The sequence below is a fragment of the Streptomyces sp. NPDC029138 genome (genome assembly GCF_055564375.1).
Map to the genome: position 1 here is coordinate 1 of NZ_JBVHWM010000007.1, position 56,507 is coordinate 56,507.

The following is a 56,507-nucleotide window of genomic DNA, read 5'->3' on the forward strand; positions in this document are numbered from 1 at the left end:
CCCCCCCCCCCCCCCCCCCCCCCCCCCCCCCCCCCCCCCCCCCCCCCCCCCCCCCCCCCCCCCCCCCCCCCCCCCCCCCCCCCCCCCCCCCGCCCGGCTCGCTCATCGCGCGTACATCGGCGGTCATCCGGGATTGACCGCCTGTCGAACCGCCTTTGCCACCCTTGGTCTCCGGTCAGGTCATGCGGAGGAACCAGTGACGGTGGACGGGGGCGAAGCCATGCTCATGCAACACCCGGTCGGTGAGGCCGGTGCACGCGCCTCCCGCAGGGACCGTACCGGCCCCGACGGACGGGCCCGGGCACCGGAGAGCGGCGCGATCCCCCCGCCGGCCGAGCCGGGCGAACCGCAGCCGGTGCGCGATCCACAGGACGTCTTCTTCGAAGTGCTGGGCCCGGTCGCCGTCGTACGCGGGACACAGCGCGTCCACGTGGCCTCGCGCCGGCAGCGGGTGGTCCTCGCGGCACTGCTGCTGTCCGCCGATCGCGTCGTGTCGCTGGAGACGCTGATCGAGGCCATCTGGTCCGAACGGCCGCCGGACACCGCCCGCAACCAGGTGCACACCTGCGTGTCGGCGCTGCGGCGCCTGCTGGCGCGGATGGGCGCGCAGACCCCCATCGAGACCCTGCCCGGCGGATACCTGCTGCGGGTGCCGTTCGACCAGGTCGACCTCCAGCTGTTCCGGACGTCCTCGGCGAAGGCGGCGGAACTGGCGCGCCAGAGCCGCTACGAGGAGGCCATCGCCCTGATGCGGCAGGCGCTCGCCCACTGGAAGGGCCCCGGCTGCGCGGACGTGGACAGCGAGGTGATCCAGAGCAGGGTGGTGCACCTGGACGAGGAGTTCCAGCGCGCCATGGACCACTGCATCGAATGGAACCTCGCGCTCGGCCGGCACAGTGAGGTGATCGGTGAGCTGATCGAGCGGGTGGCCCGTCATCCGCTGCGCGAACTGCCCCGGCTCCAGCTCGTCCAGGCGCTGCACCGGTCGGGCCGTACGGCCGAGGCGCTGGACGTCTGCCGGCGCGGACGACGCGAGTTCGTGGAACAACTGGGGCTGGAGCCGAGCGAGGAGATGGCCCGCCTGGAGGCACGCATCCTCGCCCGCGACCCCGCCCTGGACTGGCCGGGCACCGCGGTCGTGACCGAGACCGCGACCCGGACGGCCGTACCCCGGCAACTCCTGCCCGGCATCGGCGACTTCGTCGGACGACGCAAGACGCTGGCACTGGTCACGGAGGCCTGTGTCACCGGCCGGGGCGGTGGCCGGCACGTGCCGGTCGTGTGCCTGGCCGGGGCGTCGGGAACGGGGAAGACGGTCACCGCCCTGCGGGTGGCACACGAGCTGTCGCACAGTCACTTCCCGGACGGGCAGCTCTTCGCCGACCTCGGCGGCAGCGCCTACGCGGCACCGCCGGACCGCATCCTGCGGCGCTTCCTGCTGGCACTGGGCGTGCCCGCGGCGGACGTACCGGCCGGCACCGAGGAGCGCGCCGCGCTCTACCGGAGCCTGCTGGCCGACCGGCGGGTGCTGGTGTTCCTCGACCACATCGCCACCCAGGCGCAGATCCGTCCCCTGCTGCCGGGCGGCTCTTCCTGCGGCGTCCTGCTCACCTCCCGCCGCCGGGCCGCCGTCCCGCCGGGAGCCGTACTGGTGCAGCTCGGACCCCTGGACGCGACCGAGTCCCTGGAACTGCTGGGCGCCACCGTCGGATGGGAGCGGGTCCGCGCCGAGCCCACGGCGGCGCACCGGATCGCCGAGCTGACCGGCGGTCTGCCGATGGCGCTGCGGATCGTCGGCGCTCGGATGGCGGGCCGTCCGTACTGGTCGCTGGAGACCATGGCGGCCCGGCTGGCCGACCCCCGGCGCCGGCTCGACGAACTCGTGCACGGCGAACTGAGCGTGCGCACCGGCATCGAGGCCGCCTTGTGCCAGTTGCCCACGGAGCACCGGACGCTGCTGCTCGCGCTCGCCCGTACCGTCGCGGACCCGTTCCACGCGAGGTCCGCGTCCCGGGTGCTGGGCGTCGACCGCGGCACGGCCGGGAAGCTGCTGGAGGATCTCGCGGACGTCTATCTCATCGAGCATCTCGGGGGGTCCGCGGACGCCGACGACTGGTACCGGATTCCCACACTCACCGCGATCCACGTCCAGGAAGCCGCCGAACTGGCGGAACCCGGGCGATCGACGGCCGCGGAGATCGGCCGTTGACGCCGCGTCGATGCGGAGTGTCTAGAGTGGTTCCGCCGACCACGGACCGCGTTGCCGACCGGGAGGTGAGGGGAGTGCGGAGGCCGTCCGTGCCGGGCCCGCAGTCGTCCCGTACCGACAGTCGCAGGTGTACGCACCCGTGATCTTGCCGTCCGGAAACCAACCATGTGGACGCCGTCGTCGGGTGACGAGACGGCGAAAGGTCTGAGTGCGGGATGACAACGAGGGAAGCTGTCGACGTCCAGGGGTACTTCGCGCAGAAGGCGAGGAGCTATGACGAGCGAGGAAGAGGATTCTTCGGCGAGCTGAGCGACGAACTGCTGTGGACCACGCTGGAGCAGTCCGTGCTCACACGGCTGCCCCCGGGATTCTCCTTCCTGGAGCCCGGCGGAGGTACCGGCAAGTGGAGCTGCCGCCTCGCGGTCGAGCGGCCGGACGCCACCGGCGTGCTGTACGACATGACGCCCGAGATGCTGACGCTGGCCGAGGGCCGCAGCGCCCGGCACGGCTACGCGGACCGGGTGGCGCACGGACTGGGGAGGGTGGAGACGGCCGCCGAGCACTTCGGCCACCGCCGGTTCGACCTCATCCTCAACACCCACCACGTGCTCGGCTTCGTGGACGATCCCGCCGCCGTGGTCCGTTCGCTCGCCACGCTCCTGACGGAGAACGGGGTGATGGCCTCGTTCCTGCCCAGCCGCTGGTACGCGGCCTCCCTCGACCTGGCCGCCGGGCGGGTCGAGGACGCCGAGATCAGCCTGACCGGTGAGCGCTGGGTCCGCGCGGCGGAGCCCTACCGGCACCTGTTCACCCCGGGCGAGATCCGGGCGATCCACTACGCCGCCGGGCTCACCGTCGATCTGCTGGTCGGCTTCCCCAGCCTGGTGCTGCCGGACCCGCGCCCGGGCCAGGCGACCGGCGGACCCTCGACCGAGGAGTACCTGAGCGATGTCGCCGTCTTCCGCCGGGTGCTGAACATGGAGAAGGAACTGCTCCTGGACCCGGACTCCGCCGCCCGGGGCGCGAACCTGTTCGTCGTCGCCTCGCGCAGCCCCTGGCGTGCGGTGCAGCGGCGCGGCCCGGCCGCCACCGCACGCCAGATCCCCTTCGAGGAGTCCCTGCCCGGGTGGTTATCGAGCTGAGGTGACCACCCCGGCCCCGGTCACGCCCGGGGTGCCCCGGCCGGCCGCGGGAGACGTGCTCTCCGGGCCGGCCGGGGCCTTGCCGTCGGGCGCCAGCCCCAGCCGGGCGAACATCTCCTGCGCCCGGGTCCGGGACCGCTCCGCCTCACTCGGGTCACCGAGCCGCTCGTGCAGCGCGCTCAGCACCAGGAGTGCGTGCGCCTGGTTCCGGGTGTCGCCGATCCTCTCGCACAGGACGGCCGCGGCGGACGCCTCCTCGAAGGCGCGTTGCAGCGATCCGACGGCGAGCAGCGTCTTCGCCAGCCGGAAGCGGGCGTTGGCCTCGTGGCCGCGCAGGCCCAGCAGGGTCGACATGGCCAGAGACGACTCGTAGTGCCCCACGGCCGTGTCGAAGTCCTCCAGGGTGTGATGGGCGAATCCCAGCACGTACTGGGCGTAGGCGATGCTCGCGCTGTCGTGGTCGGCGAGCCGGTCGCGCAGCACCCGGTCGCAGATCTCCACGGCGTCCGCCGGCTGCCCGTTGTAGACCCGCACCAGCGCGCTGTTGATCACGGAGGTCGCCTCGCCGGAACGGTGCCCCAGTTGCCGGGCCAGGGTGACGGCCTCGTCGAAGCAGGCGATCGCCTCCTCGTAGCGACCCTGCAACTGCCTTACCAGACCGAGGTCGTTGAGCGCCTGCCGCTGGATGACGACGTCGTCGGTGGCCTGGCACTGCTGGATTGCCAACGTTGTCTCGTGCTCCGCCTCGGCGATCTGGCACGTGGCCAGAGCGTTGTTGCCGCTCAGGAAGTGCGCGCGGGCCTCGGCCGTCAGGTCGTCGCAGTGCGCCGCTGCCGCGGTGAACAGGCGGGACACGCCGGCCCAGTCACAGGCGTGCAGGTCCGTCCGGAACGGGCTGAGGGCGATGCAAAGGGAGACGGCCGAGCGCAGCAGGTCGCCGCCGAGCGGGCTGCCGTCCGCCTCGGCGGCGGGCCGGGACAGGACCGCGCCGGCGATCTGGCCGGCCAGCAGCAGCGCGCTCTCGCCCTCGGCCACGGCCCACGACCGGGCCTGCTCCGCCGAGGTGAAGCGCAGTCCGGTGGCCTCGCGCGGCTGGAGCGCGCCGCGTACCGGGTCGCCGGCGACGACGTGCTCGAACGCGGAGAGCGCGGAGTCCAGTTGGAAGGCGACCAGCGGGCGCAGCAGGGGGAGGACGTCACCGGTGACCTTGCGCCGTGCGAAGGCCCGCAGCAGATCGTGCAACCGGTAGAACCCGGGGGCCGGGGACTGGAGCATGCCGACGTCCACGAGGCCTTCGAGGAGTTCCTCCGCCTCCGGCCGGCCGGCACCCAGCAGCGCGGACGCGGCGCTCGCGGAGAGGCTGGACGTCTCCACGGTGGAGACCAGTTGCAGGACCCGGGCCTGCTCGCCGGTCAGCTGCCGGTAGCCCACCTCGAAGACCGCGTCGACGGTGAGTTCCCCGACCCTCAGCTCGTCGATGCGCCGGTGCTCGTCCGCGAGGCGCTGGACGATCGAGGCGATCGACCAGTTCGGCCGGGCGGCCAGCCGGGTGGCGACGATCCGCACGGCGAGCGGCAGCAGGGAGCACTGGGAGACCAGCGTGACGGCGCTGTCCTGCTCGGCGTCCACCCGCTCGCGGCCGATCATCAGGGCCAGCAGGTCCAGAGCCTCGTCGGTGGAGAAGGGCGGCAGTTCGGTCTGTACGGCCGCGGGGAGCCCCGCCAGCCGGGTGCGGCTGGTGATCAGCACCCCGCACATGGCCGTCCCGGGCAGCAGCGGGCGGACCTGCGCGGCGTCCCGGGCGTCGTCGAGCACGACGAGGATACGGCGCCGGTCGGTCATGGTCCGGAACAGGGCCGTCCGGGCCTCCACGCCCTCGGGGATCGCCACGGGCGCCAGTCCGAGGGCGGTCAGGAACCCGGCCAGTACCGTCTCCGGGGCGGCGGGCTCTCCGGCGCCCCGGAGATCGGCGTACAGCTGGCCGTCCGGGTAGAAGTCCCGCACCCGGTGGGCCACATGCAGGGCGAGGGAGGTCTTGCCCACACCGCCCATGCCGACCAGGGCGACGATGGGCAGGAAGGCCCGGGTCGGCACGTTCAGCGCCGAGCACAGGGTCACCGTCGAGTGCGCCCGGCCGGTGAAGTCGGCCGGGCCCGGGGGAAGCTGGGCGGGTACGGGGGTCGGTGCCCGGAAGGGCGCGGCGGCCGCGTCCCCGGCCGGGACGGGCACCAGGCCGACGCCCGTACGGCCGGTCTCGTCCTCGGCGGTCCGCAGGAGAGGGTCGGTGATGGTGCCGGTACCGGTGCCGGCCGCCGCGGTGTCCGGCGGGTGGAGCGGGACGGCCCTGGTCGGCGCGGCGGGCCGTTCGTCCAGGCTGCCCTGGAGGATCGCGTCGTGCAGCGCCTTCAGCTCGGGACCGGGGTCGATGCCGAGTTCGTCGATGAGGAGTTGACGGGTACGCCGGTAGGCGGCCAGCGCCTCCGCCTGCCGTGCGGACTGGTAGTGGGCGCGCATCAGCAGCCCGACGAGCCGCTCGCGCAGCGGATGCGCCTGCACCAGGGAGACGAGTTCCGCGGTGTGCTCAGGACCGCGGGCCATGGCCAGCGCCGCGTCGATCCGCTCCTCCTGGAGGCGCAGCCGGAACTCCTCGAAACGTTCCCGCTCGCGCTCGGCGAACGGACCAGGGACGGCCGTCAGCGGGGTCCCGCGCCACAGCGCCAGCGTCTGCTCCAGCCGCTGGAACGCGCCCTCGACATCGCCGGACTGCCGCAACCGCCTGGCTTCGTGGGCCAGTTCCTCGGCCTTGAGGAAATCGGCCGTGGAACCGGTGAGGTCCAGCCGGTAGCCGTCACCCAGCGATAACAGAACACGGGGCGTCTTGCTGTCGTTCTCCAGCGCCTTCCGAAGCCGCCAAGCGTAGGTCCGCAGGGTGGTAATGGCCGAATGCGGACCATTGTCCCCCCACAGACCGCTGAGCAGGTCGGTGGCCGTGGCCGTCTGACCGACGCTCAGCAGCAACACGGCGAGCATGGCCTGCTGCTGGGGGCTGCCCACGCGCAGCTCTGTTTCGCCGCGGTATGCCCGGACTTCACCCAGCAGAGAAAAATGGAGCGACGCGTTGGTCGGGGGCAGGCCAATCATTCGGTCGGCTCCTAGCGGGTGGTTGCCGGAGTGATATGCGCAGTCGGCGGGTAAGCTACCACGGCCTCGGTTTGGAAAAGAGACTTGCATAAAATAGTTTTACCGGCGATAACTTGCGACGCGGCGCGCCGGAGCGCCGCCCGGTCACTTCGCTCCGAACGGCCGGCCGGAACCGGCGGCCACGTCGACCCGGATCCGGTCGCCCACCGCGCAGTCGAGGCCGTGCAGCCCCGCCGCGCGGACCTGGCCCAGCTCGTGCAGCCCCAGCGAACTGCCCGGGTAGACCACCCAGGTGCCGTCGGCCAGCTCCATCATCCGCTTCCAGTAGACCGCGTCCAGGACACGGTCACCGACGCGCACCCGCAGCCGGTCGCCGAACCGTAACGCGCCCGCGTCGAGCGGGAACTTGGCGTTGCCGAAGTTGTCGACGTGCACGACGGTCCCGTCCTGCGGCAGCAGCCGGCGGATGCGGCCGGCCGGGAAGGGACGCCCCAGCCGCGCCAGGGGCGTCCCGGCCGCCAGCGCGCCGACGGCCGGCGCGTGGACGTACTTGCCGCCGAAGGGCACGAACCCCGGGTCGGTCAGCTCGTAGCACTCGCGCACGCCCAGGTCCGCCGCCAGCCAGCCCAGGGCACCGGTGTTGGCCCCGGTGAAGATCAGGTCGCCGCGTTCGGTACGGCCGACGAGGCGCTCGGTGCGCTCCGGCCGGCTGTTGACCACGACCATGAGCACGGTCCCCGGGGCGGCCGACTCCGCGATCAGCCGGGTGAGGAACGCCGTGTTGAGCACCGAGTACGACCGCACCGGGACCAGCGGACCGACCTGCACCGACAGGGTGGGGTCGGTCTCCCACACCGCCCGGTCCACGGCCAGCTGCAACTCGGCCGCGGCCACGTCCGTGCAGTCGGAGAAGATCACCACACGGCGGGTCACCGGAGCGTCCCCCCGTGCCGGGCGGCGGACTTCCCGGCCCGGCGGACCCGCTGGAAACCGAGCCGGTCCAGCAGCGCGCCACCGGCCCGCCACGACGGCACGGCCACCTCCACGCCGGCACCGCCCGCGCGGCCGGCGAAGCGGACCCGGGGGGCGCCGGCGACCGACAGCAGCACGGCGCGGCTGTCGGCGAAGGCGGACATGTGCCGGTCCGCCAGCCAGAGTTCGGCCCGCCCGGCCGCCCGTCGCCGGGCCGTGGCGGGCGGCCGGCGGTGCCCCACCGACTGACGGCGCCGGCCGGCGCGCAGCGGCGCCGGGTACGGAGGTGTGCCGGCCGGTGCCGGCCGGAGTCCGGCGCGGAACTGGACGGCCGCGACCGCCGCCGCCCGCTCGCGCGGTGGCAGCGCCGACAGCGGTGCCGCCGCGCCGGCCACCGCGTCCAGCAGCACCGGTCCCGCCCAGTCGCCCGGCAACCCGCCGGGAGCGAGCGCGACCGGCAGCCGCGCCTCCCGGCACAGGGCCCCGGAGTGGGAGAGCACGTTGCCCGCGCGGACGACCAGCCCCGCGGCCCGCCGCAGCCCCTCCAGTTCACCGGCCGTCGGCAGCACGGGAAGCCGCACGATCGAGCCCGGCAGCGCCGGTCCCTTGGAGGCCGGTACCGGCACGCCGACGGCGTACCCGCGGCCGAGGGGAGTGACCGGCAGCGCCGTCGAGGGCGGCCGAGGGCGGTGCCGAGCCGCCGGCACCGGGCCCTCGGGGGTGAGCGGGCGGGCCTGGAACACCCACAGGCGCTGCCCGTCCTCGCCCCACTCCACGTCCAGGGGACCGCCGAACTCCCGCTCCAGCACGCCGCCCAGCCGCCACAGCAGGTCCGGCAGCGGACGGCCGTCCAGCTCCCAGGACGACGGCTCGGCGCCTCCCGCCGAGGCCGGCGGCAGGACGTAGGACTCCTCGCAGCCCCGCCCGGCGACCACCGGGACGCTCGTGCCCCGGCTCGACTCCACCAGCATCCCCGGCTCGTCCGACACCGGGTCACGGGTGTAGAGCACCCCCCAGCTCCGGCAGCCGATCATGCGCTGCACCAGCACGTGCACCCGGCTGCCGCCGCTGCCGTGCCGCATCCTGCGGTAGGCCCGCGCGTCCGCCTCCCCCCGCGCGGCGCGCACCCAGCGGACGGCCGCGACGATCTCCTCCGGGGTGCGCCGGTCCAGATGGCTGCGGTACACCCCGGCCCCGGTCGCCAGCGGCACGTCCTCGTTCTCGGCCGAGCTGCGCACGACCGCCGGGGCGCCGCGCAGGGCGGTGTCCACCAGGGCCCGCGCCCCGGCCCGCAGGCACCCGTCCGAGGTCCGTTCCAGGAGGTCGTCGGTGATGACCCAGGTCTCGGGGACCGGCAGTCCCGCCGCGATCAGACGCCGCAGTCCCGCCGCCTTGCCGCCGGCCGGGCCCGCGAACCGGGCGAGGGGGACGAAAGGCCGGCACCCGCATTCCACTGCTCTTGCCTCCGGTACATGTGAGATTTCCGGCAGAGCGGAACCAGGAATTCCGCCGGGGCGGGGAACGCATGTGAAAACTACCCTGTCACCCGGCGGGAATGGTTATGTCACACCCGGGAAGGCCGGTCAAGCACGGCGGTCGACACCCGCCACCGGCCGGCCTGTCGAACCGTCGTTTATCGGCCGTCCAGTGCGCGACGGATCAGCCGTTGATCAGGGCCTGCTTCGATTTACCCCGTCGCTGCATACCGGATTCCGCAGGAACCCGGCGAAAGGGGAGTCGATGAAAATCACGCAGACGGCGGGTGACGAGCGCACCCAGCCCCTCAGCCCGCGCGAGCTGGAGATCCTCAGGTGGCTTCCCAGCGGTGGCACCTACGACGCCATCGCGCGCGGTCTGGGCATCAGCAGGCACACGGTCGACACCTACATCCGCAGGATCCGGGCGAAGGTGGGCGCCGCGAACCGTACCCAACTGGTCGTTCTGGCCCTCCGGCTCGAAGAACCGCACACCACCGTCAGGGACCTCCAGGACGCCTGAGGAGCGGGCCGGCTGTCCCGTGTTCTCGGGACTGTGGGGCCGGCCGCCGGCCCGGCACGATGACGGACATGCGCGGCGCTCCACGCGGACCAGGCCCACGGGTCCGTGTGGTGCCCGCCGGAGAACCCGATGAGGAGGCCCCGGTGCACGCACCGACACTCGCCCGGTGGGTCGGTGACCCCGACACCTTCTTCACCTCGTACTGGCGCCGCCGGCCGGCGGTCTTCCGGCCGGCGGGCGGGGGCCGCAGCCCGTTCGGGCTCCAGGACGTCGACGACGCCCTGGCCAGCGGCTTCCTCCGCGAGCCCTACATCGAGATGACGAACGCCGAGCAGCCGCTCGGGGCCGACTCCTACACGTCCGCCCGGACCGTCAACCGCTCGGTGCACCGCGGCTTCGCCGACGAGGCGAAGATCCGGGCGCTGCTGGACGACGGCGCGACCCTGCTGCTGCGCTGCCTCGACCAGTGGCACCGGCCCACGGGTGCCGTGCTGGCCGAACTGGCCATGGAGCTGCAACGCCCGGTGGAGGCGTTCTTCTTCGTCACGCCGGCCGGGCACCAGGGCCTGCCGCTGCACCGCGACGACGCGGACGTCCTGGTCGTCCAGGTCGCCGGCCGCAAGGAGTGGCATGTCCACGAGGGACCGCCCGACGGGCACTGGGGCCCGGGGAGCGTCGGCGGCGAGCGGCCCCCCGCCCCGGTCCTGCGGACCACCCTCGGGCCCGGCGACGTCCTCTACCTGCCGCGCGGCTTCGCCCACCAGGCCACCGGCGACGAGGGGCTGTCGGCACACCTGTCCCTGACCATCCGGGAGATCGCCCTGGTGGACCTGTGCCGCAGCCTCCAGTCGCTCTCCCTGGAGGGCCTGGGCCTGGCCCCGCGCCCGGTGGACGACGAGGCGATCGTCTCCTCGGCCGCCGAGGTGCTCGCCCACGTCCGGGCGCGGCTGGCCGGTCTGGACCCCGAGGAACTGGTCCGCCGCGCTAGACGGGCCCGGCTGGCCACGGCGCCCGCGCCCCGGTCCGCGCTGTCGCTCACCGAGCTGGCGGAGAAACTGTCGTAGCAACCCCATCTCGAAAAGCAAAGCATCCCGAAAGCAGATCGTTCCCGCCTCGATGATTAAAAGGCGCGTCCGGTCTGCATTTCGGGATGCCTTTTTGCATTCTCCGATATTGATTTCAGAATTCTTCCGCCTTGCTCTTGTTGACGGTTCCGGACGGCTGTTAGAGTTCATTTCGCGATGGATTGCAAAAGGCGTCCACCGCCCCCTCGTGAAAGGAAATGAAAATGGAGAACAACCAGATCGACATCGCCGCTCTGTCCGACGAGGAGCTGGACGACATCGTGGGTGGCGGCACCGTGCACACCGACGCGGCCTGCATCTGAGCCGGCACCACATGAAGGGTGACGCCGGCCGACGCCGGCGTCACCCCGTCGGGTGAGGACTGACGGGATGACGAACACAGCACGCTTCCGCTCCGAGGCGGTCGAGCACCACCACGGGCACCGCGGCCTCGGCCCGATGCTCGGACACGATCTGACGCCACGGCCCAGAAGGAGCCTCTCCGCGCTGGGGCGCTCGCTGCTCGGGCGGCTGCGCGAAGGACGCCGCCGTCCCCGGGTGCCGGTCTGCTTCCAGACCCAGGTCAGCGACTGCGGTCCCGCCTGCCTGGTCATGACCCTGCGCCACCACGGCGTCGAGGCCGAACTGGAGACGGTCCGGGCCCGGGCGGACTCGGGGCGCAACGGCGCCTCGGCCCGGACGCTGCTGGAGATCGCCCGGGAGTTCGGGCTCAAGGGGCGCGGGGTGCGGACGGATCTCGCGGGGCTCCGGCACCTGCCCGCCGGCTCCATCCTGTTCTGGAACTTCAGTCACTTCGTCGTGCTCGAAGCGGCGACCCGGGACCACGTGGACATCGTCGACCCGGCACACGGCCGGCGCAGGCTGACCTGGGCCGCCGTCGGCGAGGCGTTCACCGGGGTGGCCCTGGAGTTCGAGCCGCCGCTGGAGCGCCGCGCGCGGGCCCGCCGCCGTGCGGGCACCGCCGGGCCGTGGGCCCGACTGCGGCACCTGCGACCCGGGCCCGGAGAGCTGCGGGGCATCGCCGCCGCCTCCCTGGCCCTGATGGCCTTCGAGTTCGTCCTGCCCCTCACCATCAGCCGGCTCGTCGGACACGTGCTCCCGGGCAGGCTGCGCTCCGAGCTGTGGCTGACCACGGCCGGACTGGGCGCGCTCGTCGCGCTGTTCCTCACCCTGCAACTGATCAGATCGCTCCTGCTGATCAAACGCCAGGCCCTGGTGGAGAAACAGCTCACCTGGGGCGTCATGGAACACCTCGCCTCGCTGCCGTACGACTACTTCACCGTGCACAACGCCGGTGACCTGGCGATGCGGGTGCGCACCAGCAGCACCCTGAACCAGGTCCTGAGCGTCACCGCCGTCTCCGCCGTGTTCGACAGCGTGCTGATCGTCGTCTACCTGGCGGCGATCGTCCTCGCCAACCCGGTCCTCGCCGCCCTGGTCGTCGGGCTGATCGCCGTCCAGGCCGGGCTGACCGCGGTCACCTGGCGCCGGCAGGCCGCCCTGAACCACGAGGTCCTGGAGCAGCAGACCAGGGCGCAGAACGAACTGGTGGAGATGCTGGAGAGCATCACCACGCTCAAGGCCGCCGGTGTCGAGGGCGAGGCCGTCGAACGCTGGTCGCACGCCCTGGTCCGCGAGGTCAACAAGCGCCTGCGCGCACGCCGGAGCCTCGCGGCGTTCACCGCGGTCGGCCGGACCGTCCAGTTCGGCGCGCCCGTCGTGGTGCTGCTCGCCGGCACCTGGCGGGTGCTGGACGGGCACGACTCCCTCAGCTCCACGCTCGCCTTCATGGCCCTGACGACCGCGCTGTTCGCGCCCCTGGAGGGCATGTTCGCCGCGGTCTCCCAACTCGCCTCCGTCCGGCCCACCCTGGCCAGGCTCGACGACGTCCTCCAGGCCGAGCCGGAGCCGCGCGCGGCGCGGACACCCGCACCCGCGCCCGCCGGACAGGCCGCCGCGATCACCGCCGAAGGCGTCTCCTTCCGCTACCGGGGCGCCCCGTCCCCCGCCCTGTCCGGGGTCGAACTGGACATCCGTCCCGGGCAGTTCGTCGCCGTCGTCGGCCGCTCCGGCTCGGGCAAGTCCACCCTCGGCATGCTGCTGGCGGGGCTGTACCTGCCGACGTCGGGGACCATCACCGTCGACGGCACCGACCTCGCGGACCTGGACCGGCCCGGCTACCGCCGGCAGATCGGCTACGTCAACCAGAACGCCCACCTCTTCAGCGGCACCATCCGCGAGAACATCGCCTTCGGCGCCGGGGAACCGGACCAGGCCGACCTGATCAGAGCGGTCAAGGCGGCCTGCGTCCACGAGGAGATCGCCGCCCTCCCGATGGGCTACGACACTCTGGTGGGCCCGGGCGGACACGGGCTGTCGGGCGGCCAGCGCCAGCGCATCATCCTGGCCCGGGCACTGGCGCGCGGACCCCGGCTCCTCGTGCTGGACGAGGCGACCAGCGCGCTCGATCCGCAGCTGGAGGAGGAGATCTTCGACAACCTGCTGAACGCGGGCACCACCGCCGTCGTCATCGCCCACCGCCTCACCGTGCTGGAGCGCGCCGACCACGTCCTGGTCGTCCGGGACGGCAAGGTCGTCGAGGCCGGATCACCCGCCGAACTCAGGGCCGCCGGAGGGGAGTTCCTGTGCCTGACCTGACCGCCGGCGACCCCCGCGACCGGATCGTGCCGCTCACGTACGAGCAGGAGTGGTACCACGCCAACATCCGCGGCTCCACCCGGGCCCGCCGCAACGTGCGGCTCTCCTACGAGATCCGCGGCCCCTTCGATCCGGACGCCTTCACCGAGGCCGTCCACGGCTTCGTGGCACGGCACGACGCGCTCCGCATGGACCTCGTCGCCCGGCCCGGGGCCGACGCCCCGGCCCAGCGCGTCCGGCCCCTCGCCCCGGGGGAGCGGATCGTGCGTCACCAGAGCGTGACAGCCGCCTCCGAGCGGCAGTTCACGCACTACGCGTCGGCGCTGCACTCACGCGACTTCGTCACCCCCTGGGCCGACGGGGAACGGCCGTACACCTTCCGGCTGCTGCGCTACGCCGACGACCACCACGCCTTCCTGGCCACCTTCCAGAACGTCGTCTTCGACGGCCGCGCGCACGAACTGTTCGCCCGGGAGACCTGGCGGGACTACCGGACGCTGCTCGCCGGCGGCCCCGTACCGGGCGCCGCTCCCTCCTTCGCCGAGGCCGCGCTGCGCCAGCGCGGCCGGTACGGCACCGGGCACCTGGACCGGGCCCGGGAGAGCTGGCGCGAGCGCCTGGACTTCGCCGCCCGCACCGCCTGGAACCGGCCCGGGCACGCGGAGCCGACCCCGGACGGGACCGTGCACGCGCAGCTCGCGGGCGAGGACGCCGCCGCCTTCCACCGGGCCTGCGAGCGGCTGCGGTGCACCCCGATGCAACTGCTCGTGGCCTCGTTCGTCACGGCGCTGTCGGCGTGCGCGGGCGCGGACCGGATGACCGTGTGGACGTCCATGGACTCCCGGCAGACGGCTGAGCGCGACGTGGTCGGCATGTTCGCCGGCGTCAGCCCGCTCGCCGTCCGCGCGGCCGGCGCGGACCTGCCCGACGTCCTCGCCGAGGTACGGCGCCGGATGCTCGACGCGCTGCGGTACCAGCAGATCCCGGCGAGCGAACTGTCCGCGCTCGCCGCGGAGTCCGCCGCCGGCGGGGCCGATCCGCTCCGCCGGGACATCCACGTCAACCTGCGCCGGTTCGACGGCCCCTACCGGCCCACCGAGCGGTCCGGGCCGCTGCGGGTCACCGCCGACGCCTACCCGCTGCGCAGGATCGCCTTCGGCACGTCCTCGGCCCTGCACCTGAGGTGCAACGAGTACCGGGACCGGGTCCTCGTCGACCTGGTCTTCGACGGGCGGCGCGTCGGACGCCCGCTGGCCCAGGCCCTCCTCGACCGCATGGTCCGCACGGCGGCGGCACCCTCCGAGACCCCGAGCACCCCGAGCACCCCGAGGACCCCATGAACACCTGCCACGACGGCCTGCTCGCCCACGTCCTGACCGCCGCGACCACGGTGTTCGGACACCCCGTCGAGCCGGGCGACAACTTCTTCTCCCTCGGCGGGGACTCCATCGCCGCCGTCGAACTCGTGACCCTCCTCGAAGAACGGCTGGGCGTCGCGCTGGACACCGAACCCGTGGTGAACACCGCCGACTTCGCGGAGCTGGCCGGCGCGCTCGCCGCCGCGACCGCGCCGGCCCGGGAGGCGTGAGGCCGCCGTGCGTCCCTACCTGTGGAACCCCTGGGCGACGGCCCAGGAGCGGCCCGGGCGGCTCGCCGTCGTCGCGGACGACGAGACGTACACCTTCGCCGAACTCGTCCGGCGCGCCGACGACCTCTGCGCCGGCCTGCGCGCCCGGGGCGTCGCGGACGGCGCCGTCCTCGCCACCGACATCCCCAGCGGCCCCCGCTTCTTCGCCCTCGCCCTGGCGGCGCTGCGGTACGGCTACGGCCTCTTCCCGGTCGACAGCCGCCTGGTCGCCGCGCCGTTCGGGCCCGCGCTGCTGCGCGGCATGGACACCGCGCTGCACATCACCGCCCGGCCCGCCGGGGGCGGCCCGGCGCTGCCCTGCCCCACCGTCACCGACGACGAACTCGCCTCCATGGCCGTGCCGCGCTCGGGCGTGCCCGCCGCCGCGACGCGGGCCGGATTCCTCGCGTTCGCCACCTCCGGAACCACCGGGGACCCGCAGGCCGTGCCACGGGCCCGGCCGCCGCGCCCCTACAAGGGCGTGGCCGTCAGCGCGCGGTACGCCGCCGGAACCGGCCTGGGCCCGCACCTCATGGCCAACCCCACCTTCCACCTCGGCACCTTGGGGCCCGCCCTGTACGCGCTCCAGGCCGGCAGCGCCGTCGTCGTCCAGCGCGCCTGGTCGCCGGGCGGCTTCGCGGAACTGATCGACCGGCACGGCGCCGACAGCGCCATGCTCAGCCTCGACCTCCTGCTGGACGTGCTGGCCGCCGGCGCCCGGCCGCGCCACCGGCTGCGCGCCCTCTTCCACGGCGGCGCCGCGTGCCCGCCGCAGCGCAAACGGGAGGCCATCGCCCTGCTCGGGCCCGTGCTGCACGAGTACTACGGCACGTCCCGGAGCACCCTGACGGAGATCACCACCGAGGAGTGGCTGCGCCATCCCGGCTCCGTGGGCCGGCCCCTGCCCGGCATCGGTGTCGAGATCCGGGACGCGGGCCACCGGCCGGTGCCGGCGGGGACCGTCGGGACGATCCACGCCCGGCTGCGCGCCGCCGACCGCGACCGTCCCGGCGAACCCCTGCTGGACACCGGCGACCTGGGCTTCCTGGACGACGACGGCTATCTGCACATCGTGGGCCGCGCCGGGGACGAGGGGCAGCGCGACGAGGCCCGGCTGGAGTACGAGATCCGCCTGCTGCCCGGCGTCTGCGACGTGGCCGTGGTCGGCGGCGCGGACCCGGTGTGCCACGTCGAGACGGTCCCGGGCCCCCCGGACGCCATCGTCACCGGCATCCGGGACGCCGCCCGCCGACTCGGCATGCCGGCCCCGCACATCGCGCTAGGCCCGTCCGGTTCCCTGCCGCGCACCCCGAGCGGCAAGGTCCGGCGGGCGGCTCTGCGCGCGCAGGTCGGACCGGGCGGGTCGCCCCGGTGACCGGCGCCCCGGCGGGCCCGGCCGGGCCTGCGGATCGTTCTCGGTCCGTCCGGTTTCCTGCCGCGCACCCCGAGTGGCAAGGTCCGGTGGGCGGCTCTGCGCGCGCAGGTCGGACCGGGCGGGTCGCGCCGGTGAGCGGCGCCCCGGCGGGCCCGGCCGGGCCTGCGGATCGTTCTCGGTCCGTCCGGTTTCCTGCCGCGCACCCCGAGTGGCAAGGTCCGGCGGGCGGCTCTGCGCGCCCCGGTCGGACCGGGCGGGTCGCACCGGTGACCGGTACCCCGGCGGGGATGGGACGGTCGCACCGGTGACCGGCGTTCCGGTGGGGCCGGTGGTGACCGCGTACGACTGGCTGCGGCAGCACGCCCGCGTGCGGCCCGACGGCTTCGCGGTGAGCGTCTGGCGGGACGGGGCGGCGCGGCAGCGCCTGACCTTCGGGGAACTCGGCCGGCTCGTCGACCGCGTCGCGGCCGGCCTCGCGGCCCGTGGCGCCCGGGCCGGCGACCGGGTGGTCCTCGCCCTGCCCAACGACGTGTCGTTCACCGCCACCCTGCTCGCCTCGCTGGCCGCCGGACTGGTCCCGGTGCCCGCCTCCACCCCGGACGCAGTGCGGCAGGGCGCGTTCGAGGAACGGCTCCGAGGCATCGTCGCCGACTGCCGTCCCGGCCTGGCCGTCACCACGGACGCCTGGACGCCCGCGCTCCATCGGGCGCTGCGCGGGCGCGGCACGCTGCCCGCGCACACCTGGGAAGACCTCTCCACGGCCGCCCCGGAACCGGCGCCCGGCCCCCGGCCCGGCCCGCGCCCCGGCATCGCCCTGCTCCAGTACACCTCCGGCTCGACGGGCACCCCCAAGGGGGTCGTCATCAGCCACCGGGCCCTGGCCGCCCAGTGCGCCCAGGCCGCCCTGGCCTACCGGGAACGACCCGACGACACCGCGGTGACCTGGGTGCCGCTCCACCACGACATGGGCCTGGTCACCGGGGTCTTCCGGCCCCTCTACACCGGGTACGAGTCCGTCCTGCTGTCGCCGCGCGCCTTCGTCCGCGATCCCGGCGCCTGGCTCGCCGCCCTCACCCACCGCCGTGGCACGCTCTCCAGCGCGCCCGACTTCGGCTACCGGCACTGCGTACGCCGGATCACCCCGGCGGCGGCCCGCGCCTTCGACCTGTCGTCCTGGCGCGTGGCACGCAACGCGGGCGAGGTCGTCCGCGCCGACACCGCGGCCGACTTCACGGCCCGCTTCGCTCCGGCCGGTTTCCGGGCCGGTGGCCTCTGCCCCTCCTACGGCATGGCGGAGGCCACGCTCACCGTCACCGCCTGCACGCCCTGGACACCGCCCGTCGAGCTGACCGTTCGCCGCGACGACCTGCGGTCCGGCACCGTCGTGCCGGTCGGGCGGGACGCGCGTCCCGCCGAGCGCACCGTCACCCTGCTGTCCTCGGGACGGCCGCTGCCCCGCACCCGTGTCACGGTGCGCACGGCCGACGGGGGGACGGCGCCGGACGGGACGATCGGCGACATCCTCGTGCGGGGGCCGCAGTTGTTCAGCGGCTACTGGCCGGCCGCCGGGAGCGGCACCGCGGGCGGCCCGTGCGCGTGGCACGCCACCGGGGACACGGGCTTCCTGCTGCGGGGGCACCTGTTCGTGCTCGGACGCGCCGACGACACCCTCGTGCACCACGGGAAGAAGTTCTACGCCGCCGACGTGCTCGCCGTGTGCGCCACCGTCCCGCAGCTGCGGCCGGGCCGCTGTGCCGCGTTCACCGTCGAGGCACCCGGCCCGGCCGGCGACGGCCGGGGCGCCCCGCAGGTCTGCCTGGTCGCCGAGGTCGGCGAGGACACGCCGGACCCGTCACCCGCTGTCACACACGAGATCAGGCGGCGCCTCGCCGACGCCCTCGACCTGTACGTCACCACCGTGGCCCTGGTGCCCGCCGGCGAACTGCCGGTGACCACCAGCGGCAAGGTACGGGTGCCGGACACCCGCCGCCGCTACCGGCAGGGCACCCTCCGCGTGCTCCCGGTCCCGGCACGGCCTCAGGCGGCCGACGAGGCCGGTGCCGCCGCCCGGTAGCCGGACGGGGGCCGCGTCCGTCACCCGGCCCGGCGCAGGGCCGCCGTCTCCTTGTCCGGGGCCAGGCCCACCGGCGGGCGGTCCGGGCGGTGCGGTGGGACACCGCCCAGCGAGCGCAGCCAGGTCCAGGTGTCGGCGACGGTCCGGGCCACCGGGCGGCAGCGCAGCCCGGTGGCGAGGGCGCGGGAGACGTCGGCGGTGTGCAGGGCGTCGTACCGCTCGCCCGGCGGGAGCCAGACGGGCAGCTCGGTCCACGGCCGGATGCCCGCGGCCAGCACCGTCTCCGGTGCGGTCCACCTCAGTTCGGCGGTGCCGCCGGTGACGGCGACGCAGGCGTCCAGCAGTTCGCCCATGGTGGTGTGCCCGAGCGGGCTGACGAGGTTGTAGGCGCCGCCGAGCCCGGCCGCCACGGCGTCCAGCGTCCAGGTGGCGAGGTCGCGCGGGTCGACGTACTGGACCGGCAGGTCACGCGGCCCCGGGGCCAGCACCGGGCCGCCGCGGGCCGTCCGGCCGAGCCACCACGGCAGACGGCCGGTGTTCTCGTACGGGCCGAGGATCAGCCCCGCCCGCACCAGCAGGGCCCGGTCGCCGAAGGCCTGGAGCGCCGCCAGTTCCCCGCCCCGCTTGGCGCGCGCGTAGCTCACGTCGGCGCCGTCGTCGGGGGAGGCGTCCACCACCGGCGCGCTCTCGTCCGCCCCGGCCGGCGCCGGATAGGTGTAGACCGAGCGGCTGGAGACGTACACGTACCGCCCGGCCCGGCCCGCCAGCAGCGCGGCGGTGTCGCGGACCGCCGCCGGGCTGCCCGACCAGGTGTCGACGACCACGTCCCACGCGCCGTCGGCCAGCGCGGCGAGACCGTCCTCGCCGGTCCGGTCCCCGTGCAGCGCGGCCACCCCCGGCGGCGGTGCGTGCCGCCCCCGGTGGAACACCGTGACCCGGGCGCCGCGCGCCCGCGCCTCCTGGGCGAGCGCCCGCCCCACGAACTCCGTGCCCCCGAGGATCAGCACCCTCATGACGGCAGGGGCAGCACGTCGTAGATCTCCGGGCCGAGTTCGCCCAGGTCGATGAAGCCGAGGGTGCGGCCGGCCGCCAGGTCGGCGACCGTGAGCCCGCACCGGCCGAGGGGCATGCCCGGGTCGGAGGGGTTCGCGACCTGACCGGTGCTCTTCGACACCTTCCGGCCCTGGCTGGTGCCGACGCAGGCGAGCTGGGGCGCGAGCCAGCCGAGGCCGCGCGGGTAGCCGTCGGTGCCGGCGGTCCGGCCGGACCGGCTCACGACCCGGGCGTGGTGCGACTCGCACCAGTACAGCTCCCCGTCGTGGACCGACACGGTGTGCGGGTGGTAGACGTCCTTGACGACGGCCTCGTCCCGGGTGATGTCCCGGATGTACCCGTTCTCGGCGCTCGCCCACAGCTTGGAGGCGCGCGGGCCGAAGCCCGACACCAGCACCGAATCCCCGTGACGGGCGAGGGAGTTGAGGTGGTGGGTGTCGCGCCCTTCGGCGCTGGCCCGCCACACGGCTCCCCGGTGGACCAGGCCCTCCGGCCGGTCCTCGTAGGCGAGGACCTCGTCGGTGCCCGAGGAGACGACGAGCAGTGCCCCGTCGTGATGGAGCAGCGAGTGCCCGTCGCGCACCTCCGGCAGCCGGTGGGACGACAGCAGTTCCAGGGACTCCAGGGACAGCACCGAGACCCGGAACTCGCGGTTCACGCAGTAGAGGACGAAGACCCTGTCGCCCGAGGTGGCCAGGCCCGTCGCCCACGCGACTTCGCCGTCCGGATCGATGGGTACGGGCTCCGCCGCGCCGGTGCGCAGGTCGACGCGGAACAGCGCCGTGCTGCTGTTGGCGGGCAGCGCGATCGGATAGGTGAACGTCACCAGCACACGGTGTGCGGCATGGTCGGGCAGTACGACGCCTCGGTCGGCGTTCTCCCACGGCGAATTCAACTGCGCCACCCCCAGAAATCCGAAAGATGCCGTTCCGGCACCCTGCCGGAATCCGGTCACCATCCTTTTCCGCGGGGCGGGGGCGGACAAGTCACGTATCCGCGGTACCGGTGGGGGCGGGGGCCGTCAGAACCGGCCGAAGCCGCACGAGCGGCACTGTTCCATGGAGAATTCCCCGCGGACGTTCCCGCGGTGCACCCGCATCCGTTCGGGCATCGTCCACGCCTCTTCGACGGACATGTCCTTGATGTTGCCGAACACCTTCTGCGCCAGGTAGTCCTCGCAGCACAGGATCAGCTGGCCGTGGGCGTTGATGTGCAGTTCGTTCATCACGACGCCGCAGGACTTGCGGCGCTGGACCTGGAGGGGGATCAGGCCGGCCCGGTTGGAGGCGTTGGCCTTGATCTGCTGGGCGGTCTTGTACCGCAGGCGGGGCGGGCTGCCGTCGTAACGGTCCATGATCTCGCGCACGCCGCGGGGCATCTTCTCGCCGTGCTGGGTGACGACGAAGGCGTCGACCGAGCCGCTGAGTTCGTGGAAGAGGTCGAGTGTCAGGAAATCGCCGTTGGTGTACAGCGCGATCCGGGCGAGCGGCATCTCCTTGCGCGCCAGCCGCAGCAGGTCGGGCATCCGGGGGTCGGCCAGCGGCTCCCCGTAGTTGTGCGGGCTGAACTGGTTGCAGAAATTGTTGCGGCCGAGATCGGAGACGATCTTGTGGAAGAGGTCCTCCGGCATACGGACCTCGTTCTGCCGCAGTCCGCGGTCGAAAATGCTGTTCGGGCAGTAGTCGCAGCGGCGGTTGCAGTAAGTGGTCGTCTCCACCTCGACGAACATCGGCTGGTGGTCGGAGAACGTGCCCATGCGCATCACTCCTCGGTCGTGGGGGAAATCCCCGGGAAAGGGCCGGAGGGCCCGCGGGCGAACCCTCCGGTACGGTTCGGTCCGGCTCGGCTCAGGCGAGTTCGAGCCGCGGGAACAGCGGCGGGGCCTTCTCGATCTTTCGTCCCGCCGGGTCGGCCGCCACCGCGGCGGCCGGGTCCTGTGCCGTCTCGCCCAGCGCGTCGAGGATGCGCCGCGCGGACTCCGGGACGAAGGGCAGGAGCAGCACGGCCAGCCGCACGGACGCGCGCAGCGTGAGGTTCAGTACGGTGTCCAGGGCCGCCGCGGCCGACGCGTCGCCCTCCTCCGCCGCGCGCGCCAGGTGCCAGGGCGCCCGCTCGTCCACATAGGCGTTCGCCCTGCGGACCAGGTCCCACACCCGGGCCAGCGCCTCGCGGTGGTCGTAGCGGTCCATGGCGGCGCGGCACGCCTCGGCACTGGCCGTCATCTGGTCCGTCAGCGCGCGCTCGGGAGCCTCCAGCGGGCCCGCGGCGGGAACCGTGCCGCCACGGTAGCGGGCGGTCATCGCGGTGACCCTGCTGACCAGGTTGCCCAGACCGTTGGCGAGGTCGGTGTTCCAGCGGGCGACCAGACGTTCCTCGCTGAAGTCCCCGTCACCGAAGGGCGAGAAGTCCGCGAGGAGGTAGTACCGGACGGCGTCGGCCCCGTACCGGTCCACCAGTTCCATGGGGTCGACGGCGTTGCCGAGCGACTTGCTGAGCTTCTGCCCGCCCGTGGTGATGTAGCCGTGCACGACGACGTCGGTCGGCAGCGGCAGCCCGGCCGACATCAGCATCGCCGGCCAGTACACGGCGTGGAAGCGCAGGACTCCCTTGCCCATCACATGCACGCGCTGCTCGGCCTCGGCCCAGAACCGCGTGTACCGCTCGCTGTCCCGGGTCCAGTCGAGCGCGTTGACGTAGTTGGTGAGGGCGTCGATCCAGACGTACATCACCTGGCTGTCGTCGCCCGGCACCGGGATGCCCCAGCCGCGCGCCCGCTCCACGGAGCGGGAGACGCTGATGTCCTCCAGGCCGGCCTTGATGAAACTGGTCACCTCGTTGAGGCGGGAGGCGGGGTGGACGCGCAGCCGGCCGGAGTCGAGGGCCTCGAGCAGCCGGTCGCCGTACCGGGACAGGCGGAAGAAGTAGTTGTGTTCACGGACCCGCTCCGGGGGCACCAGGTGCTCCGGGCACTTGCCGTCCACCAGTTCGTCCGGCGTGTAGAACTGCTCGCAGCCCACGCAGTACAGCCCCTCGTAGTCCTTGACGTAGAGGTCGCCGTTCTCCTGCATGCGCCGCCAGATCTCGGTGGCCCCGGCGATGTGGTCGGCGTCGGCGCTGGTGCGGATGAACCGGGTGATGCCGATGGACAGCGCGTCGACGAGCCGCTCGAAGTACCGCACGTTCCGGTCGACCAGCTGCCGGGTGGGGACACCCTCGCGCTCGGCCGCCAGGACGTTCTTCAGGCTGTTCTCGTCCGATCCGCTGAGGAAGTACACCTCCCGGCCGAGCGCCATGTGACGCGCGAGGGAGTCCGCCTGGACATACTCGAAGGCATGTCCCAGATGGGGTTGGGCATTGACGTACGGGATGGTCGTGGAAAGGAACGCCGTGGAGGACATGGTCTCCTCAGAGGGACGGAAGGACGGGCGGAGCGACCGCATCGCGCGGGCAGACGTAGGGCGGCTGGCCGACGGCGGAAGGCCGGATACGGTGCCGGGGTAGTTTACTGATCGACAAGCGCGGCCCCGTGTGCGGCGCTCTGTCCCAAATCCCCGGCCGGACCGGTCAGTTGAGGAGGCCGGCGGCCGGCGAGCACCCGGGAGACGCGCTCGGCGGTGGTCGCCCAGCGCGGGGCGGCGCCCGCGAGGACCCGCTCCACCTCCCCGACCAGCTCCTCGAAGATCAGCCGGTTGGCCTCCAGGGTGCGGCCGGCGACGTGCGGGGTGTGCACCACGCCCGGCATGCCGCGCACGGGATGGTCCCGGGGCAGCGGCTCCTCCGGGTGGACGTCGAGGCCCACGCGCAGCTCCCCGGCCGCCGCGCGGGCGAGCAGGGCCGGCAGGTCCACCGTCGCCGCCCGTCCCACCAGCACCACGACCGCGCCGGCGGGCAGTTCGGCGATCGCCGCGGCGTCGACCAGCCCCGCGGTGTCCGCGCGCGGCTGCGTCGCGACGACCAGGATCTCCGAGCGGCGGGCGAGCTGACGCACCGAGGGCACCAGCTCGACCCCGAGTTCACCGGCCGCCGCCGGGGTGAGCCACGACGAGCACACGGCCGTGTCGCATCCGGCGCCGCGCAGCAACCGCACCAGATGGCGGCCGATGCCGCCCATCCCGACGATGCCGACCCGGCGCCCGGCCAGCGTCGTGGGCCACGCGGTCCCGCCGCCGCCCGTGGCCGCGTCCTCCCAGCCGTCCCACCATCCGCCCGAGGCGACCAGCGCGTGCCGGCCGGGGATGTCCCGCAGACAGCACAGCACCAGGCCGAGGGCGAACTCCGCGACGACCGGACCCATCGCACCGGAGCTGTCCGAGCACACGACACCGCGCCGCAGGGCCTCCCGCACGTCGAGGAACCGCCACCGGCCGTCCTGCCCGGCGCCGGCCAGCCGCAACAGCGGCGCCCCGGCGAGGCGTTCGGCGTCCAGGTACGGCAGGCGGGTGTCCCACCCGGCGACCAGCAGCGCGGTGCTGCGCCCGACCTCCCGCAGAATCCGCCCCTCGTCGTCGCCGTCGCCGAGCACCGTCACCCGCGCGACGGCCGAGAGCCTGCGCAGCGCGGCCTCGGTCAGTACATGGTCGCGGGCGAAGCCGTCGGCCACGACCAGGGCACGGGGGCGCGAGGACTCAGCCACCGAGGACCTCCGTGATGTCGGTCCCCGGGTCCGCCGGCAGCTCCACCCGGCCGCCGTCGCGTGCCGCCCGGTAGCCGGCCAGGAGGACCTCCAGGGCACGCAGCGCCCGCTCGCCGCTGTGCGCCGGGGTCCGCTCCTCGGCCAGCGCGGCCACGAGTTCCTCCAGGGACCGGACCCACTGGGGCGCCCCGAGCGCGCTCTCCCCGACCTCCACCTCGGACCAGCCCGCGCCGCCCGGACCCAGCACCCGCAGGATCGGCCCGCGCCGGAAGCCGTCCGGGCCGGGCAGGACGCTGCCGAACTCGATGAGCCCCTCGGTGCCGACCAGCCGCATCAGGGGTTGGCCGGCCACCTCGGCGCCGCACTCCAACTGGCCGCGCAGCCCGCCGGCGTGTTCCCACACCAGCAGCCCGGAGTGCTCCAGCAGCAGCCCGGCGTGCTCCCTGCGGCGGCTGAGGTCGACGGTGCCGGCGACCCAGGTGACGGGGGCGTCGCCGGCGAGGAGGAAGCTGATGTCGATCCAGTGCGGGCCCCAGTCGAACAGGGCGGAGTCCTTGCTGTGGCACTCCACGCGCAGCAGCTGCCCCACCGCTCCCTCGGCGGCCAGCCGCACGGCCCGCTGGATCGCGAGCCCGAAGCGGCGCTGGTGGTTCACGGCCAGGGTGATGCCCGCGCCGGCCGCCGTGTCGATCAGGGTGCGGGCCGGGGCCAGGCCGGTGGCGAGCGGCTTCTCGCACAGCAGGCCGCCGGAGAAGCCCTCCTTGGCCAGTTCCTCGACCAGCGCCGGCTGGGTCAGCGGGCCGGTGGCGATGATCACGATGTCGGGCCGGTGGGCCAGCAGTTCGCCGACCGAGCCGACGGCCCGGCCGCCGTACTGCCGTACGACGTCCTCCGCCCGCGCCCGGTCCGCGTCGAGGGCGGCGACCAGCTCGGTGCCCTCGCACCGGTCGACCGTGAGCGCGTGGGCGGACCCGGCGTCACCGCACCCGATCACGGCCGCCCTCACGGGGGCCCTCGTCGTCTGCCGTGTCATCTGTCTTCCTGCCTCTCCGTGCGGTGCTCTGTGGGGTGGGGTGGGGTGGAGCGGGGCCGGGTGCCGCCCGCCGGCCGGGTTCCTGGTGCCGTACCGGTGCGCGCGGTTCACTCCCAGCCGGTGCGGGCGGCGAGCCAGCGGCAGGTGGCGGCGGCCTCCGCCCGCTGGAACGCCCGGATCGCGCCGGTGTCCCAGTCGGCGGGCTGCCGCGAGGCGTTGACGAAGCTGCCGGCCAGCGCGGCCAGGACGCTGTCGACGGCCCGCGGGTCCGCGGCGCGGCCGGCCGGATGCGACAGGAAGAGACCCTGCGGATCGGCCAGGCCCTGCACCGCCGCGCAGAGCGCGAAGATCATGGGGTCGATCCAGTCCTGCCCCCGGGCGGCCCAGGCCCAGTCGACGAACCGGACGGTGCGTCCGGCGACGAGGATGTTGTCCGAGCGCAGGTCCGAGTGGAGCAGGGCGTCGCCCTGGGCGGCCTGTGGGAAGGTCTCCTCCAGCCGGGCCAGGCGGTGCGCGTGGCGCCGCGCCCAGGGCGCGAGGCCGTCGAGCCCGTCGAGGCCCTCGGTGCCGTCGCCGAGCAGGTGGTTCCAGCCCCGCCAGTCCGCCAGGGTGCCTCCCCAGGGCTTGGCCGCGGGCACCGGGCAGGAGGCCGCCAACTCGGTCAGCCGGGTCAGCGCCCCCAGCACCAGCCGGAGGTCGCGGTCCCGCCAGGGCACGGGGGGCGTGCGGCCGGCCGCCGCGTCGAAGACGAGGGCGAGCCAGCCCCCGGCGTCCACGCCGCCCCGGAAGGCCGGCGCGGGCAGCGTGGCCGGCAGCTGCGCGGCGACCGCCGCCTCCCGCTCGTACAGCGCCACCGCGTACGGATCGCCGTGCCGCGGTACGGCCTTGACGAAGGCCCGGGTGCCGTCGGCGCACCGCAGCCGGGCGGCGACCCCCCGGGAGAAGCCGCCGCTCTGCGTCCGGGCCCCGGTCACCGGGGCGCCGAGCAGCCGCTCCACCTCGGCCCGCGCCGGGGGCGGCAGCGCCGTCCAGGGCAGCCGGGCGCTCCGGGCCTGTGGTACGGCCTCCGTGGCGGGCGGGGCGGGAGCGAGCCGCGCCGTCACGGTGTCACCGCCGGGGCGTCCAGGCTCCTGCCGAGCCAGTTCTCCAGCTCCTCCACCACGGGGAGGGCGAGTTCGCTGAAGAGACAGGGGTGGGAGCGCAGCCACTCCGTGTCCATCTGCCGGGTGTAGGCGCGGCTGAAGTAGCCGTAGTGGTGCAGGATGTGGATGTCGTCCCGCAGCTCCGGCCGGTCGTCCTCGCGGAAGATGGTCTCCCACTGCTTCCAGTGCACCGGGAAGAACCGGTCGTGCGGGCTGAAGTCGTCCGGTGCGGTCGACGCCCGCACCAGCCGGGTCCAGCGGTAGACGATGCTCTGGTAGACCGCCAGGTCCTTGTCGGGCAGGTGCAGGAAGTCCTCCACCATGGCGGCCGGCAGCGGGTCGCCCGGCGGGAAGGCCAGCACCCCCACCTGGACGATCTTGCCGTCCTCCAGCAGCAGCCGCTCGGGCAGTTCGCCCAGCGGGCGCCGGGTGAGCGTGTCCGTGTCCAGATAGAGCCCCCCTCGGGAGGCCAGCACGCAGAAGCTCACCAGATCGGACCGGTGCGCCACGAAGGTCATCCGCCGGTAGAGGTCGGCGTGCGCGGGGGACATCAGCTCCTCCAGGCACAGCGGCTCGATCTCGACCCGGGGCACGGAGCGCAGCAGCTCGAAGTACCGGTTGCCGGCCGGTTCCTCGTCGACGATGACGACGACGCGCCCCGGCGCGTGCGCGGCGGCCGAGGCGACCGCGAGGAAGTGGCCGAAGTCGAACTCCTGGCCGGACCAGTAGAAGTGGACGGGCGGCGCGGCGGGTGCCGCGCCCTCACCGGGGGTCGCGGGTGCCGGGATCGCGGTCATGAGACCACCGCCGGACCGACCCGCCGCAGTGCGCGCATGCCCATGCCGATCTCCCATTCCACGCTGATCGGGGGTGGTTGCTGCGGGCCGGACAGGACGGCGTCCAGCACCGCCCGCAGGATCTGCTGGGCCATCGGACGGCCCAGACAGGCGTGCCGGCCCCGGCCGAAGGCCACGTTCGGCAGCCGCCGTTCCCACCGGAACTCCAGCGGGTCGGGGAACTGCCGGGGGTCGCGGTTGGCCGCCACGAGCACCAGGACCACCCGGTCCCCGGCCGGGATCCGCTGGTCCCGCAGGACGATCTCGGTCGCGGCGCGGCGGGGCGCGAAGTGGAACGGGGTGGCCAGCCGGACGGCCTCGGTGACGAAGCCGTCGGGGTCGGCGCGGTAGCCGTCCCGGAGCCCCGGGTGCGCGGTGAGCCGCTCCAGGGCGACCGCGAGCGCGGCGACCGTGGGTTCCAGCGCGCCGGTGACCAGTTGCGCGTAGACGGCGACGGCGTCGGTGCGGGTGAGGGAGCCGTCGCGGACCGCGCGGTCCACGGCGGTGGCGAGCGGGCTCGTCCGCGCCAGGCAGGCGCGCTGGACGAAGTCGGAGAAGAGGTCCAGCGCCTCGCGGGCCGCCAGGATCGTCGCGAGGCGCGTCTGCCGCCCCACGAAACCCATGAGTCGTCCGGACCAGGCCGCGAGGAGGGACAGCTCCTCACGGCTGACCCCCAGCAGACCGCCGAGGGCGGCCTCGCAGGCGGGGCGCAGCAGGGAATCCAGCAGGTCCGTGGCGCCGTCCCCGCCGACCGCGCCGTCCGGGAGCGGCGCGCCTGCCGGCAGCCCGGCCCGGACAACGGCGGCCACCCGGGTCACCTCGGCCGGGGCGAACGCCGGCCGGACCACCCTGCGCACGACGGCGTGCCGGGGCGGGTCGAGGAACATCGGCCACCGGGCGAGGAAGTCCACCAGGGGAGCCGCCGCGGTGCGCTGCTCCTCGGTCAGCTCCTCCAGGAACGGCTCGGGCGTGCGCGCCAGCAGCCGGTTGTCCGCCAGCAGTTCCCACACGTCGGCGTACCGGGTGACGTACCAGGACGCGGTCTGCGGGTGCCAGAGCACCGGTGTGGTCTCCCGGGCCGCGTCGAACCAGCCGAGCGGGTCCGGCGGGACGAACGGCCGGCGGGGCGCCGCGGCGGGCGCCGGCGGAGTGTCGTCGTGCTGCACGGGTACCGCATCCCTCCTGGGCGTGGGGGCCGCACCCCCCGGATGCGGGGGTGCGACGGGGTGTCGGGGCGAGACGGGCATCGCGGCCTACCCGGGCTCCGGGGCCGAGCGGACCAGGGTCCAGGTCTCCCGCAGGGTGTCCGGCCGGACGGGCCGGTCGGAGTAGTCCTCGTTCACCCCGGCGACGGTGAAGCCGGCGGCCCGCGCGGCGGCGCGGACCTCGTCGTGTCCGAACCACCACTGGCGGTGGTGCTCCGTCTGCCGGCGGAAGCCGTCGCCGGACGCGGTGAACAGGGAGATGGCGTAGTCGCAGCGGTGCTCGTCGGGGTGGTAGCGGTTGCGCCACACGTAGGCGAAGTCGTCCAGGTCGTCGCCGTAGTGGCTGTCCCCGAAGACCGTCTCCAGCTTGTGCCGGGTGTTGAGGTCGAAGACGAACACGCCCCCCGGGCGCAGGGCGGCCGCGACGGTCTCCAGCAGCGCCGGCAGATCCGCCGGAGCGAAGTAGTTGACGCTGTCGAAGCAGCACACGGCCGCGTCGAGGGAGCCGGCCGGCACCGGCAGCGGCGCCGGGAGCCGGACCTCGTGCAGCGGGGTGCCCGGGGCGACCCGCCCACGGGCCCGGGACAGCATCGCCGGGGAGCCGTCGACGCCGCTGACCTCGAAGCCCCGCTCCTGGAGCAGCCGGGTGACGGTGCCGGTGCCGCAGCACACGTCGAGGACGGTACGGACGGGTGGTTCGGTGCCGCGCAGCCGGGCCGCCAGGTGGTCGGCCCAGGCCGCGTAGTCGTTCTGCGCCGTCCAGCGGTCGTACACCGCCGCGAGCGCGTCGTAGAGGGGGAGCCCGCCGGTGTCGGGGCGGGCGGGCGCGGTGGTCATCGCGGCCTACCGGCGGACCTTGACGGCCAGGTTGACGCCGCGCTCGGCCCACTCCTGCCGCTCGCAGGCCTCCAGCTCCAGCGCCAGGAGGGTGTCGAAGTACTCCTTGTCCTCCAGGGCGCGGGAGATGGGGCTGATCGCGCCGTACGGGTAGCCGAAGTCCTCCGGGCCGGGCAGGGCCAGCGAGGTCACTCCGAAGACGCGCTCGCCGGTGAGGCCCGCGCCCTGGGAGAGGGAGAGCAGCTCGGCGGCGCTGTAGACCCGCAGCGGCGGCACCGTCGGCGACCACTTGACGGTCCGGGTGCGCAGCAGCTCGTTCAGTTCCTCGACGCCGGCCCCGTCCCGGCAGATCTTGGACGACAGGGCGTTGGACAGCGAGTGGCTCATCAGCAGGCCGGGGGCGCCGGGCCGCAGCACCCGGCGGACGGTGGCGAAGGCGGCGGCCGGGTCGTCGAGGAAGCTCAGCACGCCGTAGGTGCTCAGGACGGCGTCGTAGGTCTCCGAGGGGAGCTGCGGGGCGTCCTCGACGTCGCAGTGGACCAGCTCGACCAGGGAGGCCACCGACGACTCGGCGAGGTTGCGCTCCGCCTGCCGCAGCATGTCCTCGGACTTGTCGGCGACGGTCACCCGGACCCCGAACTCGCTCGCCAGCCAGATGCCCCAGCGGGCGGTGCCGCCGCCGACGTCCAGCACGTGCTTGCCGGGGCGCAGGTCGAGGTGGCGGCGGACCAGCTCCTTGATCACCTCGTCGGACAGGTGCCAGTAGGCGGCCTCGTAGAAGCCCTCGACGTTGCCGGCGTACGAGGTGAAGAAGCCGTCGAACTCGGTCTCGGTCATCAGGGTCATGGCGTGTTCCTCCAGTCGGGGTGCGGTCCGCGCGGGTCGGCGGAGCCGTTCGGGTGGTGCGGGCGGGTCAGCCGCGCCGGGCCGCGGTGGCGGTCCGGGAGCCGGGGCGCGGACGGTCGAGCAGGCGCGAGGGGGGCGCCTGGAGAGCGGCGAGGTAGGTGCCGTAGTCGACGCCCTCGGGGAAGTCGACCAGCTCCACCTCGGGGTCGAGGGTGATCCAGTCGTGGCTGTCCCAGCCGGCGGCCAGCTCGTCCCAGTCGGGGGTGACCGGCCAGCCGTGCGGGTGCGCGAACTGGGTGCGCAGCGGTTCGGTGGTCAGCTGGTACCGCACGTCGGCGGAGAGCCGGATCTCGTCGCTGCTGTTGGGACCGCCGCCGTGCACGGTGAGGCTGTGGAAGACCACCGCGTCCCCGAGGGCGAAGTCGGCGGACGCCCAGCGTGCGTCGTCCGGCGCGACGGGCAGGTACAGGGGGCGGCGGCCGCCCTGGGCGGGATCGGTCGGCAGGAAGCCGGCCCGGTGCGAGCCGGGGATCAGCCGCAGCCCCTGGCGGCGCTCGTCGCAGTCGGTCAGCGGCAGCCACACGGTGAGCGCGTCGGTGGTGACGTGCTGCACCACGAAGTCCTGGTGCGCGCGGGTGAAGTAGGTGACGGGGTCGGCGGACGGCGGTGCCAGCCGCACCACCCGGGCCGGGTGGCAGAACGTCGGGCCGCCGAGGAAGCGTTCCATGAACGTCCACAGCCGGGGCGTGAACGCCAGCCGGTGGAAGCTCTCCAGGCGCTGCACCGCGGGGTAGACGGTGGCGAACCCGTCCCGGCCGAAGGACAGGCCGCCCCGGGCGACGGCGAGGCCGCCGGGGTCGGCGAGCCATCCGATGCCGTGCAGCGCGGCCCGCAGCTCCGCCTGTACGGCGGCGGGCCCGGCCGGGTCCAGCAGGCCGGGGAGGTACAGATACCCGTCGTCGGCCAGCCGGTCGCGGAGCGCCTCGACGTCGTCGAGGATGTCGTGGGAGTCCCTGAGTGTCTGCACGCCGGGTCCGTCAGGGCAGGATGGTGCGGCCGTTGGCGCGCGGCAGCAGGGCGAAGTCGCGGATATCCGTGCGGCGCAGCAGCCACATGAAGAACCGTTCGACGCCCATGCCGAATCCGGCGGTGCGCAGCGGGAACGCGGACTTCATCCGCACGTACCACTCGTACTCGGCCGGGTCCACGCGGTGGGTCTCCAGCGCCGCCAGCACCTCAGGACCGTCGATGTGGCGCTCGCCGGCCCCGACGACCTCACCGGGGCCGAACAGCAGGTCCCCGTTGAGCGCCCGCCCCTGCGCGTCGCGGCGCTGGTAGAAGGGGACGGACAGCGCGTCGAAGTGGGTCACCCACAGGAACTCGCCGTGCCGGCGCATCAGTTCGTGCTCGCCGGCCCGGGTGAGCGTCCGCCAGCCCTCCTCCTGGCGCACGTGGCGGGGGTCGGCGCCGAGGTCGCTCACGGCCTCGTCGAAGGTCATCCGGGTCAGGGCCGTCGGCCGCTCCAGCAGCGCCTCGACATGGCCGAGACCGCCGGCCGCCGCGCGGATGACCGGTTCGTGACGCTCCGCCAGCTCGGCCACCACATGGCGCAGATAGGCCTCGACGACCTCGATGACCTCGTCCAGGCCGCCGGGGACCTCCGCCTCGCTGTGGAAGAACTGGCACAGGTGGGTCTCGTCCGGGTCCTCGCCCCGGAAGGACGGCATCAGGTAGTAGGCACCGGCCTCGCTGAGCCGGCACAGGTACTCCAGCCCGAACTGCATCGAGTCGGCCAGGTAGGTCGGCACGCCGAACATGTCGACCCGCACCGGCTGGGAGTCGCTGCCCAGGCCCATCGGGGAGGACACCGAGCCCGTGGTCACCGGCAGGTGTCCGAAGCGCACACCGCGCTCGGTCCAGAAGCCGACGGTGGCCGCGGTCAGGGTGTCCTGGAGGTCGAGCAGCCGCGCGTACCACTCGCTGCCGAGCGCGCGCAGATAGTGGGTGTCCGGGTCGCGCCACGAGCCGGGGGGCGCCAGCTCGGTCGCGGACGCCGGCGCGGTCGTCGTGACGGGCAGGGTCTCAACGCTCATGAGGGGAGTTCCTCTCTCGGTGACCACCGTGCGGCGGCGGGCGATCGGACGGCCGCGGGTGCGTCCGCCGGCAACGCGGTCAAGGTGATGCCGTGGGTGTCGCAGGCCTCGCGGAATCGGGGGTCCAGCAGGACATGGAGATCGCTGACGCGGATGTCGCGGGCCCATTTCCAGCGCCGTGAGGCGGGAGACGTCAGCGTGCCGAGTTCGGGGCGGTCCAGCGCCGGGTGGGCGACGATCATGTGGGTCCCGGGCGGCAGCGCGGCGAGATGCTCCCGGAGCAGCTCCGCCTTGTCCTCCATCGGGCAGTTGGACAGGTGCCACACCGAGTCGACCGCCAGGGGGATGCCCGGCGCCGGCACCGCGTCGCGGCAGGGCAGCCCCCATTCCGCGCTGACCCGTGCCAGCACCTCCGCGTCGAAGACGCCGATGTGCGACTCCAGGTGCCGCAGCCGCACACCGGCGTCGGCCGCCGTCCGCAACTGGGCCCGGAACTCGGCCAGCGCCTCCTCGGGATCGGCGGCGGCCCGCAGTTCCGCCACGCCGGGCAGGAAGGCGCCGTCGGGGGCGCACAGCGACCGCCCGCCGGTCAGCGGCCGGTAGCGCAGCCCCTCCCACTCGCAGGCAAGGACGAGGTGGGCGCCGAGCGGGAGCCCGGCGGCGAGCGCCAGCCGGACGGCGCGGCGGGCGTCGGGAGCCGGGACCATCAGGGACGCCTGGGTCACCACGCCCGCGCCGTGGGCGGCCAGGATGCCGTCGGTGACCGCCGGGCACATGCCGTAGTCGTCGGCCTGGACGACGAGGAACCGGTCCGTGGTACGCGCGTTCACGCCCGGCCTCCCCGGGTGACCGCGTGCAGGGCCCAGCGGCGGCCGGCGGTGGCCGTGACCACCTGATGGGCGGCGGCGCCCGGCAGTTCGCGCAGCCGGGTGTCGAGTTCCGCGATCAGGGCGTGCCAGCCGGGGTGCCGCTCGGGCGGCGGCAGGTAGAGCGAGATCAGCAGCTCCCCGCCGGGCGCCACCCGGTCCAGCATGCCCACGGCCGTGTCCACCGGGTCGTCCAGGTAGTAGAGCACCTCGCTGAGCACGACCGCGTCGAACAGGCCGCGCAACGGCAGCCGGGAGGCGTCCGCGCACAGCAGCAGCTCGCCGGGGCGGCGCCCGCGGGAGGCCAGCGCGTCACGGGACCAGTCCACGCCGACGTAACGGCCGTCGAAGCGGGGGCCGAGCCGGTCGCGCAGGGTGCCGGTACCGCAGCCCACGTCCAGGACGTCCCGCGCGCCGTTCCCCAGGATGCGGTCGGCGAGGGCGGTGTAACGGGCGTCCTCCGCCGGTTCGGTGAGGTAGGCCCAGCGGCCCGAGCGGTACTGCCGCTCCCAGTCGTCCCGGCTGTAGACCGGCACCTGGCCGTGTGTCGCGCGGGTGCTCATCGGACCGCCTCTCCGTGGGCGGACCGCAGCCGGCCGGCGAAGCCCGGAGCGGCGAGCAGGTCCTCGGCGGCGTCGAGGGCGAAGTCGATGTGCGCCTCGCCGTGCGCGGCGCTGACGAAGTTGACGCCGTGCCCCAGCAGCACGCCCCGGCGTGCCATGCCCGCCACGAAGGCGTCCGCCAGCGGGGCGTGAGCGGCGGGGTCGGCGGCGAAGCGCAGACACGGCATGGGGTCGTGGCCGACGGCGAACGGGGCCAGGCCGTGGCGTTCGGCGAGGGCGTCGAGGCCTTCCCGCAGGCGCCGGCCGAGCGTGGCGACACGGCCGTAGTAGTCGCTGCTCGCGTAGTGGCGCAGGGCCGCCTTCATCACCTCCAGGGACACCCGCTCGCCCGCGAAGGCGCTGGAGACGCCGAGCTTCGTGAAGTGCGCCATGGTGCGCCGGGGCCCGGCCACCGCGGCCAGGGCGGCGCCCGCCGCCAGGCTGGTGGAGAAACAGGTCAGGTCGGCCTCCGTGGCCAGCGACTGGCCGAGCCCGCCGGGCGCGAGCCGGAACCCGGTGACGTCCTCGTCCAGCACCAGCAGGGTGCCGTGCAGGTCGCACAGCCGGCGCAGCTCGGCGAGGAAGCCGGCGGCCAGCCGCCGGTGGTGGGGCGGGCACAGCACGACCGCGGCGGTCCGGGAGCCCTCGCCGGCCAGGAGCCGGAGCAGCCGGGCGTCGTCGTCCGCCGAGCCCAGCTCCACGGCGGGGGAGGCCCCCGGCGGGTCCCCGGGGCGGCCGGCGAGCAGGACGTGGTCGCGGCCGGTGACCGTCCGGGCCAGGCGGACCGCCGCCGCGCGGGCCTCGGCCCGGGTCTTGAGGAAACGCACCATCTCCACGCCGGGCACCGCGGCGACCAGCGCTTCGGCGGCCGTGATCTCCGCCTCGGCGGGCAGGGACAGCAGCAGGCCGCGTCCGCCGCGCTCCCGTACGGTGTTGGCGACGACCGGGTGGTTGTGGCCGAGCGTCGCCGCGCCCCCGGCGCACACGAAGTCGACGTACGACCGGCCGTCGACGTCCCGGACCAGGGCTCCGTCGCCGCGCTCCAGGTAGAGCGGGTAGGCGGTCCCCGGCAGGTGCCCGGGGCCGTCGGCGAGGGTGCTGCTCATCCCGGGGACCACCCGCTCGGCGCGGTCCCGCAGCACGGCCGACCGGGCGAGGGTGAGCGGCCGGTCGCCGGGTTCGGGCAGCGTGCCGGTGCCTGCCCCGGTGCCGAGGTGCTCGGGGGTGATGGCCCGGAACCGGGAGCGCCCGGCCAGCCAGGGGCGGCCGATGTCGTGCGCGACGACGTCCCGTGTCCACAGCACCCGGTGTTCCTCGTAGCCGTTCTCCGCGATCACCAGATCGCGCAGGCGTTCGTCCACACAGCTGCCCGGGTCGGTGGTGGCGAGGGCGCGGGCCACGGCGGGCGCCCAGCGGTCCGTCACATGGACGTGCGGGCTCAGCGGCAGGAAGCCGGCGGCCCAGCTCGCCGGGGTCAGCCGGACCAGCGGCACCCGGGTGCCGGCCACCGGCCGGGCCTCGTCCGGCCGGTCGAAGGTCCCGCCGCGCGCCACATGGGAGTTGCCGAGCACGATCTGGGTGCCGCCGCCCGCCAGCAGATCCTCGATCAGCGCGTCCAGGTCGACGGGGCCGTCGAACTCCCAGTCGTCCTCCAGGTGGACGCCCACGGGGGTGCGGGCGTGGGCGAGCAGGACGGACAGGGCGCCCGGCAGACCGACCGGCCGGGGGAACTCCTCCACCACGACCTCGCTCACCCGGGGCTCGGTCCGCGGCAGGTCGCGCAGGAAGGCCAGGGTCGCGGCCCGCTCCTCCGCGGGGACGCCGTAGGCGGGGTCGACGGTGGCGATCACCCGGAACGTGCCGGAGAAGCGGACGTTGGCGAAGAAGGACGTGTAGGTCCGCGGCAGGGTGTCGCGGCCCACCGAGGTGGTGGTCAGGTCGACCGCCGAGGTGTCGGGCGTGGGTGCCGGAACCGGCATTCCATCCTCCTGTGGACGAACGGGCGGGGGTGGCAGCGGACGTGCCGGTCAGTAGAAGCGGCCCTGCTCGCTGAGCAGCGACGCGCGTCCGGGGCCGCCGCAGGCCGCGCAGGTCATCGGTCCGCCCGGCACGACCCAGCCGAAGAACGGCAGCCCGCGCCCGGCCGCGCACGGCGCGCACGCGCCCCTGACCAGGCCGGACCGTTCGACGCTGCGGTCCAGGCGCTCGCGCGCCCGGGACAGCAACCGCCGGTCGTAGGAAGCGAGTTCCCGGCGCAGCCGCTCCGCCGGCGGCGGGCCCGGCAGCTGCTCGCGCTCGGCGGGGTTGCGGCGGCCGATCCGCCAGCCGCCGTCCTCCCGCACCCCGAGCACCAGCGGGGTGCCCGCGCGCAGCAGCCCCCGTTCGGCACGCATGCGCCGGTACGGCGCGTCCCGTGCCGTGCGGACCACGTCGGCTCGTATCCCGTCCAGCTCCCGCCGCCAGCGGTCGAGTGCCGGGCCGGCGGCGGGCGAGGCCAGGACGGCCGTCTGCACGGGTGCCAGCGGCGAGGGAAGCCCGAGCCCCCAGCGGTCCCGGTGGTGCATCGCCACCAGGGCGAGCACCTTGCCGGTGAAGCCGATGTCGACCAGCTCGCCGTCCACGCCCAGCGCCTCGCGGTAGCGACGGGCCATCAGGTAGGTGGTGGCGACGACCGTCGGCCTGCCGTCGCGCAGACAGGAGACCGTCAGATGGCAGGTGTCGCCGTAGCCCGCGGGCGCGTCGACGGCCACGGTGAGCACGGGCAGGCCGAACGCCGCGAACGTGCTCTCCAGCACCTCCCGGTAGTCCTCCAGGGCCGCTGCCCCGGTGCCCCGGGGCAGCACGTGGTTCAGCTGGACCGCGGGCCAGATGTAGCGCTCGCGGAACAGCGGGGTGCCGCTGCCGCGCATCCGGCGCAGCAGCCCCCCGGTGGTCACCACCGGCCCCCGGTGGCCGGTGCGGCGCAGCCAGGCCACGTTGAGGTGCAGGTTGTCGGCGCGCAGCACCCAGCCGGGCAGGCGGCGGTCGCCGGGGCGGAGCCGGTAGACGTTGGCGTAGGTCGGGAAGACCCGGTCGTAGGAGTCCTGCCGGTCGAGGAAGGCGTGGGTGGTCTCGGCCGGCGGCGCGATCCGGGCCACCCGGCCGAGGAAGGTCTCGACCATGAGCCGGGCGACATCGAGGCCGGGGCCGCGCCACGGTGTGATGCCGCCGGCCACGCCGCCCGGAGCGACGACACCCGCGTCGACCAGGACCTGGTGATACGCCATGTCAGTCATGTGCGCCCCCGTCCGCCGTGCGGCCGATCCGCGCGCTCAGCCACAGGCACGGCCGCCCCCACTCCAGGCCGACGCGCGTCGCCGGTTCCCCGGTGCCGGGAGGCAGCGCGCGGACGAGTTCCGCGCCGAGGCGCTCGGCCTCCGCGAGATCCTCGGTGAAGGCCTGGACGAGCAGCAGCCCGTCCGACTCGCCGTCGGCGCTCAGGTCCTGGCCGACGGAACAGCAGCGCCGGGGGCCGCGGCGCAGCCACGCCCGGGGGATCATGCGGAAGTCGGTTCCGTGGGAGCGCAGGTACCAGGGCTCGCCGTCGGGCTCCAGCCGTACCGCGCGCGGGTACCGCAGGCCGCCGGTCGCGGGGACGGCGGGGATGTCCGCGATCTCCTCGATGCCGTGCCGCCGCATGACCTCGTCGAGGGCCGGATGGGCCAGCTCACGCAACCGCCGCATCGAGCACCTCCAGCGTGCCGGCGTCCCCGTCGAGCCGCGCGGGCGTCCCCAGGGGCAGGGTGAGCATCGGGTCGGTGTGGCCGATGTCGGCGCCGGCCACGACCGGGACCCCGCGCCCGGCGAAGCGCCGGCGCAGATGGCCGGTCAGGGCCCGCTCGAATCCCTCCGGCGCCCGGAAGGAGCGTCCGAACACCAGCCCGGCCATCCCGGTGAAGACACCGAGCATCTCCAGCTGTGTCAGGGCGCGTTCGACGTGGTGCAGGTCGGTGCCGGTGGTCTCCAGGACCACCACGGCACCGGAGAAGTCCGGGAAGTAACGGGTGCCCGCGAGCAGCCCCAGCGTCTCCAGGTTCCCGCCGATCAGCGGACCCGTCGCCGTGCCGCCGTGCAGCGGGGTCCAGCCGGGCGAGGGCCTGGTCTCGCGGGCCCGGTCGTCGGCCTCGTCCCACAGCAGCAGTTCCTCCGTCCACCGCGGGGCGGCGGCGAGCGGGCCCAGGGGCTCGGCCCGGCCCACGGCGCGCACGAAGTGGTCCCAGGTGTACGGCAGGGGGCCCGGGTACTCGGCCAGTTCGGGCAGGAGGGTGGGGCCGTGGAACGTGACGACGTTCGCCACCCGGAGCGCGGCCAGCAGGACGGTGGTGATGTCGCTGTAGCCGACGAGGATCTTCGGGTCGGCGGCGAGCGCCTCGTAGTCCAGCTCGTCCAGGACCGCGTTGCCGGTCAGCCCGCCCAGGGACATGACGACGCAGCGCACCTCGGGGTCGCGGAGGAAGGAGTTCAGCTCGGCGGCCCGCTGGGGCCCGCTGTCCGCCGCGGACGGCTTTCCGGCCAGCGGCCCGAGCCGCACCCGGTAGCCGCGCGACCGCAGCGCTCGCACTCCGCGCTCCAGACGGCGCGGAGCCACGACCGAGCCCGAAGGGGTCGCCACCGCGACGAGGTCCCCCGCACGCAGCCGCGGCGGCCGGATCGGCGGCGCGGATGTGCGCCCGGCGCGGACCGGTGACGGACCGGTGCGGGGCAGGACAGGCATCATCAGCTCCAGAGCCGTTCGTTGACGATGGGGACGAGGCGCGGGCGCGGCCGTCGCGTGGGGCCGCTGTCGCCGGGCCGGGGGCACCGGGCCTTTCCGGGTGCCGGTGCCGGTCGTGCGCCGACGACGTCGATTCTGGCAACGCGGCCTGCCCGCCGGCAGTCCCGGGATCACGGGACAGCCGCGCCCGGCGCCGGTCGCCCACCGTGTCGCGGGAACACGTGACTTGAGGGCCGCGCGGGGCGGTGCCTAGGCTCGGCCGCCCGGGCGGGTGGCTGTCCGCCGGCACCCGTCGGCACGTAAGGCCAGAGCACCACGGCCACGGTCACGGGAACGAGAATCCGGTCACCGTCGTGGGGGACACGCGGTGGTACGTCAGCCCGTACCGCCGGTGCGCGCGGAACGTGCCCGGCGGTACGAGGGTCTGCTCGCGCGGGTCGCCTACTCCCGCGGGAGCCGCGAACGCCCGTCCGACGGCACTGTGCGCAGGGCTGCCCCCTGCGGGGTGCCGGGGCGGCTTCTCGCGGATTCGCAGGGTGCCGGGCGGCTTCTCGCGGGCCGGGGGGCGTCGTCCGGCGTCTCGCGGGTCGCCGGTCAGCGTCGGCGTCCCGTCCCTGAGCCTCCCGTCCTCACCGCCGTCCCGTTCCGACCGTTCCGTGCGGGCCGGGGGCACCCCTTCGGTGCCTCCGGCCCGCACGGCGCGTACCGCCGTGCCCGTGCCCTCGTGTCCCCGAGCGGCCGTCGGCGGGCCGTGCCGTGGGAGGTCCCGGGACGGCATTCCACATTCCCGCCGGCCGGTGCGGACGGTCCGCCCGGCCCCGGAACGCGTTCTCCGACAACCAGGGGAGTCCCTATGACCCGACCGACACCACCACGACCGTGGGCGGTCTTCGACATCGACGGTGTCGTCGCCGACGTGCGCCACCGAGTGGCGCATCTGTACCAGCCCATCCCCGACTGGGAGGCCTTCTTCGCCGCGGCAGAGGGAGACCTGCCCCTCGCCGAGGGGGTCGAGCTGGTGGCCGAGTACAGCGCGGACCACACCCTGGTGTGGCTGACGGGCCGCCCGGAGCGGATACGGGACCTCACCACCGCGTGGCTGGCCCGCCACCGGCTGCCGCACGAGCACCTGGTCATGCGGCCCGACGGCGACGACCGGCCGGCGAGCCTCCTCAAGGCCCGGAGACTGGCGGAGTTGGCCCTGCACCGGCCCGTCGCCGTCGTCGTGGACGACGACCCCCGGGTGGTGAGCGAACTGCTGGACGGCGGCTGGCCGGTGCACCGGGCGACCTGGGCGCCGGCCGCTCCCCCGCTGCACGACGCCCAGGAGCGGCTCGGCCGTACCTGACGCGCGCGGATGACGCCGTAGCGGACGGGGGCGCCGGCCGGCGGGCGGGCCGTGGCGCGACCGGTCACGGGGTCGGCGCCCGTGTCGGCCGCGGGCTGTGGCTGTGTCAGGCGGTCGGCGCCCGTGTCGGCCCGGAGCCGGGTGCGTCGAGCGCCAGGAGGCCGGCGCGGACCGCGGCCGCGCCGCGGTCGAGTTCGCCGCGCTCCCGCACGCGCCAGTCCGCGTCGATCCGGAAGCCGTCACCGGCGAAGCGCGGGAAGACGTGCAGATGGGTGTGGAAGACCTCCTGGAACGCGGCCTCGCCGTCGGCCAGGAAGAGGTTGACGCCGTCACAGCGCAGGTCCGAACGGCGCAGCGCGCGGGCGAGCCGGTGCGCCACCGTCCACATGTGGGCGCCCAGGGGCTCCGGGAGTTCTTCGAGGCCGGGCGCGTGCGCCTTGGGCACGACCAGCAGATGACCGGGGGTGACCGGCTGGAGGTCCATGAAGGCCACGGTCGTGTCGTCCTCGTGGACGGTGCTGGCCTCGGCCTCGCCGCGCACGATGGCGCAGAAGACACAGTCGCGGACGGCCATGGGCCCCTCCTCGGATAGGGGAAGGTTCCCACGAGATCACAGCCCGGGCGGCGGATGCCAGTCCGGCACCGGCCGCCCTCCGTCCGGGGGCCGTCCGGACCGGGGGAGCCGTGGCCTGCCCGGTCTCGTGCCCGGAGCTACGACACCCCGGTGCCGGGCTGCCCGTCCAGGGCCGCGAAGGCCCCCGCCAGCGCCCCGGTCACCTCGGTGCAGAAGTGCGCGTCCAGCAGGGGGCGGACCAGCTCGGCGGCGTCCACACCGGTCGTCCGGGACACCTCCTCCACCGCCACCGGCCGGCCCGACACCAGCAGCCTCAGCGCGGGCAGAGCCTCGGCGGGGAACGTCAGACGCCGGCCGTTCACGGTCACCACGGCGTTGCCGCCGCCGGCCGTCAGATGCGGCGGGAAGTCCGTCAGACACACCACCTCGGCGACCGGCCCGAACGCACCGGCGGTGTACGGGTGCTGGGTCTCCCGCCAGCCGATGCCGCCACGGTCGGAGTACGCGGTGCGCGCCTGGAGGAAATGGGTGGGCGGGTAGGTCCGCGCGAGCAACGACAGCGCGGCGGCGACGGCCTCGTCCTCGTCCCTGTCGTCCGTCAGGTCGCGCCGGAACACCTCCAGGTTGCAGGCCAGTTCGGTCAGGGCCCGCAGCCAGTCGACACCGGTGCGCCGGACCACTCCGAAGGTCACGTGCAGCGAGTAGCCCCCCGCGCCCTGGTCGGACCGGGTCGCGGTGTGCCAGTAGCCACGCGGCACGCTCATGGCCTCACCCGGACCGAGGGTGCCCTCCCAGAGGATCTCCTCGCTCGGCTCGGCCGACCGGCGCACCTCGTTCAGCGGCGCCTTCATGGACTCGCCCCGCACCTGCCAGCTCTTCGTCCCCTCCAGTTGCAGGACGAGCGAGTCGGAGGTGTCCACGTGCAGATTGAAGCCGCCCGCCTCACCGGTGGCGAGGAACGCCGTCGCGTAGACGCGGGCGCCGGTCAGCCACTGGAGCGCGCGGCACGCGATGTCGAACACCGGGTCGATCTTCTCGATGCCGCCCACCACGACCTGGCAGCCCTCCCGCAACAGCAGCCCCAGACGGTGGGTGTCGACCATCTCCAGTTCCTCGCCACGGGTGGTCCGCGAGGTCATGAAGCGCTTCGGCGGGAGGAAGGACCCCTGCTGGAGGACCAGGACCTGACCGGTCCGGGTCATCGTGCGATACGTCAGCATGTCCATCAGCCGGTCCACCGTCAGGAGCCGCGCCCCCCATGGCGGCGGGAGGGAACCCCGCGTGAAGTCCAGGCCGAGCCGCCGTCCCTCGCGTCCGTCCAGTGCCTTGTCCACCGCGCGCACGAATTCCAGGTCCATGGACGGGATCATTCATCGCATTCGGCGGCCGGCGGAGTCGCGAATCCCCGGTACCCGTTCCGGAGTTACCGAATTCACGTGGCTTTCCCCGCCGTTGCGGCCCGGGGAGAGTGATGACGTGCCGCCGAGGGAGAAACCCGAGAACGGCACGACATCCATCCACCGAATCCTGGAACGAGGCTTCATCATGAACGCTGTCACCGCGTCCGAACTGCTCCGCGTCGAGACCATCGTCGAGAACCTGCGCGCCATCGACGCCACCGTGGACGGCCAGGAGGCCCTCGCCATGACCCAGGCGCTGGCCAGCCCGGGTGAGCACGGCGAGTTCTGATCCCACCGCTCCTGCGTCACGTGTCCGCGGGACGTCGTCCGGCCCCGGCCGGCGTCGTCCCGCGGACAGGACGCGAACGACCGGAGGAACGAGCCATGGCAGGCAGCACGCAGCACCCGCTGCTCGCTCGGTACGCACAGGTCCGCGCGCAGCTGGCCCAGCGGTACGGCCCCGACAGCCAGGCCGTGGTCTTCCTGCTCTACGAGGAGCTGCTGTCCCTGCGGACCGTGCTCCTGGAGAACCGCGCCGCCCGCGAGGTCGGCGCACGCGTCGGGGCGCTGGCCCGGGAGATACAGCGCCGCTACGACCACGGCGGCATCGTGTCCGCCGGACGCGACCGCCGACGCCTGATCCACGCCGACCCCCCGCTGATCGAGTACGACCGGCCGGCATTCGACCGGATGTACGCGTCGCTCCTCGACGACCGCCGGCCCGACGTGCTGCACGTGACGAGCGCCGCGGACGCCTTCGCGGCGCTGTCCCCGGGCAGCACCCACATCTACGTGGTGGACGACCGGGACCGCCTGCTGGTCTGGCCCGAGCCGTTCACGCTCGCCGAGACGGTCTTCGGCCGTACACCCGACCGCCGCCGGCAGGGCGCACGAGTGGTCCATCCCATGCTCGTGCCCGAGCGGCTGCGTGTGCGGGCCGCGGGTGAGCTGGTGCTCCTGGGCGACGCGCACGACTGCATGGTCGTGGCCAACCTCAAGTCCGGCCACTTCCTTCCCCCACCGGCCTGCGCGCCCGTGCTGCGCACGGTCGTGGAGCGGGTCTTCCCCGTCGCTCCCGGTGACGTGGACATCTTCACCCTGCCCGAACCGCAGCCCGGCCCGCGGGCCGCGAACCGAGTGGACGCCACACGATGACGAAGCCGCCGGAACCCCCCGCACAACCGCAGGACCTGCGGGAACTCGTCGGGGTCGAGCACGAGTGCAAGTGGGAGCTCCCGCTGGAGGTCTACCGGTCCGGACCGGAGAACCTGCTGCTCGGCGGACCGTTGCACACCCGGTTGACGCCGTTGCGCCGGCCCCTGTCCTTCGTCTCCTCCACGCTCTACGTCGACGACGCCGCCCGGTCCCTCATCCGGGCGGGGCACACCCTGGGCGCCGTCGTCAACACGGGAGCCGCCGCCGACGTGTGCTGGCTGACCTTCAAGCAGGCCATCCGTGTGCACGCCTGGCGGGACGGACTCGAACTCGCCTCCCGGATCACACCGGACCAGGTGCCACGGGCGCTGGACGACAGCTCGCTGCTGCCGGTCGGACACGTCCGGCGCAACCGGCTGGCCGAGGGTCCGCTGGGCGTCGTGGCCGTGGCGACACAGCGGCGTACCAAGAGCCTCGGGCGCACCGCCGACGGGGTGGAGGTCGCCTCCAGCGTGGACCTGGTGACCTTCCGGGCGCCCGAGGACGGACGCACCGTACTGGGCGAGTACGCGTGTGTGGAGATCGAGGTCAACTCCTCCGCGCCGAACGCGCTGCGGGCACTGGGCGGCCTCGCCACCGACATGGACCACTGGCTGACGCGTCCGCGCGCCCGGCGTACGAAGGCCCAACTGGCCCTCGCCGCGGCGGAGCCGGCCGGACGACAGGAGGAGGACGCGGCATGACCGCATCAGCGCCGGCCGCCGGCGCCGCCCACCGGGAAGCGCTCGGCTCCGTCTTCTGGACCTTCTGGTTCGGACGCAGCCTGTCCACCCTCGGCGGCTATCTCCAGTTCCTCGCGCTGCCCCTGTGGGTGCAGCGGACCACCGGTTCCGCGCTGGCCGCGGTGGTCTCCTTCGCCGTGTTCCATCTGCCGAAGCTGCTGATCTCGCCCTTCGCCGGGCTCATCGCCGACCGCTTCGACCGGCGCCGGGTCGTCATCGTCACCGACCTGGCCGCCGCCGCGGTCGTCGCCGGCATGATCGGCGCGGTCCGGCACCGCGAGGTCACGCTGCTGCTCCTGCTGCTGTTCGTCCTCCAGGCCCTGGCCGTGGCCCGGGTTCCGGCGCTGTCCAGCCTCCTCCCGGACGCCATCCCGCGAAGCCGGCTGCTGACCGCCAACTCCCTGCTGGACGCCACGACCGGTCTCGCCATGACCCTCGGTCCGCTGATCGGCACCGCCGCGCTGACGGCGTTCGGCATCGAATGGGTCCTGCTGCTCAACGGCCTGACCTTCGTCGTCGCGGCGATCTGCATGACGCCCCTGCCCGCCGCGCACCACGAGCCCCTCCCGCACACCGGCCTCGCGGCGCTGCTCGGCGGCGTGCGCGCCGTCCGCGAGGACACCGTGCTGCGCGACGCGCTGATCGCCGAGGCCGCCGTCTACCTCTTCTTCGGCGCGGTGACCGAACAGCTGGCCGTCCACCTCGGACAGCACCACCCCGGCTCGCTGGTGGGCGTGTTCGGCGTCGGCACCGGCCTGGGGTGGATCGCCGTGACGGCGCTGATGGCCCGGGCCCGCGACGCGCTGTCCCCGGCGCGCCTGCTGTGGTGGAGCTCTCTGGCCTCCGCGCCCGTGGGGCTGGCCGCCGTGTGGCTCGTCGGCCACGCGCTCTGGCCCGCCGTCGCCCTGGCCGGAATCGTCATCAGTGTCCACCAGTTCGCCTACGGCATCGGCCCCGTGCTGCTGTGCCAGTTGCGCGCCCCGAACGCCGTCCGCGGCCGGGTCATGGCCTTCCGGCGCATGCTCACCACGTGCGCGCAACTGGTCGCGCTGACCGCGGGAGCCCTGCTCGCCTCCTACACGCCGGTGGCGGTGTCCGTGTGCGGGGTGCTGGCCGCTGGCGCCGCCGCACCGTTCGCCCACCGTGCGGCGCGACCGACCTCCCCCGAGGGCGCCCGCCCCGCCGACCGTGCCTTCGACCCCGCCACCGCCCCGTCAGGACAGTGACCATGAGCGCCCACCCGTCGGCCCCCCGCCCCACCGAACCACTGCCGCTCCGCGGGTCCGGGCGCGTGGGGGGCGACGGCGTCCCGGGCGCGGGTCCGTACCGGAGCGAACCACTGCCGTTGGGCGGGCCGGGGCACGCGGTGGTCGTCGATCTGCCGCGAGGGCACGATGACGACCCCGCCGCGCATGCGGGACTGGCCGCCCTCGTCGCCCGGCTGCTCGCCGACCCGCGCAGCGGTGGTGCCGCCGCGCTGGCCCGGCGCGAAGGGTGGCTCACCCGCCATCGGCTGCGGCCCCGCCGTTCCTCGTTCGCGTACTGGTCGCGGCACGAGGATGTCCACGCGGCCGGTGAGGCTTTCACCACGCACGCCGTCGTCCTGCCCGGCGACGACCGGGTCCGGGCCGCGGCCACGGCGCAGGCGGCCCTGGCCGCCCGCCGTGCACAGGACGTCCTGGTCCTGCTGAACCAGGCGTCCCGGCAGGCCGCCTTCGGCGAGCCCGGAGCGGACGCCCTCGGCACACCGGAGACGGTCGTGTCGATCCCCGCCGATGTCGTCCGCGCCGAGATCGAGACCGTCGTGGCCCGCCGGACCGTCGTCACGGCCGGCCCCGGCCGCGACCTTCCAACCCCGCCTGCCGCGTCCGCCGGACCCGCCGCGCCCCCAGCCCTCGCCGCCTCCACCGCGCCGGTCGCCCCCACCCCTCCTGCCGTACCTGCCCCGCCGGCCGGACCCGCCGCTCCCGAGGCCCCGCACCCCGTCCTCGTCCGCACCTGGCGCGGCGGTTACGTGCACCAGGACCTGCCGGGCGGCGCGGCGCGGCTGTCCGTGCGGATGCCCCTGGCCGAGGCGCCGCCCGGAGCGCTGGAAGTGCTGGTCGAGGTGCTGGGCTCCGGGCCCGAAGGCCGCCTCTACGACGTGCTGCGCGGCGGCGAGGACACCCTCGCGTACGGATACTCCGCCGGGTACTGGTCGGGACAGGACGACGGCCGTCCGTCCGTGGCCGTCACCGCGGCCGTCCGCCCGGCGGACGTTCCCCGGGTCGCCGGGCTGCTGCGCGCGACCCTGCTGCGCACGCTGCGCGAGATTATCCCCGCCCAGGAGTTCGACGCGGCCAGGGACCGCTGCCTGGCCCGGGTCACCATGCTCCTCGACGATCCCTACGCGGCCGTCGACGAAGCGGCCGCGGCCGTGGCCGGGGACACCTCGCCGGCCCGGCTCGCCGCCGCGCTGCGCACCCTCCAGGTCCCGCCCGTCCTGCGCCCGTTCGCGGCGCCGCCGGCCGTCGCGGTGGTCGGCCCCGCCGCGGGCCGGCTGAGCGACGAGCAGGCCGCCCGGCTCACGAAAGCACCCGCCCTGTGACGACGTACCGCACCGCCCCCGACACCACGCCGGCCACCATGACGCGGGTCCACGGACTCCGCGTCGTCCTGCACCCCCTGCCGTGGGCCCACTCGGCCGCCGCGTGCCTGAGCGTGGAGTGCGGCTCGCGTGACGACCTTCCCGCCCCGCCCGGCACCGCCCATCTGGCCGAGCACGTCCAGATCGCCGCCACGCGCCGTCCCGGTGAGGCGCGGACGCCGATCCTCGCCGAGACCGACAACGCCCGGACCGTGTTCCGCGCCACCGCCACACCGGACAACGCGGCGGACATGGCCGCGCTGCTGCTGCGCGTCCTCGCGCCGTACGACTGCCCGACCACGGTGCTGGAGGCGGAGCGCGCCGCGGTCACCCTGGAGACGGCCCGGATGGACGCGAGCCCCCTGCTGCGTGCGGGAGGACTGCTCGCCGCGGCCGATCCGGCGGGCGAGCCCGGATCGGACGCGGTGGCCCGGACCTTCGTCACGGACGTGGCCGCCGTGACGGCGGCGGACGTCCGGCGGCTGGTCGGCCTCGGCTACCACCCCGGCAACGCCGTGCTCGCCGTGGCCGGTCCGCCCGCGTCCCTCGCCGGGCTGACCGACGCCGTCGCGGACCTGGTCCCGCACCGGCCCGTGCCGCCGCCGGCCCGTCCCGCGCCGCGTACCGGGCAGCCGCTGACGCTCCCGGCACTGGACGGCCTGGTGGCCGTGACCCACGCCCGGTCCCGCACCGCCCGCCACCCGCGGGTGGACGCCCTGCTCGGCGAGTCGGGTCCGGTGGTGGCGGCCGCCGCCGCCCTGGGCGTCCCGCTGCTGGGCCGTACCACCATCGACAACTCCGGCCGGGCGGTGGACGTCTGGTGCTGGCGCCCCGAGCGGGCGGAGGCCGGCCGTCTCGTCGCACGGCTGCGGGAGGTGTGCGAGGCCATGGGCGGCCGGATACCTGCGGACGCCGTCGCGCGGGCCGAGGCCCGGACGCTGAACCAGCGCGCCTTCGACACGTGCACCCCACTGGGCCGGGCCACCGCCGCGGCCACCGAACAGAGCCCTGCCCCGGCCACCGCCGCCCCGGGCCCCCTGCGTCTGTGGACGATCCGCGACGGCCGCCCCCGCCCGGCCGGCATCCCGGTCCCGGTCGGCGGGTGACGAGAGGCGGCTCCGCCCCCGTCGACGCTGTCGCGGGGGCGGAGGTCGTACCGGTCCGGTGTCGTCGCGGAGCGGTGGGTCCGGTCGGGTTGTGCGGGGCGCGGTTGCGCCGGGGCGGTCCGGGGCGCCTGTCGTCCGGCGATTCGAGCGGGTCAGGGTTCGGGCGGTCAGGGTGGCGTCACGCGGTGAGCGAAGCCGCCAGGTCCGTCAGGGAGAGGTCCGCCGGAGGCGTCGGCATCGCGTCGAGGCGGGCCTGCCGCGCCCACGCCACCAGGTCCTGCGGGTCCATGGCGGCCAGGCGCCGGCGCGCCTCCTCCAGCAGGGCCGTCGCGGCGGCCGTGATCGCCTCCTCCGTGACCGGCAGCGGCGGCAGCGCGCTCCCGGTGTCGCCGAGGGCGAGCCGCTGGAGACCGGAGGACAGGTCGGCCACACCGATCTCCCGGACCGTCAGCGAGAAGTGCGCGGACAGCCCGTCCTGACCGTGGGCGCGGTGGGCGAAGCCGCGCGGGATGTACAGGACGTCACCGGGGTGTGTGACGGTCGTCAGCACCTCGGCCGGCTGCGGCTCGTGGCCGGCCACCCGGCCCGCGTGCCAGTGGCCGTCTGCCGGTCCCTCGTGCACGCTCCAGCTCTTGCTGCCCGCGACCTGGACGACGAGGACGTCGGCGTCGTCACGGTGCAGCGGCAGCCCCGCGTGTCCGGCGGGCGTGACGAAGTAGAACGCCTCGGCGGCCAGCCCCAGTTCGCCGGCGAGCGCGCGCAGCAGGGCACGGGTCGGCGCGTGCCACTGGTCGATGCAGCGCAGCAGCAGGGTCGCCCCCGCGTCGAGCAGGGCGCGGATCTTCGCCGGATCGGCGAAGCCGTCCGGTTCGGCACGGGCGACGGTCCGGGAGGCCGTGAACTTGCGGGCGGGCAGCCGGTTGTCGTCGGCCCACATCTCGATGTACGGCTCGCGGAAGAACCCACTGGCCAGGGCCTGGTCGACGTCGGTCAGCGCGAAGGGACTCGACGCTCCGCCCTCCGGGGTGAAGCGCTGCGGCAGGCGGCGCCAGTACTTCTCGAAGAAGACGTCGGTGTCGCCGACCCATTGGCCCAGGACGGGGGCTTCGCTCATGGGATCTGCTCCTGTGTCTCGATGACGGTCGGGTTTCTCAGTCCGGCAGGACCGCTTCCGGATAACGGGCCAGGGCGGCGTCGGCCAGTTCGCGCGGTACGAGGAGGTCGTCCACCAGCAGGAAACCGCCGACCGGGCAGCGCAGCACGGTCAGCCCGGGGGATTCCTCGACCCGTGCCGGGACACCGCGCAACGCCTCTCCGAGGAAGAGGCCGTAGCGCACCTCGGTGCCGCAGCCGTCGGGTGCGGACGCCACGGCCGCGCGCCTGGCCCGCTCCCGTTCCGCCTCGTCCGCCAGCTCGGCGGCCGCCCAGCGCGCGGCCGGCGTCGACAACCGGGGGATGCCGCAGACCCGTTCGGCGAGCTGGTGCAGCTCGGGTGCCAGCGACCAGTCCCGTGCGGCCCTGCGCAGTGCGCCGCGCTCCGTCTCCGGCAGAGCGGCCAGGAGCAGCGCCGTGTCGACCAGATCACGGCCGCGCGGCGGCTGTTGGAAGAGTTCCTCGGCGATCAGCAGCAGCCCGGCGAGGAGCGGATCGTCCGGGCGGCCGGGACGGACCGGGACCGTCGCGTGGTCACCGACGAACGCGGCCGTGAAGAACTCCACCGCGTACGGGTGGTCCAGATCGGACTCGGGCGAGGGCCAGTTGAGGGCCACCGCCCAGTCCCTGCGGCCCGGGCTCTCGATCATGCTCACCCGGGCCTCGTCCACCGGGCGGGAGGCGGCGACGGCCGCGACCGCCCGCCACAGCGCGTCCTCGTCGGGCATCAGCAGGTCCACGTCCCGGCTCGACCTGAGGACACCCTGCGGATACAGCCGCTCCAGAGCGGCGCCCTTGAGCACCTCCGCCCGCCCGCACCCGCGCGCCAGATCCGCCAGGCGGCCGTACTCCTCGCGCCGGGCGTGCTCGGCGGCCAGCAGGGCCTCGCCGAGCCGGCCGAGCCGCGCGCCGTCCACCGCCGCCAGCGAGCACACCGTGCCGCTCAGCCGGTGCTCCCGGCGGCCCGCCCGCTCCAGGACGAGGCCCAGCCGTATGTCCTCGGCGACGCCGAGCACCGCGCGCACCGTCTCCATTGACAACCGCAAGTCCACTCCCGTGGGGACGCGTCGAAGCAGGGACGAGCGGAGCCTAACGGCGGCCGATTCGGCGGCGGCCGGCTTTTTCCGTAAACGGCAGAGTGGATTTCCGGAATCAGCAGTGCGCCGCCGTCCGGGAGAGGCCGCGGAGAATTCGGCTGCGGAATGCAGAAATGCCTGTTGCTGTCGCCGATTCGGGCTGGCTACGGTCACTGCCGTCGGATTCCGTCCACTCCTGAGGAGGTACACCATGGCGAACCACGCCTCGATCCTGCGTCCGCGTCTGGACAAGGTGAAGCCGCAGGACCGCTGAAAAAGCGGAGGAACACCGGATGCCGCCACCTCCGGGTGGCGGCATTCCTCTTCGCGCCGGCGCACGTAAGAGACGCGACGACTTTGTCAAGGAGGGTTTGCTGTGTACGAGTTCGGCAGGGTGGAAGGCCCGGTACCCGTCATCGCGCTCGTCGACGAGCGGCTGAGCACCACGACCGTGTGTCTGGCGTCCACGTACGGCTCCCGGCACGACCCGGTCGGGGAGTGCGGTCTGGCCCACGTACTGGAACACGTGCTGATGTCGGCGCCGGTGGGCGCCGTGCCGTCGTTCAGCGAGTACGTCGAGCGGCTCGGCGGCTACGCGAACGCGGAGACCGGCCTGGACCGGATGCTGTTCCACGCCCGGGTGCACGCCGACGACGCCGAGGAGATCACGGGCCTGCTGTACCAGGCGGTGCTCCAGCCCCGCCTGGGCGAAAAGACCCTGGCGCAGGAGAAGCGTGCCGTCTTCCGGGAACTCGCCACCGCCGCGGCCGACCCCGGCGACGTGGTGCAGGACGCCTTCCTCGCCCACCTCTTCCCCGACCACCCCCTGGGCCGCCCGGTCGGCGGCACGGCGACGGACGTGGAGAGGATGGACGTGGCGGCCGTCGCCGCCGGACACGCGCAGCGGCTGCTGCCGGCGTCCCTGACCGCCATCGTCGTCGGACCGCGCGTCCCCGAGGCGATCAACCCGCTGGTCGCCGGTATCGACCGGGACGTCCTGGCGACGATCGGCACCGCCGCGCCCGCGCCGCTCCCGCTGCCCGCCTCCAGCACACCCGAACCGCCCGCCTGGCCCGACGAGTTCGCCTGGATGTGCGCGGGCGGCCGCTCGGTGCCGAACCACGATCCGCGCCGCCCGCACTTCAACGTCCTCGCGCAGCTGCTCGGTTCCAGCCCCTCCTCACTGCTCTACCGCCGGCTGCGCGGGGAGGCCGGGCTCGCCTACGCCTTCCAGGCGTGGAACCGCGGCTACGGCGAGACCGGCGCCTGGCGGGTGCTGGCGGGCGTCGAGCCCGGCAACGGTCCCGACGCCCTGCGGGTCATCCGCACCGCGCTGGAGGAGATAGCGGCCGACGGCCCCAAGCCGGACGACCTGGCCTCGGCCCGCCGCCAGGCGCAGATGCGCATCCTGACCTCCGTCGACAACCCGCTGGAGTGCGCTCGGTTCCTCGCGATGCGCAGCGGCGGCCCGGCCGCCTGGTCGCCGGCCGCCGAGGTGGAGTTCCTCGCCGGGGTGTCCGGCGAGGACCTGCGGCAGGCCGCGGCGCAGGTCCTCGACGGCTTCCGGGCCGTGGTCCGCCCGGAGCCCCGGTGAACGCCGTCGAACACTACCTCGACCGGGCCCGGCGGGCCGGGCTGGCGGACGAGGTGCGCGGACTCGCCTACGTCGCCGACCGCTGCGACGATCCCATCAGCGGCCTTCCGCAGGTGCTCGTCGAGTACTGCGACCCGCGGCTGACCGGCGACGCCCTGGCGCTCGCCACGCTGCGCCGCCGGCTGCGCGAGCGGCACCCCGGGGCCACCTCGGTGCTGCTGCGGTCGGCCGGGGACGTCCGGCCGGCCGGACCGTGGCGGCCCCGGCTGACCTACGTCCGCCACGGCGGCACCACCCCCGTCCCGGCCGGTACGGCGGTGACCGTGCGCCCCGCCACCCCCGCCGACGACCCCCGCGTGCACGCCTGGCTGGTCCAGGCCTTCCGCAACGCCTACCCCGGACACGAGGTCGACCCCGGGCACGCCGGCATCGCGGCGATCATGGCGAACCCCGCCAGGCGGTCGTTCATCGCCCAGGTCGCCGGCGAGCCGGTGGGGCACGGCACCGTGCTGACCGGGGAACGGGACGAGGTCACCGGTGAGGCGTTCGCCGAACTCGTGGACATCCTCATCGACCCCGTGGAGCACCGGAGCGCGGCCACGGCGGCACTGGTGGCCGCCGTCGCGGAGGCGGTCGGTGGCCGCAAGCTCTGCGGCCACGTGGTGCATCCCCACGAACCGGCGGAGGGCCGGCGGGCGGAGACGGTCCTGCGAGGCCTGCTCCGCGCCGGCTGGTCCGTCGACCACTGCTTCTGGGAGAGCCCGCTGTGAGGGGCCGTACGAAGTCCGCGACGACGGGCCGTGCGGAGTCCGCGACGACGGGCCGTACGGGGTCCGCGACTACGGGCCGTACTGAGTCCGCGATGACGGGCCGTTCCGTGACGGGCGACGAGGAGAGGCGTCAGGAGGCGACGGCGATGGACGCGATCGTCATGGAGGATCTCACCCGGTCCTACACCGACCGGCGTGGCGGCGCGGCGAAGGAGGTGCACGCCCTGCGCGGGCTGAGCCTGACCGTGGGAACGGGCGAGGTGCACGGACTGCTCGGCCCCAACGGCGCCGGCAAGACCACGCTGTGCCGGATTCTCACCACCGTGCTGGAGCCGACAGCGGGCAGGGCCACCGTCCTCGGCCACGACGTGGTGCGCGACGCCCGGGCCGTACGCCGCTCCATCGGGCTGGTCTTCGGCGGGGACCGCGGCCTGTACGGCCGGCTCGACGCCCGGCACAACCTGCGGTTCTGGGGCGCGATGTACGGGCTTCGCGGCCGGCCGCTGCGGGCCCGGACGGAAGAACTGCTGGACCGGGTGGGCCTCGCGGAGCGGGCGGCGTCGCGGGTCGACACCTTCTCCCGGGGCATGAAACAGCGCCTGCACCTCGCCCGGGGCCTCATCGGCGACCCGCGCGTGCTGATCCTCGACGAGCCAACGGTCGGCATGGACCCGGTCGCCGCGCTCGACTTCCGCGCGCTCGTCGCCGAGTTGCGGGCCGAGCGGCGTACCGTCCTGCTGACGACGCACGACATGGCGGAGGCCGCCGCGGTGTGCGACCGGGTCACCCTCATCGACCGGGGACGGCCGGTGGTGACCGAGAACCCGGCCGCCATCGGCCGTCTGCTGTCCGGATACGAGCGGATCGTGGCCGAGGACGTGCCGGCCGGCCTCGTACCGGCGCTGGAGGCGGTCGTCGGCGTGGTCGAGGTCCGCCACGACCCCGGCACCGGCCGGCTGGAGGCGCAGACGCGCGACTCCACGGCCGCGGCGAAGGTGCTGGCCCTGCTGGCCGGGGCCGGAGTGCACCGGGTGACGACCGCGCCGCCGGGTCTGGAGGAGGTCTATCTCCGTCTCGTCGGCGGACGCGGCATGGCGGTCTCCTCGTGAACCTGTTCCTGGCCTCCCTGCGCTTCCAGCTGAGGCTCGCGCCCCGCTCCCCGGGCACCCTCCAGGTCTGGTGCACCGCGCCCCTGTTCACCGCGGTCTTCCTGTCCATCGCGGACCACGCCGGCCGCCACGACATCGCGCCCTACGCGATCGTCGCCCCCACCCTGATGGGACAGTGGGCGCTCGCCCTGGGCATCGCCGGCGAGCTGATCACCGACGAACGCAACCAGGGCACGCTGGAGAGCCTGATCGCGGCCCCCGGCCGGCTCTCCGCGGTGATCGTCGGCCGGATCTGCGCGGTCAGCCTGCTCGGCACCTCGACCATGCTGGAGGCGTGGCTGACGGCGGGCCTCTTCTTCGGCCGCTGGATCGCCGTACCGCACCCGTTCGCCCTGGCCGCCGGAATGCTGGCCACCGCGGCGGCCATGGCGGCGACCGCGAGCATCCTGTCGCCGCTGTTCGTGCTGCTGCCGTCCGCCCGCATCGTGCAGAACACGCTCAACTACCCGGTGTTCCTGCTCAGCGGTGTGCTCGTGCCGGTCACCACGCTTCCCGAGTGGCTCCGCCCCGCCGGCCGGGTGATCTTCCTCAGCTGGAGCGCCGACCTGCTGCGGGACGGCCTGGCGGCTCCGGCCATGCACCAGCCGCTGCTGCGCATCACGGCCGTGGCGGTCCTCGGACTGCTCGGTTACGTCACCGGAGCCCTGCTGCTGGCGGCCGTACTCCGGCGGGTCCGCAGGACCGGCACGCTGAGCCACACCTGAGAGAGCTGTGAGAGTCCGCATGTCCCTGTCTTCGTCGTACGCCCCACCTCCCTCGCCGTCACCGGCCGCCACGCCGTCCCGTTCCCCGTATCCCACCGCCCCGCTGCTCGTGCGCTACGGCCTGCTCAACGCCCTGGCCGACTTCCGCGCCACCTACAGCTGGCGCAGCTGGCTGTTCGGCTGGCTCGGCCGGATGCTCGCCCAGGTGGTCTTCTTCACCGGCCTCGGCCGTGCCCTCGGCGACCCGGCGACGGTGCGCTATCTCGCCCTGGGCAACGCGCTGATGACCTGTGTCGTCGACACCATGGCGGTGGTGGCGAGCACCAGTGGGGAGCGGCGGGCCGGAACGCTGTCCCTGCTGATCGCCGGCCCCGCCGACCCCGTCTGGGTCTTCGTCGGCCGCAGCCTGCACTGGCCCGCCAGCGGGGTGGCCACCTCCCTGGTGGCGCTGTTCGGGCTGGGGCCGCTGTTCGGGGTGACCTGGCGCCCGGCGCAGGTGCCGGGCGTGGTGGCCCTGGTGGCGCTCACCGCGCTGGCCACCTACTGCGTCGGCCTGTTCCTGGCCATGATCGTGCTGAGCGTGCCCCGCCTGCGGAACGTGGTGTCCAACTGCGCCTATCTGGCGATGATGGCGTTCTGCGGCGTCCAGGTGCCCCTCGGCTACTGGCCCGCCCCGGTGCGCTGGGCCGCCCAGGCGGTGCCGCTCACCCACACCCTGCGCGCGCTGCGCCTGGTCAACGAGGGCGCCGGCTGGACGGCACCGCTGTGGCCCGCCACGCTGGCCCTGCTGACCGGCCTGATCTGGCTGCTCGCCGCGTTCGGCACGTTCCGCTGGCTGGTAGCGGTGCCCGCCCGCCGAGCCGGCACGCTGGACCTGTCGGTGTGAGCGGGCCGGTGGGTCTGGGGCGCTGGTGGTCTGGGTCAGCTGGTGGCTATGGGTCTGCCGGTGGCTCGGGGCCGACTGTCGGTCTGAACCGGCCGGTGGCTCTGGGTCGCTGGTGGTCTGGGTCAGCTGGTGGCTATGGGTCTGCCGGTGGCTCTGGGCCGACTGTCGGTCTGAACCGGCCGGTGGCTCTGGGTCGCTGGTGGTCTGGGTCTGCCGGTGGCTCTGGGCCCGCCGGTGGCTGTGGGCCCGCCGGTGGCTGTGGGGCGCCCGGTGGCTCCGGGCCGGCATGTGGGTGTGGGCCGAGTCGGTCCCGCCTCAACCGAGTCGTCGGTCGCGGCCGAGTTCCCGGTCTCCGCCAAGTCGCCGGTCACGGCCGAGTCGCCGGTCTGGACCAAGTCGCAGGCCTCAACCGAGTTGCCGGTCTCGACCAAGTCGCGGGCCTCAACCGAGTTGCCGGTCTCCGCCAAGTCGCCGGTCTCCGCCAACTCGCCGGTACGAGCGGCAGCGCGCCCCGCCGTGGTGGCGAGGGCGCGCTCAGCCGTGCCCCGCGAACGTCCGCGCGGGCTCAACCGCAGCCGCACCCGGCGCCCGCCGCGGGCCGTTCGGTCGCGAGGCAGGTCACGAGTGCGGCCGTGGCCTCGTCCAGCGCGGCGAAGTAGGCGTCCCAGCCCGCTCCCGGGGCCCGGTCCAGGCTCAGATCCAGCACCGGGTGGCCGTCGCCGGTGCGGCCGCAGGTCAGCAGGCACCGGTTGAGCGACACCCGGACGGGTGCCGGCACCAGGGGTGCGGCGGCGCACACCGCCCGGCACAACGCGGCGGCCACCGCCAGGAGTTCCGCGCCGGAGCGCGGCAGCACCCCGACCCGCCGCTGGGCCGGGGGCAGCGCCGGGTCCCGGTAGGCGTGTCCCTGGCAGCTGTCGTACGTCGTCAGCGCCCAGCCGTCGGAGGTCAGGGTGCGCACCAGCGGCCACACACCGTCCTCGATGGCCGCCCGCCAGTCGGGGTGCGCCGGGTCGAGATCCTCGGCCTCGTGGATTCCCGGAAGCCCGACGGTGTTGATGTTGCCCGCCTCGCTGCGGTGCAGCCGGGCCGGGCGCCGGGCGGTGCCGGGGCTGTCCCAGCGGGCCAGGAACCCGGCGACATCGGGCATGACATTCGGGTGCCGGTCACGGAAACCCAGAATCCGGCACGGCGGGGGAGCGGCCCCGGTGCCGGCCGGCGCCGCTTTCGTCTCGGTGTTCAAGAAACCTCCCGTGCTCGCCCGTTCGGTACGCGTGATTCCCTGGCGAATTATCTGGCTCCGCCCCTTCCGGGGAGCGCGTCCCTGCGTATTTCCGTAAATCCGGCCCGGACCGGGTTCGTATATCCGCAAGGAAGTCGCCGCCGGCCCGCGCGGTCCGGTAAGCCTGAGGGCCGGACGCCCTTACGGCAGCCGAAAAAGAACGCTTCGTCTCCCCGTCACGAGAAGGAGTCGGGCCATGGCTGGACCAGCCGGACCGTACGATCTCGTCGTCATCGGACTCGGCTACGCCGGACTTCCGCTGGCCGTCGAGGCTGCCCGCACCGGTATGCGGGTCGCGGGTCTCGACCAGGACCCGGAGCGGGTGGCGCGCCTGGCGGCCGGCCTCTCCTACGTCGACGACATCTCCGACGCCGAGGTGGCGGCGGCACGCGCCCAGGGGTTCCACCCCACCGGCGATCCGGAGGTGCTGGAGCGGGCGGAGGCCATCGCCATCTGCGTGCCCACGCCGCTGCGCGACTCGGTGCCGGACCTGACCGCGGTCATCGACGCGGCCCGGCTGATCGCGCCCCGGCTGCGGCCGGGGGCGCTGGTGGTGCTGGAGTCGACCACGTACCCCGGGACGACGACGGACGTCCTGCTGCCCCTCCTGGCCGTGGACGGCCGGGTCGTCGGGCGCGACTTCCGGCTGGCCTTCTCGCCGGAGCGTACGGACCCGGGCAACCAGGCCTTCCGGCTGTCCAAC

General features: G+C 74.4%; 50 protein-coding genes (1 of these 50 running past the window's edge). 22 read left to right on the forward strand and 28 right to left on the reverse strand.

Annotated features, from left to right (window positions below):
• Positions 1-220 precede the first annotated feature (220 nt).
• Positions 221-2,209: an AfsR/SARP family transcriptional regulator gene (locus ACZ4WH_RS09460; protein ID WP_468178321.1), complete on the forward strand. Its 1,989-nt coding sequence runs from the start codon at positions 221-223 to the stop codon at positions 2,207-2,209.
• Between the two features lie 215 nt (positions 2,210-2,424).
• A complete protein-coding gene (locus tag ACZ4WH_RS09465; RefSeq protein ID WP_468178323.1) occupies positions 2,425-3,351 on the forward strand; it encodes a methyltransferase domain-containing protein in 927 nt (308 codons plus the stop codon).
• Here ACZ4WH_RS09465 and ACZ4WH_RS09470 read toward each other — a convergent pair.
• From ACZ4WH_RS09470 to ACZ4WH_RS09480, 3 genes are all read right to left on the reverse strand, one after another.
• Complete coding sequence (locus tag ACZ4WH_RS09470; protein ID WP_468178325.1) at positions 3,340-6,405, reverse strand: AfsR/SARP family transcriptional regulator; 3,066 nt, start codon at positions 6,403-6,405, stop codon at positions 3,340-3,342. The two genes, ACZ4WH_RS09465 and ACZ4WH_RS09470, sit on opposite strands and share 12 nt — an antisense overlap.
• 231 nt (positions 6,406-6,636) lie before the next feature.
• Positions 6,637-7,425 (reverse strand): SAM-dependent chlorinase/fluorinase, encoded by a 789-nt coding sequence (locus ACZ4WH_RS09475; RefSeq protein WP_468178327.1) that lies wholly within the window; start codon positions 7,423-7,425, stop codon positions 6,637-6,639.
• On the reverse strand, positions 7,422-8,918 hold the full coding sequence (locus ACZ4WH_RS09480) for a PEP/pyruvate-binding domain-containing protein (RefSeq protein WP_468178329.1): 1,497 nt from the start codon (positions 8,916-8,918) through the stop codon (positions 7,422-7,424). The genes ACZ4WH_RS09475 and ACZ4WH_RS09480 overlap by 4 nt, the downstream gene beginning before the upstream one ends.
• A 286-nt stretch (positions 8,919-9,204) precedes the next feature.
• On the opposite strand from ACZ4WH_RS09480, the gene ACZ4WH_RS09485 reads away from it, so the two are divergent.
• From ACZ4WH_RS09485 to ACZ4WH_RS09515, 7 genes are all read left to right on the forward strand, one after another.
• The gene (locus ACZ4WH_RS09485; protein ID WP_468178331.1) at positions 9,205-9,462 is read left to right on the forward strand and encodes a response regulator transcription factor; all 258 of its coding nucleotides are present in this window, start codon (positions 9,205-9,207) and stop codon (positions 9,460-9,462) included.
• A gap of 143 nt (positions 9,463-9,605) precedes the next feature.
• Positions 9,606-10,526 carry a JmjC domain-containing protein gene (locus ACZ4WH_RS09490; protein ID WP_468178333.1) on the forward strand — a complete coding sequence of 307 codons (921 nt, stop codon included), beginning with the start codon at positions 9,606-9,608 and terminating at the stop codon, positions 10,524-10,526.
• Between the two features lie 390 nt (positions 10,527-10,916).
• Positions 10,917-13,205 (forward strand): peptidase domain-containing ABC transporter, encoded by a 2,289-nt coding sequence (locus ACZ4WH_RS09495; RefSeq protein WP_468178335.1) that lies wholly within the window; start codon positions 10,917-10,919, stop codon positions 13,203-13,205.
• Positions 13,193-14,545: a condensation domain-containing protein gene (locus ACZ4WH_RS09500; RefSeq protein WP_468178337.1), complete on the forward strand. Its 1,353-nt coding sequence runs from the start codon at positions 13,193-13,195 to the stop codon at positions 14,543-14,545. The genes ACZ4WH_RS09495 and ACZ4WH_RS09500 overlap by 13 nt, the downstream gene beginning before the upstream one ends.
• Complete coding sequence (locus ACZ4WH_RS09505; RefSeq protein ID WP_366764190.1) at positions 14,542-14,793, forward strand: acyl carrier protein; 252 nt, start codon at positions 14,542-14,544, stop codon at positions 14,791-14,793. Before ACZ4WH_RS09500 ends, ACZ4WH_RS09505 begins: the two co-directional genes overlap by 4 nt.
• 7 nt (positions 14,794-14,800) lie before the next feature.
• Complete coding sequence (locus tag ACZ4WH_RS09510; RefSeq protein ID WP_468178339.1) at positions 14,801-16,207, forward strand: class I adenylate-forming enzyme family protein; 1,407 nt, start codon at positions 14,801-14,803, stop codon at positions 16,205-16,207.
• A 304-nt stretch (positions 16,208-16,511) separates the two neighbouring features.
• The gene (locus tag ACZ4WH_RS09515; RefSeq protein WP_468178342.1) at positions 16,512-18,281 is read left to right on the forward strand and encodes an AMP-binding protein; all 1,770 of its coding nucleotides are present in this window, start codon (positions 16,512-16,514) and stop codon (positions 18,279-18,281) included.
• 20 nt (positions 18,282-18,301) lie between these two features.
• Here the strand turns inward: ACZ4WH_RS09515 and ACZ4WH_RS09520 are convergent, their stop codons facing one another.
• The 20 genes from ACZ4WH_RS09520 to ACZ4WH_RS09615 all read right to left on the reverse strand — a co-directional run bounded on the left by ACZ4WH_RS09520 (position 18,302) and on the right by ACZ4WH_RS09615 (position 38,958).
• Entirely contained in the window at positions 18,302-19,294 is a 993-nt protein-coding gene (locus tag ACZ4WH_RS09520; protein ID WP_468178344.1) for an NAD-dependent epimerase/dehydratase family protein, read from the reverse strand.
• Positions 19,291-20,238, reverse strand: coding sequence for a DUF4915 domain-containing protein (locus tag ACZ4WH_RS09525; protein WP_468178346.1), 948 nt, complete (start codon positions 20,236-20,238; stop codon positions 19,291-19,293). Before ACZ4WH_RS09525 ends, ACZ4WH_RS09520 begins: the two co-directional genes overlap by 4 nt.
• Before the next feature lie 117 nt (positions 20,239-20,355).
• Positions 20,356-21,090, reverse strand: a complete 735-nt coding sequence (locus ACZ4WH_RS09530) for a radical SAM/SPASM domain-containing protein (protein WP_468178348.1) — start codon at positions 21,088-21,090, stop codon at positions 20,356-20,358.
• Positions 21,091-21,181: 91 nt separating this feature from the next.
• Complete coding sequence (locus ACZ4WH_RS09535) at positions 21,182-22,732, reverse strand: methionine--tRNA ligase (protein ID WP_468178350.1); 1,551 nt, start codon at positions 22,730-22,732, stop codon at positions 21,182-21,184.
• Between the two features lie 104 nt (positions 22,733-22,836).
• Entirely contained in the window at positions 22,837-23,967 is a 1,131-nt protein-coding gene (locus ACZ4WH_RS09540; protein WP_468178352.1) for an NAD(P)-dependent oxidoreductase, read from the reverse strand.
• A complete protein-coding gene (locus tag ACZ4WH_RS09545) occupies positions 23,960-25,000 on the reverse strand; it encodes a Gfo/Idh/MocA family protein (RefSeq protein ID WP_468178354.1) in 1,041 nt (346 codons plus the stop codon). Before ACZ4WH_RS09545 ends, ACZ4WH_RS09540 begins: the two co-directional genes overlap by 8 nt.
• A gap of 107 nt (positions 25,001-25,107) precedes the next feature.
• On the reverse strand, positions 25,108-26,103 hold the full coding sequence (locus ACZ4WH_RS09550; RefSeq protein ID WP_468178356.1) for an aminoglycoside phosphotransferase/kinase family protein: 996 nt from the start codon (positions 26,101-26,103) through the stop codon (positions 25,108-25,110).
• A complete protein-coding gene (locus tag ACZ4WH_RS09555) occupies positions 26,100-26,939 on the reverse strand; it encodes a glycosyltransferase (protein WP_468178358.1) in 840 nt (279 codons plus the stop codon). The genes ACZ4WH_RS09550 and ACZ4WH_RS09555 overlap by 4 nt, the downstream gene beginning before the upstream one ends.
• Positions 26,936-28,144: a cytochrome P450 gene (locus ACZ4WH_RS09560; RefSeq protein WP_468178360.1), complete on the reverse strand. Its 1,209-nt coding sequence runs from the start codon at positions 28,142-28,144 to the stop codon at positions 26,936-26,938. The genes ACZ4WH_RS09555 and ACZ4WH_RS09560 overlap by 4 nt, the downstream gene beginning before the upstream one ends.
• An 87-nt stretch (positions 28,145-28,231) precedes the next feature.
• The gene (locus ACZ4WH_RS09565) at positions 28,232-29,020 is read right to left on the reverse strand and encodes a class I SAM-dependent DNA methyltransferase (protein ID WP_468178362.1); all 789 of its coding nucleotides are present in this window, start codon (positions 29,018-29,020) and stop codon (positions 28,232-28,234) included.
• Between the two features lie 6 nt (positions 29,021-29,026).
• The gene (locus ACZ4WH_RS09570; RefSeq protein ID WP_468178364.1) at positions 29,027-29,866 is read right to left on the reverse strand and encodes a methyltransferase domain-containing protein; all 840 of its coding nucleotides are present in this window, start codon (positions 29,864-29,866) and stop codon (positions 29,027-29,029) included.
• Positions 29,867-29,933: 67 nt separating this feature from the next.
• Positions 29,934-30,893, reverse strand: a complete 960-nt coding sequence (locus tag ACZ4WH_RS09575) for a phytanoyl-CoA dioxygenase family protein (protein WP_468178366.1) — start codon at positions 30,891-30,893, stop codon at positions 29,934-29,936.
• A 10-nt stretch (positions 30,894-30,903) separates the two neighbouring features.
• Positions 30,904-31,959, reverse strand: a complete 1,056-nt coding sequence (locus tag ACZ4WH_RS09580) for an asparagine synthetase A (RefSeq protein ID WP_468178368.1) — start codon at positions 31,957-31,959, stop codon at positions 30,904-30,906.
• On the reverse strand, positions 31,956-32,789 hold the full coding sequence (locus ACZ4WH_RS09585) for a carbohydrate deacetylase (protein ID WP_468178370.1): 834 nt from the start codon (positions 32,787-32,789) through the stop codon (positions 31,956-31,958). The genes ACZ4WH_RS09580 and ACZ4WH_RS09585 overlap by 4 nt, the downstream gene beginning before the upstream one ends.
• Positions 32,786-33,388 (reverse strand): class I SAM-dependent methyltransferase, encoded by a 603-nt coding sequence (locus tag ACZ4WH_RS09590; protein ID WP_468178372.1) that lies wholly within the window; start codon positions 33,386-33,388, stop codon positions 32,786-32,788. The genes ACZ4WH_RS09585 and ACZ4WH_RS09590 overlap by 4 nt, the downstream gene beginning before the upstream one ends.
• The gene (locus ACZ4WH_RS09595; protein ID WP_468178374.1) at positions 33,385-35,406 is read right to left on the reverse strand and encodes an aminotransferase class III-fold pyridoxal phosphate-dependent enzyme; all 2,022 of its coding nucleotides are present in this window, start codon (positions 35,404-35,406) and stop codon (positions 33,385-33,387) included. Before ACZ4WH_RS09595 ends, ACZ4WH_RS09590 begins: the two co-directional genes overlap by 4 nt.
• A 48-nt stretch (positions 35,407-35,454) precedes the next feature.
• Positions 35,455-36,702 carry a hypothetical protein gene (locus ACZ4WH_RS09600; RefSeq protein WP_468178376.1) on the reverse strand — a complete coding sequence of 416 codons (1,248 nt, stop codon included), beginning with the start codon at positions 36,700-36,702 and terminating at the stop codon, positions 35,455-35,457.
• On the reverse strand, positions 36,695-37,150 hold the full coding sequence (locus ACZ4WH_RS09605) for a hypothetical protein (protein WP_468178378.1): 456 nt from the start codon (positions 37,148-37,150) through the stop codon (positions 36,695-36,697). The genes ACZ4WH_RS09600 and ACZ4WH_RS09605 overlap by 8 nt, the downstream gene beginning before the upstream one ends.
• Positions 37,134-38,078 (reverse strand): S66 peptidase family protein, encoded by a 945-nt coding sequence (locus ACZ4WH_RS09610; RefSeq protein ID WP_468178380.1) that lies wholly within the window; start codon positions 38,076-38,078, stop codon positions 37,134-37,136. Before ACZ4WH_RS09610 ends, ACZ4WH_RS09605 begins: the two co-directional genes overlap by 17 nt.
• A 427-nt stretch (positions 38,079-38,505) precedes the next feature.
• On the reverse strand, positions 38,506-38,958 hold the full coding sequence (locus tag ACZ4WH_RS09615) for a hypothetical protein (protein ID WP_468178382.1): 453 nt from the start codon (positions 38,956-38,958) through the stop codon (positions 38,506-38,508).
• Between the two features lie 75 nt (positions 38,959-39,033).
• Between ACZ4WH_RS09615 and ACZ4WH_RS09620 the strand changes: the two genes are divergently transcribed.
• Positions 39,034-39,528: a phosphatase domain-containing protein gene (locus ACZ4WH_RS09620; RefSeq protein WP_468178384.1), complete on the forward strand. Its 495-nt coding sequence runs from the start codon at positions 39,034-39,036 to the stop codon at positions 39,526-39,528.
• Between the two features lie 106 nt (positions 39,529-39,634).
• On the opposite strand, the gene ACZ4WH_RS09625 is transcribed toward ACZ4WH_RS09620, so the two are convergent.
• Both ACZ4WH_RS09625 and ACZ4WH_RS09630 read right to left on the reverse strand, forming a co-directional pair.
• A complete protein-coding gene (locus tag ACZ4WH_RS09625) occupies positions 39,635-40,102 on the reverse strand; it encodes an HIT family protein (RefSeq protein ID WP_468178386.1) in 468 nt (155 codons plus the stop codon).
• Between the two features lie 137 nt (positions 40,103-40,239).
• The gene (locus ACZ4WH_RS09630) at positions 40,240-41,460 is read right to left on the reverse strand and encodes a JmjC domain-containing protein (RefSeq protein ID WP_468178388.1); all 1,221 of its coding nucleotides are present in this window, start codon (positions 41,458-41,460) and stop codon (positions 40,240-40,242) included.
• A 187-nt stretch (positions 41,461-41,647) separates the two neighbouring features.
• Here ACZ4WH_RS09630 and ACZ4WH_RS09635 point away from each other — a divergent pair, with 187 nt between their 5' ends.
• The 6 genes from ACZ4WH_RS09635 (at position 41,648) to ACZ4WH_RS09660 (ending at position 47,171) form a co-directional block, all read left to right on the forward strand.
• Positions 41,648-41,791: a hypothetical protein gene (locus ACZ4WH_RS09635; RefSeq protein ID WP_165951710.1), complete on the forward strand. Its 144-nt coding sequence runs from the start codon at positions 41,648-41,650 to the stop codon at positions 41,789-41,791.
• Between the two features lie 95 nt (positions 41,792-41,886).
• Positions 41,887-42,657, forward strand: coding sequence for a hypothetical protein (locus tag ACZ4WH_RS09640; RefSeq protein ID WP_468178391.1), 771 nt, complete (start codon positions 41,887-41,889; stop codon positions 42,655-42,657).
• A complete protein-coding gene (locus tag ACZ4WH_RS09645; protein WP_468178393.1) occupies positions 42,654-43,400 on the forward strand; it encodes a hypothetical protein in 747 nt (248 codons plus the stop codon). Before ACZ4WH_RS09640 ends, ACZ4WH_RS09645 begins: the two co-directional genes overlap by 4 nt.
• Positions 43,397-44,665 (forward strand): MFS transporter, encoded by a 1,269-nt coding sequence (locus ACZ4WH_RS09650; RefSeq protein WP_468178395.1) that lies wholly within the window; start codon positions 43,397-43,399, stop codon positions 44,663-44,665. The genes ACZ4WH_RS09645 and ACZ4WH_RS09650 overlap by 4 nt, the downstream gene beginning before the upstream one ends.
• Before the next feature lie 2 nt (positions 44,666-44,667).
• Positions 44,668-46,026: an insulinase family protein gene (locus tag ACZ4WH_RS09655; protein ID WP_468178397.1), complete on the forward strand. Its 1,359-nt coding sequence runs from the start codon at positions 44,668-44,670 to the stop codon at positions 46,024-46,026.
• Entirely contained in the window at positions 46,023-47,171 is a 1,149-nt protein-coding gene (locus tag ACZ4WH_RS09660; protein WP_468178399.1) for an insulinase family protein, read from the forward strand. The genes ACZ4WH_RS09655 and ACZ4WH_RS09660 overlap by 4 nt, the downstream gene beginning before the upstream one ends.
• A gap of 178 nt (positions 47,172-47,349) precedes the next feature.
• Here the strand turns inward: ACZ4WH_RS09660 and ACZ4WH_RS09665 are convergent, their stop codons facing one another.
• A complete protein-coding gene (locus ACZ4WH_RS09665) occupies positions 47,350-48,285 on the reverse strand; it encodes a JmjC domain-containing protein (protein ID WP_468178401.1) in 936 nt (311 codons plus the stop codon).
• A gap of 37 nt (positions 48,286-48,322) precedes the next feature.
• Complete coding sequence (locus ACZ4WH_RS09670) at positions 48,323-49,369, reverse strand: hypothetical protein (protein ID WP_468178403.1); 1,047 nt, start codon at positions 49,367-49,369, stop codon at positions 48,323-48,325.
• Between the two features lie 406 nt (positions 49,370-49,775).
• Between ACZ4WH_RS09670 and ACZ4WH_RS09675 the strand changes: the two genes are divergently transcribed.
• The 5 genes from ACZ4WH_RS09675 (at position 49,776) to ACZ4WH_RS09695 (ending at position 54,522) form a co-directional block, all read left to right on the forward strand.
• Positions 49,776-50,993: a M16 family metallopeptidase gene (locus ACZ4WH_RS09675; protein ID WP_468178405.1), complete on the forward strand. Its 1,218-nt coding sequence runs from the start codon at positions 49,776-49,778 to the stop codon at positions 50,991-50,993.
• The gene (locus tag ACZ4WH_RS09680) at positions 50,990-51,763 is read left to right on the forward strand and encodes a hypothetical protein (protein ID WP_468178407.1); all 774 of its coding nucleotides are present in this window, start codon (positions 50,990-50,992) and stop codon (positions 51,761-51,763) included. The genes ACZ4WH_RS09675 and ACZ4WH_RS09680 overlap by 4 nt, the downstream gene beginning before the upstream one ends.
• 92 nt (positions 51,764-51,855) lie before the next feature.
• Entirely contained in the window at positions 51,856-52,872 is a 1,017-nt protein-coding gene (locus ACZ4WH_RS09685; protein WP_468178409.1) for an ABC transporter ATP-binding protein, read from the forward strand.
• The gene (locus tag ACZ4WH_RS09690) at positions 52,869-53,636 is read left to right on the forward strand and encodes an ABC transporter permease (RefSeq protein ID WP_468178411.1); all 768 of its coding nucleotides are present in this window, start codon (positions 52,869-52,871) and stop codon (positions 53,634-53,636) included. Before ACZ4WH_RS09685 ends, ACZ4WH_RS09690 begins: the two co-directional genes overlap by 4 nt.
• Positions 53,637-53,655: 19 nt before the next feature.
• Positions 53,656-54,522: an ABC transporter permease gene (locus ACZ4WH_RS09695; protein WP_468178413.1), complete on the forward strand. Its 867-nt coding sequence runs from the start codon at positions 53,656-53,658 to the stop codon at positions 54,520-54,522.
• A 565-nt stretch (positions 54,523-55,087) separates the two neighbouring features.
• Here ACZ4WH_RS09695 and ACZ4WH_RS09700 read toward each other — a convergent pair.
• The gene (locus tag ACZ4WH_RS09700) at positions 55,088-55,672 is read right to left on the reverse strand and encodes a hypothetical protein (RefSeq protein WP_468178414.1); all 585 of its coding nucleotides are present in this window, start codon (positions 55,670-55,672) and stop codon (positions 55,088-55,090) included.
• 328 nt (positions 55,673-56,000) lie between these two features.
• Between ACZ4WH_RS09700 and ACZ4WH_RS09705 the strand changes: the two genes are divergently transcribed.
• Positions 56,001-56,507, forward strand: the 5' end (the start) of a protein-coding gene (locus tag ACZ4WH_RS09705; protein ID WP_468178416.1) for a nucleotide sugar dehydrogenase. Its footprint extends 762 nt past the window's final position; the window shows 507 of its 1,269 coding nt (coding positions 1-507); the start codon lies at positions 56,001-56,003; the stop codon falls past the right edge of the window.

What these genes read in the sequence shown, in the direction of transcription:
- ACZ4WH_RS09460 (WP_468178321.1), top strand. Translation starts at nt 221, where the DNA reads ATGCTCATGCAACACCCGGTCGGTGAGGCCGGTGCACGCGCCTCCCGC.
- ACZ4WH_RS09465 (WP_468178323.1), top strand. Translation starts at nt 2,425, where the DNA reads ATGACAACGAGGGAAGCTGTCGACGTCCAGGGGTACTTCGCGCAGAAG.
- ACZ4WH_RS09485 (WP_468178331.1), top strand. Translation starts at nt 9,205, where the DNA reads ATGAAAATCACGCAGACGGCGGGTGACGAGCGCACCCAGCCCCTCAGC.
- ACZ4WH_RS09495 (WP_468178335.1), top strand. Translation starts at nt 10,917, where the DNA reads ATGACGAACACAGCACGCTTCCGCTCCGAGGCGGTCGAGCACCACCAC.
- ACZ4WH_RS09505 (WP_366764190.1), top strand. Translation starts at nt 14,542, where the DNA reads ATGAACACCTGCCACGACGGCCTGCTCGCCCACGTCCTGACCGCCGCG.
- ACZ4WH_RS09520 (WP_468178344.1), bottom strand. Translation starts at nt 19,294, where the DNA reads ATGAGGGTGCTGATCCTCGGGGGCACGGAGTTCGTGGGGCGGGCGCTC.
- ACZ4WH_RS09530 (WP_468178348.1), bottom strand. Translation starts at nt 21,090, where the DNA reads ATGGGCACGTTCTCCGACCACCAGCCGATGTTCGTCGAGGTGGAGACG.
- ACZ4WH_RS09535 (WP_468178350.1), bottom strand. Translation starts at nt 22,732, where the DNA reads ATGTCCTCCACGGCGTTCCTTTCCACGACCATCCCGTACGTCAATGCC.
- ACZ4WH_RS09545 (WP_468178354.1), bottom strand. Translation starts at nt 25,000, where the DNA reads ATGACACGGCAGACGACGAGGGCCCCCGTGAGGGCGGCCGTGATCGGG.
- ACZ4WH_RS09555 (WP_468178358.1), bottom strand. Translation starts at nt 26,939, where the DNA reads ATGACCGCGATCCCGGCACCCGCGACCCCCGGTGAGGGCGCGGCACCC.
- ACZ4WH_RS09565 (WP_468178362.1), bottom strand. Translation starts at nt 29,020, where the DNA reads ATGACCACCGCGCCCGCCCGCCCCGACACCGGCGGGCTCCCCCTCTAC.
- ACZ4WH_RS09570 (WP_468178364.1), bottom strand. Translation starts at nt 29,866, where the DNA reads ATGACCCTGATGACCGAGACCGAGTTCGACGGCTTCTTCACCTCGTAC.
- ACZ4WH_RS09580 (WP_468178368.1), bottom strand. Translation starts at nt 31,959, where the DNA reads ATGAGCGTTGAGACCCTGCCCGTCACGACGACCGCGCCGGCGTCCGCG.
- ACZ4WH_RS09590 (WP_468178372.1), bottom strand. Translation starts at nt 33,388, where the DNA reads ATGAGCACCCGCGCGACACACGGCCAGGTGCCGGTCTACAGCCGGGAC.
- ACZ4WH_RS09595 (WP_468178374.1), bottom strand. Translation starts at nt 35,406, where the DNA reads ATGCCGGTTCCGGCACCCACGCCCGACACCTCGGCGGTCGACCTGACC.
- ACZ4WH_RS09600 (WP_468178376.1), bottom strand. Translation starts at nt 36,702, where the DNA reads ATGACTGACATGGCGTATCACCAGGTCCTGGTCGACGCGGGTGTCGTC.
- ACZ4WH_RS09605 (WP_468178378.1), bottom strand. Translation starts at nt 37,150, where the DNA reads ATGCGGCGGTTGCGTGAGCTGGCCCATCCGGCCCTCGACGAGGTCATG.
- ACZ4WH_RS09615 (WP_468178382.1), bottom strand. Translation starts at nt 38,958, where the DNA reads ATGCCGTCCCGGGACCTCCCACGGCACGGCCCGCCGACGGCCGCTCGG.
- ACZ4WH_RS09620 (WP_468178384.1), top strand. Translation starts at nt 39,034, where the DNA reads ATGACCCGACCGACACCACCACGACCGTGGGCGGTCTTCGACATCGAC.
- ACZ4WH_RS09625 (WP_468178386.1), bottom strand. Translation starts at nt 40,102, where the DNA reads ATGGCCGTCCGCGACTGTGTCTTCTGCGCCATCGTGCGCGGCGAGGCC.
- ACZ4WH_RS09630 (WP_468178388.1), bottom strand. Translation starts at nt 41,460, where the DNA reads ATGGACCTGGAATTCGTGCGCGCGGTGGACAAGGCACTGGACGGACGC.
- ACZ4WH_RS09635 (WP_165951710.1), top strand. Translation starts at nt 41,648, where the DNA reads ATGAACGCTGTCACCGCGTCCGAACTGCTCCGCGTCGAGACCATCGTC.
- ACZ4WH_RS09640 (WP_468178391.1), top strand. Translation starts at nt 41,887, where the DNA reads ATGGCAGGCAGCACGCAGCACCCGCTGCTCGCTCGGTACGCACAGGTC.
- ACZ4WH_RS09645 (WP_468178393.1), top strand. Translation starts at nt 42,654, where the DNA reads ATGACGAAGCCGCCGGAACCCCCCGCACAACCGCAGGACCTGCGGGAA.
- ACZ4WH_RS09650 (WP_468178395.1), top strand. Translation starts at nt 43,397, where the DNA reads ATGACCGCATCAGCGCCGGCCGCCGGCGCCGCCCACCGGGAAGCGCTC.
- ACZ4WH_RS09655 (WP_468178397.1), top strand. Translation starts at nt 44,668, where the DNA reads ATGAGCGCCCACCCGTCGGCCCCCCGCCCCACCGAACCACTGCCGCTC.
- ACZ4WH_RS09665 (WP_468178401.1), bottom strand. Translation starts at nt 48,285, where the DNA reads ATGAGCGAAGCCCCCGTCCTGGGCCAATGGGTCGGCGACACCGACGTC.
- ACZ4WH_RS09685 (WP_468178409.1), top strand. Translation starts at nt 51,856, where the DNA reads ATGACGGGCCGTTCCGTGACGGGCGACGAGGAGAGGCGTCAGGAGGCG.
- ACZ4WH_RS09695 (WP_468178413.1), top strand. Translation starts at nt 53,656, where the DNA reads ATGTCCCTGTCTTCGTCGTACGCCCCACCTCCCTCGCCGTCACCGGCC.
- ACZ4WH_RS09700 (WP_468178414.1), bottom strand. Translation starts at nt 55,672, where the DNA reads ATGCCCGATGTCGCCGGGTTCCTGGCCCGCTGGGACAGCCCCGGCACC.